A 57671-nucleotide genomic window follows, 5' to 3' on the forward strand; every position below is an offset into this window, starting at 1 on the left:
GCGCTTCCGCCGCCCACCGCGCCCGAAGCACCAACCCCCAACGCGACCGCCCCATCTCCCGAGGCCAGTCCGGAGCCGGCCGTCGCTCCCGACCCGGCCGCTGAAGCGGCGCTTCCGCCGCCCACCGCGCCCGAAGCACCAACCCCCAACGCGACCGCCCCATCTCCCGAGGCCAGTCCGGAGCCGGCCGTCGCTCCCGACCCGCCTCATGAGGTATCGGCACCCAGCTCTCCCCGTCGCGCGACGGGGAGAGCTGCATCTGGACGACGACGCAATGACGGGCCCACGTTCTCGGCGACATCTGCAGAGCCCGCGCTGAAGCCGAGGGGGCGCAAGAAACCGCTCGGACCGATGCAGACAGAACTGCTCGGCTCCTTCATAAAGCATCGGACCGAGCGGAACTGGGTGACCTGGTCGGGGCGCATCGAAGGCGAGACGAAGAAACGCCTCCTCAAGAAGGCCGACGATGATGCAGCATCGTCAGAACGCAGCCTGGCTCCTGGGCACTACTTGGATGCGGCCATCCGGAGGGTTAGCAATCTCAGCCCTGAGGAGTTGGCGGCTCTTGCCAACGGTTGGCTCATCGATACGTGGTCGGGTGAGCACCCACCCGGTGTGAGCCTACAGGCGGGCGTTTCTCCAGACGTCGCCGCATTCCTTAAGGCGCTGAAACGTACGATGCGTGGACAGCGAGGTGATGGCAGTGGTGGCCTCATCCTTGACGTCGTTTCAGCGGCCGTTGATCAGTTCCTTGATGCTGTTGACGAAGAAGGAACCTTCCCTGCGGCTCGCCAGTAACGCTACCTGAGAGGTGGTCCGTCCCAACTTGGGGCGGACCACCTCTTTCTTGATCTCACATATTCACACACTCCCACGCACTCGCTCATGCACGCGCCCTTGCGCCCCTTTTCGGGATCTCACCCTCTGCTTCGCAGGCCACCTCCCAGTAGCGCCACCCCTCGCTCAATGAACCTGTCACTCTCACCTTTGCCCAAGTCGGCGTCATCCCAACAGGAGGTCTCGCTGTCGAATCTCCCCCAATAGCCCGTTTTAGCTTAATTCTGACGCCCCACTAGAGGGTCCGCCGGTATGAAGAGACGACACGTGGTGGTTCTGTCATTACCAACTTCGCCATGATCACCAGGTACGATGGCCTTGACTGAAAGCGAGGACGGAGTCATGAGAACGGCGCTCGGCGGATGGTCACTCAGGGCCTTGGCCCTGGAAGCCCACGTCCTACCGAAGGTGGCTCGCGATGCCGCGAAGGAGGGCGTAATTGATGCGAAGCACCTCGTGGAAACCGACATCGTCCTGCTTCGGCTCTACGGTGCTGTGAAGCGGCTCGTCTGGCCAGAAGAGCAGCGTCCGGCCAATAAGGACCAGGGCCTACGAATCTGGGAATCAATAACGATTGAGACCGCACGGGCAGCCCTCCCCGACGAGGTCCAGCACGACACTGCCCTCTTCATCCACCAAACCGGATGTGAAATGGCCACAGGGCCAGGGGAGTACTGCTCCGCCCTCTTCAAGCTCGCGAGCGACCCGTTCTACTTCGCGCCATTGGGCCTCTGGTTCAACCAACTTCCATCCAGGCGCCGCACCGGCGAGGACAGCCGCCAAACGCTCTAGGCGCCGCTAGGCCTGCGATCACGTCAGGCTCCGATTTGCCTATGTGATGCGACTGGCCCGGGCACATCACCCGGGCCAGTTTCTGTCGAGGAGGTGTGATCTACCCACACACCTAGCTGAATACCGTCGCTGCCGACTTCTCTACCTCCCCAGGCGGAGCCGGTTGGCGATGAGTTGTTGCCTCGTACCTCCTCGACAGGAGCAGATCATAGCTACCCGTCAGAGGGCTGGCTCAGTCGTGCCACGAACCGGCCTGAACCGAGCGCCAGCCGCACCCTCTTCTCCGCCGACGTCGTCTCGTGTCGGCGCGCAGCCCCACGCCAGTGCAGCGTGGAAAGCCCCTACCACCGTCCGTGCCGCTGACGAGCCCCTTCTGCTCACTCCCGGCATGCGTATGGCTCTGCGGTCCGCAGTTCATCAGCTGCTGGGTCAGCCAGGCCTCGACAAGTCGTGTGATCTCGTTCGCCTGTCTTGCGTGGTGCTTCTGGCCAAGTCCCCTGCCGCATCGGCCCGCGTGACGATGTCCGAGCGAGATCTTGCTGGGTGGCTCGGGTACAGCATCACTCACATCGCGCGCACCGTCATCCCGCGGCTGCGGAAGAGCGGAGCCGCCACGTGCGGGATCAAGCGGCGCCCGAACGGTGAGTTCGAGACCTTGCAGTTCACTTTGTTGCCGTTGCAGCGAGCTCGTGCGGGTCTGGACGCGAGCCCGCTGTCGGCTCTGATGCGGCGGGAGTTGGCGACGCTGCTGTCGTTCAGCGAGGCCGTGTTCTGCCCGGGCTGGGCGCCGAAGGACGCGCCGGTGACGCCGCCGGGGTTCATGGCCTCTCGGCGGGGGAGGGGCGCGGCGACGGACCGGCTGGCGGTGCTGCTGCTCGCGTTGGAGGCGCGGCAGGACGGACGGGTGCGGATGGCTCCGGGTCGTCTGCCGGAGGGGTACAGCCGTGCGGCGGTCACCGTGGCACGGGTGCTGAGAGTTCCGGTGGCGGTCGGGGCTGAGGTGCTGCGGCGGCTGCTGGAGTTCGGTGCGCTGGCTTGGGATCGTCCCGAGCGCTTCGGCGAGGAGCGTCTGGTGCTTCCGGCGGTCCGGGCCGCTTACGAGCGCGCGCGCGCACGGCGGCGGGTTGTGGATGCGTCAGCTCCGGGGGGCGCCGTGGGGGAAGAGAGCGCGTCGTCTTCGCCGGCTCCGTGTGACCGGTGTGCTGGTGGCTCCGGCAGTGGGGAGGACGAGGAGCTCGTCCTTGCCGGGGATGGGTGGGCGCAGCTGTCGTTCGAGGACGTGACGGCTGATGCGGGTGTGGCGTGGGAGTCGGATAGTGCACATGGGGATCAAGAGGCCTCTTCTCCCTCCGCATCGGCCACATCTTCGCAGGTCAGGGCGGGTGAGGCGGATGATTCGCCAGTCGATGATGGTGCGGAGCTCCACACGGACCACACTCCTGTGGCTCCTATCTCCGGGCTATGTGCGGGTTTCTTGAATGGCTTTTCCGGCTCTGCCGTCGAGAGTTTCTGCCGTCTGCGGGAGCGCGCGCAGGCGCGTGAGGATCACGCGGCTTCGGATGCAGAGAGGGCGCCGGATCCATCGGACGGCCAGGGCCCGCTGCGCGGGGAACAACCCGCACAGCCCACGTCACGGAAGCCTCTTGGCGCTCGGCCGGTGTTCATTCGACCGACGCGGGTGCCCGCGGACCTGGTGGAGGTTCTGCTGCCGGTGATCCACCTGTGGGAGGGCCTGGCGCAATCGACGAGTGCGTGGCTGGCGCAGGCGGTGCGTATCGAGCTGGCGCGGGTGCGGAACGTGGTGGGCCCCGAGGGGGCCGAGCGGGCCCTCGCCAGGCGTATCGGGCACCGGCTGGCGGCTGAGGGCCGTCCTGTGCGGAATCTGCAGGGGTGGTTGCTCAAACGCGCGTTGCCGCGGCGGGCGTTGTGCTGGTCGCCGGTCTGCGACGACGGACGGCGGATGGACACCGACGGACCCTGCGAGGGTTGCGGGTGCCGCATCGGAGACCGTCGGGGCCTGCGGCGTTCGGTCGCCGTCGAGGTCGCGGCGAAGTACGCGCACATCCCCTTCGAGGAACGGCGCGATCTCTTCGAGGCGGAACTGCGTGCGGTCACCGCGCGCCAGGCCGAACTGGATGCGGTGCGCCGAGAGCGGGAGGCCGAGCTGCAGGTACACCGGCGGGCCGCTGTGGCCCGTCAGCGCGAGGAACTCGCGGCCGCGAAGGAAGCTCTGGCTGCGAGGCAGTGCCGGTTCTGCGGTGAGCCAGGTCAGGAAGGCGAGTGCATGGTCTGCCTGCTGCACCGCGATACGGAAGCACTGGTGAAGCAAGCGGTCGACATCGCGGTAGCGATGCGCGCCGAGCTCGACGACGCGCAGGCCGTCGCGGAGCTCACGCGCACGGTGCAGGAGGACACCTGGAGCATCGTGCGCCGGGTTCCCGATCACGCGGGCATGGCCGACGGCCGTCCGGAGCGCGCCTTCGCTGAGCGGGACCGCGCGCGCCGACTCCGCGATCAGCGCCAGGAGCGTGCGCTGGTGCGGCTGTGGGAGTCGGGCCCGGCTCAGCGGGAGGCGGAGAGCTTGTACCGCCGCCGTATGGTCGGCCTGTACCCCACCCCGGAGAACTGTAAGAAGGCGGCCCAGGCCGCGGGGGAGGCCCGCGTGCGGTTCGTACAGGACCTGTTCACCCGGCTGCTGCGAGACCTCCACCAGACACGAGCCATGGCCACTCCGGCTCAAGCCACCCGATCCCCTCGGCGCTCGTGGCAGGAGCGGCTAGCCGAACTGGCCCAACAACCACCGACCGGCGCCGACACGCGGGCCGACGATCCGGCGCACGCGGCGTGCACCGACTCCTGACCGCTGACCCATCGCACGCGAGGCGCACCGGGAGGGCTGAGGTCCACGGCAGGAGTGGGCCGTCTCGTGGGAGGGCACCGCGATCTGTCCACAGGTGATGCGGGTGAGAGTGGCAGTCGAGTCCATCGAGGGAAGGAGTCGGCGTGCCGAACCGCGTCGTCCAGCTCACGCGCACGCACCGGGTCCTCATCACGGTGGTGGTGCTCGGTGCGCTCGTCATCGCCGGGATCGGCTTCGCCGGGTCGTACGCGGCCGTGCGCGAGCTCGCCGAGAAGAAGGGCTTCGGCACCTTCTCACTCGTCTTCCCGATCGGCATCGACGCGGGCATCTGCGTGCTCCTCGCGCTCGACCTGCTGCTGACCTGGATCAGGATCCCCTTCCCGCTGCTCCGGCAGACGGCGTGGCTGCTGACGGCGGCCACCATCGTGTTCAACGCCTTGGCAGCCGAGGGCCCGCTCGCGATGTCGATGCACGCGGTCATCCCGGTCCTGTTCGTCGTCACGGTCGAGGCCGCGCGGCACGCGATCGGCCGGATCGCGGATATCACGGCCGACAAGCACATGGAGGGCGTGCGCATGACGCGCTGGCTGCTCTCCCCGCTGCCCACCTTCCTCCTCTGGCGGCGCATGAAGCTGTGGGAGCTGCGCTCCTACGACCAGGCCATCAAGCTGGAGCAGGAACGCCTCGTCTACCAGGCCCGCCTGCGCTCCCGCTTCGGCCGCCGCTGGCGCAACAAGGCCCCCGTCGAGTCCCTGATGCCGCTCCGCCTGGCCCGGTACGGCGTCCCGCTCGCCGAGACCGCCCCCGCGGGCCTGGCCGCCGCCGGCATCGAACCGGGCGTGCTGGACAGGGCGTTCGAGCCGGGTCCCGCCGAGCCCGCCCTGGAGCTCGATCACCGCCAGCATGCGGATCGCCTCCCGGACACGGAACAGGAACCGCTGGAGCAGCACGACGGGCGGGACGAGGTCGGCGCGCAGGACAGAGGTGAGCGAGCGGCGGATGCCCGGGGCCGGGGCACACCGCGGCGCGGGCGTGCCGAGATCGGCGAGGACGACGAACACGCTGCGGTTGCGCCGCCGGACGCTGGGCTGTCGGCCGGGCGGGATGTCCACAGCGAGCCGGGTACGGACGACCCGGTGCCCCATCCCGAACCTGACCACGCCCTGAAGATGGCGGGCATGAAGAAGGCCGACGCCGTGCGATACGCCATCGAGGTCCTCGGCAGCCGTGACACCCCCACGCTGAAGCGGTGGCTGAAGCAGCACGGCATGGACGTCAACAGCGGACAGATCTGGAAGATCGCCGAGAAGCCAGCGACCTCATCACCCGAGGCGGTCACGGACAAGGTGTCCGCCTCGGCCTGACCGGACAGGCCCGGGGGCGAGGCGGCAGCGGTGGAAGCACTGCATCTCGTGCCTCCACCGCTGGTGCAACGCGCTGCACTGCAGCGATGCATCGCTGCAGACGGCGCTGCTCCTCCGAGCCTTCCCCTGATCCATGGACTGCCCGCGGCGCCCGACGGCGCTTTGCCCCGCCGGGGGGCGTACGGCCTGGCCTCGGTGGCGGAGGTGTTGGTTCGGCCCTGCAGCCCAGGCACGGCGCGCCCGCAATGCAGCAGAGCGTCGAACCCAGCAGCCCGGCGGCTGACGTGCGAGCCGTCCCGTTCTCACGCGATGCCCCATCCGCACACCGTGCATGGGCGCTGCTCGCTGGTGCAGCGCGGCGAGCCGGGGCCATGGCCGGGCCCGGCATGTGATGCATCAGCGACTGCCCGGCGGGCCGAGGCAGCGCTGCACGCCGCACCGCCGGTGCAGCGGGCCGCTTCCCCGGCGCTGCACCGGCGGCGCGGCAGCGGCCCCGAGCAGTGCACCGGGCGGGTGCGGCCCGCGCCGGAATCTGTCCACAGGCTCTCCGGCATAGCGTCGTGATCACCGCCTGCGTGCCGCGGGCGGCAGGTGCGTAGCGGAGGGAAAGCACGATGGCGCGCAGCGAACTGGACCGGCAGATCGAGGAGAGCATCGAGGCGGCCCTGACGACGCTAGGCCGGCTGCTGTCCGGGCGGGAGATGGACGGTGAGCGCCGCACCGACGCGACCTTCTTCGCGCGCGGAACGCGCGTGCTGGACGGTGTCGAGGGGCGGGTCGGTGCGTGGTCGTACCGGCCGGGCTGGCAGCGCGCGGTGGCCCGGGTGACCGGAGGCGGCGCCGTGGGAACGGGCGCCTGGTGCTACTGGGCCGATCCCGAACAGACGCTCCATGCCCTGCAGTACGGCGCGGCGGGCACGGGCGGGCTGCTGCTGGTCGGCGGTGCGGTGCAGGCGGTCCGTCACCGCGGGCGGCGGGAGCTGATGCGGGAGTGGATCGAGCCGCTGCACCTGGCCCTGGTCGACCCGCTGGGGATCCCGCCGGCCACGCGGCCGCGGTCCTACCTGCACGTCCCGGCGAACTTCTCCGACGACGACGCCGAGATCAGGATCGACCTGCCGGTGGCCTTGAAGTTCAACGAGCAGGCCGTTGCCGAGATGATCGTGAAGAAGCTGGCGTTGCAGGGGGTTTCCTTCAGCTGGAAGTACGACGGCAGAAAGCCGTATGTGACGGTCAAGAAGGTGAACCGTCCGCCGGGAAAGGTGGTATTCAGCGATCCCAAGGTGCGGGCGCTGGTGCAGAAGGTCCCGGAGTCCGCCCCGCTGATCGGACTGTCCCGCGGGGACAAGGTCGTGTCCGTGGACCTGGATGCCGAGTCGCCGCATGTTCTGGTGTCCGCGGGAACCGGTGGCGGTAAGTCCGTCATTTTGCGCACCATCGCCTCGCAGCTCATCCACCATGGCGCGCACGGCTACATCCTCGACTTCAAGCGCGTGTCGCATCTGTGGGCTCGGGGCGTGAAGAACGTCGAGTACTGCCGGGATATCGCCGATATTCATGACGCGCTCATCAGACTGGGAGCGGAGGGGCAGCGCCGGATCCATGCCGCAGAACAGCTTCCCGAGGACGCCGATCCCTCGTCGGTGGGCCCGCGCATTGTGATCCTCCTAGAGGAGATCAATGCGACGATGAAACAACTCACCCGCTACTGGGAGAAGATCAAGGAAAAGGGCGATCCGAAGATATCACCCGCCGTGGACGCGCTCGCCGAGATCCTGTTCATGGGGCGTGCTGTGCGCCTGCATGTGCTGCTGGTTGCCCAGTCGGCGACCGCACGGGCCCTGGGCGGCCCGGAAATGCGCGAGAATTTCGCCACCCGCATTCTCGCCCGCTATACGCAGAACGCCTGGCGCATGCTGGTGCCGGAGGTGCAGCCGGCCCCGAAGTCGACCCGGCACGTCGGCCGTGCGCAGGTGGTCCTCGGCGGTGTCGCCCACGAGACCCAGGTGCTGTTCATGTCCGACGGCGAGGCGCGGGCCTGGGCCATCGCGGGCGCTGAGCGCTCCACCGTGGTGACGATGGAGAAGGTCCCGCCCGCCAAGGCGGATGACACAGTGACACAGGTGAACAGTGACACAGGCGAACGTCTCCACCAGGGAAAACAGGGGGGTGATGACACAGGCCAGCCTGTTCACGCCCTGCCCGGCGCCCCACCTGATCAGCAACTGCCCGCAGCGGACCTCCCCGTCCCCGCGCCAGCTCCCGGGTCGCAAGAACAAGCCGGTGAGCGGTGCACACCAGCGCCTGGGGCCGCGGCCGCGCCGGCCGGCCAGGCCGGGCCGGCCCAGCCGGGCGGCGGAAACGAACCGGACGACGGTGACCCGCTCGTGGGCCTGCGCGAAGCCCACGAGAAGTACCTTCCCGAGGCCGACCTGACGGCTCTGCGCAATGCCCGTGCCCGCGATCCAGAATTTCCCGAACCCGCAGGCAAGAAGGGGCAGGAGAGCGTGTACCGGCTCAGCGAACTGGAACGCTGGCAGCGCAACCGCATTAAGGCCGAAAGCGACACCGGTCCGGAGGAGGACGCCGCCTCCTTCTGACCTGATTCGCTCGCCAAGTACGGTATGACACAAGGGCCCGCGCCATGCGCGGGCCCTTTTCTCATGCCTGTCCCTTCCCCCAACTCCCGTGCGCTCGCGAGAAAAATCTGTCCACAGGCAATCCGGTCTAACGTTTCCGAGTGAGCTTCCCCCGCACCTGCGGAAAGCACACGCCAGGGTGCCCAGGTATGGGCGCAGTCAGCGGACCGCGATACGGCCGAGGAGTCGGACATGAGTTGGTGGCGGAAGGCTCTCAACCTTCCCGAGAAGAGGTCAGCGGGAGGTGATGAGCTCGCCGACGCGCTAGCCAGCCGCACCCAGGAGGAAACGGATCAGGGGAGGGAAGAAAAAACAGCAGATCCGCGTACACAAAACCATGCGGAAAAGCGGCTTTGGGTCGAAGAGGACGAAGGGAGGGGCGGCGTATTGGCCCGGCGGGCCGGACGTCTGGCCACCTGGGCCGTCGTCGTGTTGCTCGCCGTCGTCGGCGTGCGCTCCATCATTTCCCCGCCCGTCCGGCAGGAGGCCGCGCCCAAGTGGGGTGAAAAGGCAGAGGCGGAAAAGGACGACGTTCCCGAAACGCTCGCCCAGCAGGTCGCCGCGCGGTTCGCGCGCTCCTACCTGACCTGGACGCACCAGGCCCCGCAGATCCGCGAGCGGGAGCTGGCCCGCGACCTGCCCAAGGGCGCGGACGCGAAGGCGGGATGGGACGGCCAGGGCACCCAGCTGGTCGCCCAGTCCATCCCCGGCACCGTCACCCAGACCCGCCCCCATCACGCCCGTGTCCTGGTCGACGTCCGCGTCTCCACCACCATCGGCAGCGGCCGCAAGGCCGGCACCACCTCCGCGTGGATGGGCCTGGAAGTCCCCGTCAGCCACAGCAGCGGCCGCGTCCTGGTGACCGGGCAGCCCGCCCTGGTCGGACTGGAGGAGCCGGTGCGGTGGAAGGAGCCCGACGCCCCCGCCACCGACACCGAGCTGACCGAGCGCACCCGCACCACCGTGGAGAACTTCCTCAAGGCCTGGGTGAACGGCACCGCTGACCAGGCCGCCGCGCCCGGCGCGAAGGTCACCCCCCTGGGCGGCCACCTCACACTGCGCTCCCTGGACTCCTGGTCGGCCTTCACCGGCTCCGGCGACCGGCGCACCGGCCTCGCCCAGGTGCGCTGGCAGCTTGGCGGCGCGGTCCTCCAGCAGACCTACCGCATCACCCTCGCGCAGGTCAGCGCCGACGACGCCTCCCGCTGGCAGGTCTGGCGGGTGACCGCGCAGTGACAGACCCCTGCACGAGTGAGCCGGTCACGTGCCGTGTCGCGGCACCTCCCACCATCCCGCCACACGACCAAGGAGAGGCATGGGCGGCAACAACCCGCTGACCACCTACGTCATCAGCATCGTCAGCTCGCTGTTCGGCGCCGTACTGGCCGTGCGCATGTTCGGGCACTGGGGCAAATCCGAATGGGGCAAGATGGCCACCTGCCTCATCGGAGCCGCGATCGCGGCGTACTGCATCTTCAAGCCGAACCGCGCCATCGAAGTCCTCACCGTCCTGGGGACCAAGATCGCGTCCGTCTTCCCGACCTGACCGGGAGGACGCGATGCGAACCTGCCACACCCACACCCGCCACTGGGACCTGGAGACCAGGCAGCACGAACTGCTCGGCTACGACCTCGGCGAGGGTATCCCGCGCACCACACTGCGCTACGGCTTCGTGTTCTTCGGTATCTGGTGGTCCGGATGGCTGATGCTGTTCGGCTTCCCCTCCCCGCCCGCCGTGCCGTTCTTCCTCCTGCCCCCGCTGTGGTTCACCTGGGCCGGGGCGAAACGATCCCTCGTCTACTGGCGGCGCACCAACCTCATGGTCTGGGGCGTGCACGCCCACTACCTCCTGCGCGGTGTGCGGCCGGTGATCGGCCGCGGCCGCATCCCCGCCCGCCGCCAGGGTGCGCGCCTGCGTGCCAGGCGGCTGGGCGAGCGCTGGCCGAAGCTGCCCGCCATGCCCGGCATCGGAGAGCTGTTCACCGCCACCGGAGCGGACCCGGCCCACGCAAGCGGACCGGAACTGCGCATCCGCCCCCGGGTGCGCCTGTACGGGCCCGACGCGGTGGCCAAGTCCCGGCGCCGGCTGCGCCGCAGGATCCGCGCCCGCCGCACCACCCCTTCCCTCACGGAGAACTGATGACCGCGCAGACCACCATGCCGATCACCGCGCTGCGCCGCGTGGTCCGGCTCACCGACGCCCCCACCGTGTCCGCACTGCGCCAGAGCGAGCGCCTCCTGCTAGGCCTGGCCGACACCGACGAAGCCCATCACCTGCCCGACGAGGCCGGCAACGTGCTCGTGGCCACCGGCGGGGGAGGAGGCACCACCAGCGTGCTGCGCTCCCTGGCCGCCCAGGCCCTGTACCGCGGCGCGCACCTGGACATCCTCGATCCCGACACACGCCGCCCCTCGCACACCTGGGCCCGCTCCCTGCCCAAGACAACCGTCTACAGCCGCCCCGGCGACATCCACACCTACCTGGTGGAGGCCTTGGACCGGCTCCGCGTCAACTACACGGCCGCAGCCGGCAACTGGCACCGGCGCAGGTTCATTGTCATCGAGCACGCCGACCGGCTGCTGGATGCTCTGCGCCAGCACTGGAGTCTGACCCGCCCCGACAGCCAGCTCGACGAAGCCCCCGGCGTCGAGGCCCTGGGCATCCTGCTGGCCGCAGGCCCCGGATGCGGCATCCAGATCATCGCCGGCAGCACCCGCGCCCTGCCCGCCTTCACCGGCAGCGCGCTGGCCGAGCTGTTTCCTGTCCGTGTCCTGGCCTACGCCGGACAGACCCTGTGGGCCCGCGTGGCTCCGGAGATATGGCCCGTGCCGCCGTACTCCGTCATCCCGGGGCGCATCCACGCCGTGCACAAGGACACCGCACGGCGCATCCAGGCCCTGTACCTGAGCGAGTCCGAGGCCCGTGCCTGGGCGCGCGGCACCGTCCCGAAGGAGTACCGGTGAGCACTGCCACGAAGTCCAAGAAGGGCGTCTCGCGCATCGGCCGCATGCTGGGGCTGGGCGCCGAGCGGTTCCTGCCGGCGCCGCAGCTCGTGGCCGTCGCCGACGGCCTGGTCGTCACCAACACCACGGCCGAGGCCTGGTTCGTGCTGTCCTCAGCGAACACCGACCTGATGCCGGAGGAGGCCCAGGATCACGAGCAGGACGCGGCCGCCCTCGCGCTGGCCAAGACCCTGCCCGGGTACGACTGCCACCTGAGGGTGGTGTGGTCCAAACTCGACGGGGAGCTCTACCGGGCCGAGGCCCACGAGATGTTCACTGCCGGCGACGTCGAGACCTTCGCCGCGATGTGGGCGGCCCGCCTGGACGGCCTGGACCTGCCGCAGCGCCACCTGCTGCTCGGCATCAAGATCGCGGAGCGGACCACCACCGCGCAGGCCACCGCCAAGGACACCGTCACCAATGCGCTCGGCCTGCGCCACACCGGTCTGGCCGACGGCGAACTCGCCCATCTGGACGCCACCGTGCGCCGCCTGGAGCGGCGCCTGGAAACCACCCCGTGGCGGGCACGCATCGCCCCGGTTGAGCTCCTGGCCTGGGCGATCTCGCGGGAATCGCACCGGCCCCAGCCTGCACCGCCCCAGCTGCCCGTGGTCACCGGCGCCTCCCTGGTCCGTCTCACCCAGTCCCGCGCGATCCCGCACGCTGACCACATCGAGCTCCTCGACGCCGACGGGACCACGGCCGCCTGGGTCGCCGTGCTGGCCATGCCGACCTTCCCGGAGACGCTATACACGCCCGGCGAGCAGGAGTGGCTGCGGTGCCTGTCGGAAATTCGCTACACCCACGCCTCGGGCGAGGACGTGCTGGTGTGCCCCGAGGCCAGCGTTCGCTTCAGCGTGTGGCGAAAAGGCGTAGCGATCAAGCGGGTCGACAAGGTGCGCCAGTCGGCCAAGGAGCAGCGCCGCTCCGCGGCCGAGGGCTCGGCGGGGGAGACCCTGGCCGAGACCGAGGAGACCGAGGCGGTCATGGACAGCCTGCGTCAGCGGATGTCCCGGGACAACATGACGCTGCTGGAGGACCATCCGCGCCTGCTGGTGGCCTCCCACGAGTCGCTGGAGGATCTCAACGCCCGCTGTGATGCGGTCATCTCCCACTACGCGGGCCTGTCCATCGACGTCATCGTCGCCTGCGACGAGCAGCGTGAGATGTGGCTGGAGAGTCAGATCGGCGACATGCTGCGGGTGCCGGACCTCGGCCATGTCCGCGAGACCGACACCCTGGCCGCGAGCATGTTCTGGGGCGGCAGCGAGGCCGGGGATGAGGCCGGGCCGATCGCCGGGCTGCTGACCGGCACGACCCCCGGCGTCGTCCGCTTCGACATCACGGCCGGCAGCGCGCGAGGCGATGCCACTACCACGGCTTTCCTGGGGCGCAGCGGCCGCGGCAAGACCACCGCGATGATGCTGGCGACGCTCACCGCGGCGATGCGCGGCGCGTACGCGCTGATGCTCGGGTTCAAGGGCGACGAGATCGGCCTGATCCGCGCCGGCCGGTACCTGGGCCTGCCCTCGCACCACGTCACCTGCGGCAGCGACACCCCGGGCGTGGCCGACCTGTTCCGGATGCTGCAGCGCGGCGAGGCGGCCCTCCAGGTCGTCAGCCAGATGCTGATCATGCTGCCCGAGCGGATGCGCAACCAGGGCGTCGAGACGCACCTGCTGCGCGCCGTCAACGAGATCTCCGAGCACCACGATCCGGCGTCCTGGCGGGTGGTGGACCTGCTCAAGGACGACGAGAACGAACTCGCCCGCGACGCCGGGCATGCCCTTGCCGAAGTCGCCCGTACGCAGCTGGGGGCGCCCGTACTGGGCAGGCCGCGCGAAGGCGCCTCGCCTCTTCGGCCCGAGCCGGGCCTGTGGCTGGTGCAGATCCCGGGCCTGACCATGCCGCAGGCCGGCACCCGACCCGCGGACATGACGATGAACGAACGCGTCTCGCTCGCCCTGATGCGCGGGCTGATTGCCTACGCGCTCAACACCGCCTCCCGTGCCGACCTGCGGGCCCTGCCCAAGGTGATCAGCGTGCCCGAGGTGCACGTGCTCACCGGCACCGACGACGGCAAGCGGTTCCTCGACCTGGTCGCGCGCATGGGCCGCGCCCTGGACACGAGCCTGGCCATCGACAGCCAGGACCCGCACTCCCTGCTCGGCCTGGACGGCGTGCTGGAGGCCATCACCACGGTCTTCGGCTTCGAGCAGTCCACCGCCGTGCAGCAGGACGCGCTCGCCGAACTGCTGCGCCTGCCCGTCGGCGAGGCCAGCCGCACCCTGATCTACGACAGCGGCAAATCCGAGGACGGCAGCGTCCGCCACGGGCACTGCATCGTGCGAGACCGCTTCGACAAGGTCGCCACCATGCAGTGGGACGCGCCCAGCGCCGAACTGCTGCGGGCCCTGTCCACCAGCCCCAAGGATCAGGCCGAAGACGCCGCGCGCGATCAAATCCAGCACGACGACGGCGAGTTGCCGCCACACGAGCAGGGGCGCGAGCCGCCCGTGGACCTCCTCAAGGCAGGATCGGGGAGCGCATGATCGCCCCATTCCGACCAAGGAGAGCGCATGAACTCGCACCGTCGCACCGCCGCGATGCTCGTCGCAGCCCTGCTGACCACCCTGGCCGCCTGCACGTCGGAGACCGACTCCGGGGCCGACAAGCCCGCCGCCCCGTCGGCCAACGAGCAAGCCGCCAAGACCGCCCACCGCTATCTGCGCGCGTGGCTGGCCACGGAGCCGGCCGACGCCACGGCCATGTGCCGGCTCCAGACCCGCGCGGCCCGGCCGAACTTCGACGACGACGGCGGCACGCTCAAGGGCTGCGTCACCGAAAGCACCGACAGCTCGCAGGACACCGCGGCATCGCGCCGTCGCGGCGCCCTCACCATCAAGATCAGCAACGTGCAGGATGTGCCGGCCTCCGACACACACCCGGCCGGCAAGGGGGTGCTGGCCACGCTGCACCGGCCCGGCGAGGACCAAAACCGCTACGCACTACGCGTGGTTAAGGAGGGTGACCAGTGGCTCATCGAGCAGACCCACGACGTCGGCGAGCGATACGCGCACACCGCCGACCCCGTCGCGCCGGTGCTGGCCGCGATGGACTGATCCGCCGCGCCCTCGCCAGGATCCGCACCTGGCGGCCGCCGCGCGGGCGCACCCTGCTGCTGTGGGCGATCGGCCTGCTCACCACCGTGTGCGTCACCGCGCCGCTGGCGGCCGCCGACGACGACAGCGACAAGTACAAGCCGGGCGGGGTGGGCGACTTGATGCCCACCCCGATCAAACCGCCCCGCGGCGGCAAGGGCACCCTCTTCGAGACCTACTCGCCCACCGCCTACCAGCTCGACAAACAGCTCAGCGACTCCCTGTTCGGCGGCGACCTCATCGACGGCGGCATGCACGAGATCGCCTCTATGCTCATGGCCGCCGACGTCACCGTCGGCCGTGCCGCGGTCACCATCACCCAGTGGTGCTTCTCCGTCATCACCCTGCCGGAGATCGAGCCCGCCATCACCCGCGCCATCGGCGCCGCCGCCACCCCCATGGCCAAGATGTTCCTGCCTGCGGCCCTCGCGGTCGGCATGTTCATCGCCTGGGCCCGCCGCTCCGATCAGAGCGTGCTGAGCCAGCTGGCGTGGGTGGCCGCCTCCGCCGCTCTGGCCACCACCTTCTTCGCCGCCCCCAAGATGTGGGTCAAGGGCGTGGACGAGGCCCGCCAGGCCGGCGCCACCGTCGCCATGACCACCATCGACGGCGGCCTGGCCGGCGACACCTCCAACGCCATGCCCTTCAAAATGCCCAAGCCCGCATGGTCGGGCAAGGACCGCGAGGACGCCATCCGCAAGGCCTCCGACGCCGTGTGGCGCACCTACGTCGCCACCCCCTGGTGCATTGCTGACCTCGGCAGCATCGAGGCGTGCAAGCGGTGGGGGCCCGAAGTCCTCAAGCGCGGCGACGACATGGGCGACCGCAAGGACTACCTCAAACGCCACATGAACAGCGACGACGCCGGGGGAGAGGCCGTCCAATGGCGCCAAGCCCACAACCCCGCCGGACGCATCGGCGTGCTGCTGGCCGCCCTGGCCACCACCGTCATCTTCTGCGCCCTGGTGATCGTCCTGGCCGCCACCATGATCTCCAGTCTGCTCGGAGCCCTCATGCTCCTGGTATGCGGCGTGATATTCGCCGGGCTGTGGTGCATCCCCGGCCGCCCGCGCCAGTGGGGGGTGAGCTGGCTGGAGTCCCTCATCGGCCTGGTCCTGGTCTCCGGCACCGCAACGATGCTGCTGGGCAGCGTCATGATCCTCAACACGGCGCTGATGTCGCTCCTGACGACCTACGGCTGGCTGATCGTCTCCATGCTGAACATCGCGGCGGCCGCGATGGGCATCAAGCTCAAGGGCAAGCTCGACGGCATCGTCTCCGCCGGCGGCGCCCAACTCGCCGGCCGTGGCGTGCTGAACACCGTTGGCCACCTGGCCACCGGCGGACGCCGCAGAGCGGCTGTCGGCGCGGGCACAGGTGCCCAGAGCGCCGCGGGCGGCGGCGGTCTGGTCGGCGCGATGCGCCGCAGCCGCAACACGATCGGTGACTTCGGCGCCGGCGTCGCCGGGGCCTACGGGGCCATCCGTGACAAGTGGGGAACGCGCGGGGCCGCCGACGGCGACAGCACCATCCGCGCGACCCGGGCACGGACCTACCCCGCCCCGCCCAGCTTCCCGCCCCGCCCCAGCTTCCCGCCCCGCCCGGCGACATCCCCCTACGGCACCTATGCCGCCGCCACGTCGGGGCTGCCCGGCGGGCCCGGCGGACCGCCACCTCGCGACGCCGGCCCCGGCGACGCCCTCGGCGGTGCGCCTCGCGCCGCTGGCGTTCCGCGCCCCGGAGGGATGGCGCCCCCGCCGCCCGCCGCTCGTACGGCCAAGGCGGACGCGGCGCGGGCGAAAGCGACCGCGCCCCCGTCCTCCGGCGGCTATGCCGTGCGGCCCGGTATGCCCGAGCGCACCGGTGTGCCCCACCACCCGCGCCAGAACGGCCCCCGGGTGCTGCGCGGCGAAGTCGTCGATGCTCATCCGGTCGGATCCCGGTTCCGCAGCTACCCGCCCGCACCCGAACACGGCCCGGCACCCGCCCGACCGACCCCGGCTTCGACCGCGTCTCCTGTCAGCCGCCGACCGGCCGTGCGCGCGGACGTCGTGCCCCGGCCCGAACTCCCGCCGGGCAGGCGCCCCACCTCCTGAGTCCGGCCTGAACGCCCCCTCCTCTTCCTTCCCGCTGTGAGATCCCCGTGGTCCGGCCGCACCCCGTGGCCGGACCACCCGGGGCCATCTCGCCATGCCGCCACACGCATGCGCCACACCCACCCGGAGCCCGCACATGCCAGAACACCACCACCACGAGAGCGCCCCGAACCACCAGCCGCCCGCCACCGGCAACAACGGCACGGCCGCCCCGGGCAACGACCACCCGATGAACCCTGCCGCCACCAGCGCGCAGTGGCGCCAGCTGCTGCGCGATGAACAACCCCCCGCCCACCTCCAGGAGTTGCCGTTCTTCCGGCGCCGTCGGGCGCGCAAGGCCTGGCGGACCGCCCGCCGGGATGCCCGCGCCCAGTGGATCAAGGACGAGCGGCGGAAGGTGCCCACCCCCGTCACCGTGCCGGTCATCGCGCTGCTCCTGGCGGGCGCCGTCGCCGCGGCGTCCTGGCTGTGGCCGCAGTCCGACAGCGACCACCACACTCAGCGCGCAAAGACCCCCGCCCGGCCCACCACCGCGCCCTCCACGCAGGACAGCGCACCCACCCCCGCCCCGGCCAAGACGCCCGCCCGCCCGCGCCCCACCACACCCGACGGCGTCGCGAAGGCCTTCGTGACCGCGTACACCACCCGCAAACCCCTGCAGGACGGCACCCACAACGCCGCGGTCCAACGCGCGGCCCCGTTCGCCTCCACCGCCCTCGTCGACAACCTCAAGACCCACGACGACCTCGACTTCAACCAGCTCGTCGCCGCCCAGGCCCTGACCGCCACACCCGTCAAGGTCACGATCAAGGAGCCCACCGCCAAGGACAAGCTCGCCCCCGACACCTCCGTACGCGTCTACCGGCCCGCCACCGCCCGCATCCAGGTCAAGGGCACCGACAACTACCACTACACCCGCCACCTGACCATCGAGGTCTCCCGCGCCGATGCCGGCCAGCCGTGGATGGTCACCCGCGTCCTGGGCGTCCAGGAGTAGCCGTGGACCAGCGGGAAGTCACCCAGATCGCGATGCAGGCGGCCGGCGTCGCGAAGAAGGGCCTGATGCTCAAGGTCGGCGCGGCCGCCGCCGTCCTGTTCTTCGCCGCCCTGCTCATCCTCGGCGGACTCATGCCGCTGTCGAACGCCCAGGCCTCCTCCCGGTGCGAGGACGCCGGCCCGGGCAAGGGCATATCCATCCCCGACGGCGACCCAGACGAAGCCACGGGCAGCCTGCGCCAGAAACAGCTCCGCTACGCCAAGACCATCGACAAGGCGGCGAAGAAGGTCGGCCTGCCGGGCAAGGCCACACTCATCGCCCTGATGACCGCCATGCAGGAATCGACCCTGCAGAACCTGGACCACGGGCCGCCCGGCGTCGACGCCATCGGCCTCTTCCAGCAGCGCCCCAGCATGAACTGGGGCACCAAGAAGCAGATCATGACCCCGAGCTTCGCCGCCCACTCCTTCTTCGCCGGACGCGGCACCAACAAGGGCCTCAAGGACATCCCCGGCTGGCAGAAGATGCCCATGCACAAGGCCGCCGAGGCCGTCCAGCACTCCGGCCAGGGCGAGTTGTATGCAGGCCACGAGTCGGCCATGCGCAGACTCGCCAGAGACGCCGGCATCGACCTCGAACGCGGCGGCTCCCCCACCGGCCGCGGCAACAGCCCCGGCAAGAAGCCGGTCACCAGCCAGAACGTCGGCTGCGGCAACGGCAAGCCCAAGCCCATCGGAGGCAGCAAGTTCAACGACGGCCGGCAGGCCTGGAAGCTGACGAACCCCCGCTCCGTCAAGGAAGCCATCGCCTGGGCCCGCCGCAGCGCAGGACCCATGTCCGAGCGCATCTGGTACAACCGCTGCCTCGCCTACACCGCGATCGTCTACGGCTGGAACTTCAGCGGCGTCAACTACGCCATCGACCACTTCACGGTCGTGCCCAAGCAGATGCGCCACCGCGACCGCAACCCGCCCCCCGGCGCCCTCATGTACTGGGACACCGGCCACCGTGCGGGCCACATCGCCGTCTACCTCGGCGGCGGAAAGATCGCGTCCAACGACATCATGCGTCCGGGCTACATCGACATCGTCCAGGCCGACCTCATCGAGGCCAAGTGGCGCGCGAAGTACGTCGGCTGGACCCCTCCGTACTTCCCGCGAGCCGGATGAAGGCCGCCTGGCAGGCCCCCTCACCCGCCACTGAGCCCCACCCGCGTGCACAAAGGACCCGGCCCTCACATGACCGCCACCGCGCTCGCCCCTGCTCCCGCCAGCTACCGGACCCTGCTCACCCGTGCCCACATCCTGCGCCTGCTGGCCACCGCCGTCATCGGCCACCTGCCCGTCGCGATGGCACCGCTCGCCCTGCTCCTGACCGTGCGCGCCGACGGCGGCACCGTCACCCGGGCCGGGCTGCTCGCCGCGGCGTACGGAATCAGCGCTGCCCTGGGCCAGCCGTGGTGGGGACGCATGCTCGACCGGCACGGCCACATGCCCGCCCTGGTGACCACCGCCGTCGCCTCCACCACCGCCTTCACCGCCCTGGCCATGCTCGACACGGCGCACCACCTGGTCGGCGCTGCGGTGCTCACGGTGGCGGCGGGCCTGACCACCCCGCCGCTGGAGGCCGCCCTGCGCGTGCTGTGGCCGCACGTCACCGACTCGCCCGCCCAACTGCGCGCTGCGTTGAGCCTTGACGCGTCCGCACAGGAAGTCGTGTTCGTCCTTGGCCCGCTCCTCGTCCTGGGGGTGGACACCCTCGGCGGCGCTCACGCGGCCCTGGGCGCCGCCATCCCGCTGGGCCTTGCCGGCACCCTCGGTTTCGCGACCAGCGCCCCCGCGCGCGGCTGGCGGCCGGTACCGTCGAGCCGCGCGGACTGCATCGGCCCGCTGCGTGCGCCCGGTCCCCGCACCCTGGCCGTCGCACTGGCCGGTGCCGGAACCGCCCTGGGCGCGCTCAACGTGACCGCCCTGAATCTGGCCGAACACCTCAGCGCGCCCGCCCTGAGCACCCTGATACCCGCCGCGCTCGCCGTCGGTAGTCTCCTGGGCGGTCTGCTCTACGGCCGTCTTCGATGGCCAGGATCGCCGCCCGCGCACCTGCGGGCCGCCGCGGGCGGACTGCTCGCGGGCCTGCTGCCCCTGCTCCTTGGCCCTGGCCCCGTCCTGGCCGTGGCCGCTGCGATGCTGCCCGGAGTGTTCCTCGCGCCGCTGCTCGTCGCCGTCTTCACCAGCCTCGATGACCTCGCCCCCCGCGGCACGCTGGCAGAGGCCTCCGCATGGATGATCGCCTGTCTCGGGCTGGGACAAGCGGCGGGCACGGCCCTCGCCGGAGCCGCGGCGCAGCACGGCCCCGCGTGGCCGACGCTGACCGCAGTCGCCGGAGCTGCGCTCGCCTACCTCACGCTGCGGACCCGCAGATCCGCACTCACCCGCCCCACAGCGTCGTGGCCATCCACAACCTGACACATTGTCAGGCCGATTGCGCCGGAATCTGTCCACAGGCATTCCGGGTGACTATTTCAGCAGCGCGCGAGAACCGGCCCAGGAGGGCCCGGCTCGACGTGAACTCCCCTGTCAGAGAGGCAACTTCGCCATGCTCAGAACCAGATCACGCCTGCTGCGGCGGATCTCGGCCACCGCAGCCGCCGTCACCGCGGCCGGCCTGATCGCCGCGCCGGCGGCGTCCGCCGCGGAGAAGACGACTCAGGCCAGCAAGCCTGCAGCGAGCACTACCGACACACCGGTTGGGAAGGTCCCGGCGTCGGCCAAGGCGACCCTCGCGGCGCGCACGCCAGCCAGCCCTGCCGATCTCACGGACCCGACCGACCCGCCGACCGATCCCACGGACCCGGGTAACGGCACCGACCCGACCGATCCGCCCACGGACCCCACGGACCCCACGGACCCGACCGACCCGCCGACCGATCCCACGGACCCGGGTAACGGCACCGACCCGACCGATCCGCCGACGGACCCCACCGACCCGCCGACGGACCCCACCGATCCGCCCACGGACCCGACCGACCCGCCCACGGACCCCACCGATCCGCCGACCGACCCCACCGACCCGCCCACGGACCCCACCGATCCGCCGACCGACCCCACCGACCCGCCCACGGACCCCACCGACCCGCCGACCGACCCGACCGATCCGCCCACGGACCCCACCGACCCGCCGACCGACCCGACCGATCCGCCCACGGACCCCACCGACCCGAGCCCCACCCCCGATCCCTCGACGACCAGTCCGGCCCCGGGCAAAGGGACGATCACGGGGCCAAGCGCAGGTGACAAGGGCAAGCACGGCTCCGCCGAGGCCTCGAAGAACGACGACTCGACGCCGGACCCGGTCCTTGAGCCGGTTGCGGACGGGTCAATGGCGCAGACCGGCGCCTCGCACAACAGCGACCTGGCATCGGTTGCGGGCGCACTGCTCGTGGCAGGGGCCGTCACGGTAGGTGCCGCCACCTACGCCCGTCGCCGTAACCACCGCACCGACTCCGCTGCGGAGAGCTGACCTCAACCACGCTCCCGGTGCGCCCGCGGTCTCGTGGCTGCGGCGGCCCGGGCGCGCCCTCCGTGCACTCTCATGACGTAAGGAACCGCATGCGACCCGTGATCCGACGTGCCGCCACAGCGGCAACCGCTTCGACACTCCTGCTCGGCACTCTTGCCGTCGCGGCTTCCCCGGTATCCGCCGTCGGCGCCGGAGCCTGCACCCGCAACGACCGCAACCACATCAAGTACGCCCGGAACCTGGAGTTCCCGGTCATCCACACCGGCCCGGGCGCGCGGTACACCGAGAAGGGCGTCCTGGAGAGCGCCCAGCCCTTCTACGTCTACTGCTCGGCCAAATCCAAGGCCGGCAACCGCTGGTACTACGGGAAGGTCGAGGGCGGATCCACCATCGGCAGGAAGGGCTGGATCTGGTCTGGCTACTTCTCCTAGCCCGGCTCTCCCTCACGGTTAGCGCGCAGACCTCCTTGCCGTTCACCGTGACGTACGCCGCGTGCTGAACACCCCCTCCAGGCGCCCCTGGTGCCGACGGTCCAGGGGCGCCGCTGCGGTGCCCGACCTTGCTCGCTGTCATCGTCCCTTCGCAGGTGGTCCCCAATGACGCTGCCCACGCACGCCCGCACCACCCTCATGCGCTCCACCGACGCTCTCGCCACGGCCGTCACCACGTACGCCATTCCGCTCCTGGTACTGGTGAGCACCGGCTCCACCGTGCTGACCGGTGTCGCTTTCCTCCTGGAATGGCTTCCTCGGCTCGCCGCGTTCACCATCGGCGGGCCGTTGGTGGACCGTTTCCGGGCCGACCGGGTCTTCCGCACGGCCAATGCCGTCCGCACCGTTCTCCTCGGGGCCGGGGCACTCGCCCTGGTGCTGCTTCCGCAAGGCAGCGCAGCATCGACCACCGCTGTGATGACGGTGGGCGCGCTGAGCGGACTGCTCGCGCAGGCGTCCTTCATCGCCATCGAGACCCTCGGCGCAGCCCTCAGCCGCGCCGCAGGGGACCGCGCCCACCGGGTGCAGTCCGTCCAGATCGGCATCGACCAGGGCGCGCTGCTCGCCGGACCGCTGTTGGGAGGCCTGCTCCTACTGGCCGCCCCCGCAGTCCTGCTCATTGCCGTAGCGCTGATGGCCCTCGCCTCCGCCCTCAGCACCACCACCGTGCCGGACTCCAACACCGAGCCGACACCGTCCTCCACCATCCGGTCGGTCGCTGCCAGCCTGGCGACCGGCTGGCGCACGGTACGCGGGATCCCCGCCCTGTGCTGGCTGGTGACGGGGCTGATCGCCAGCAACCTGGCCGTGGCCGTCGTCCAAGCCAGTGCCCCGATAACCGTCTTGCACGACTACGGAGCCTCCTCTCTCACCTTGGGAACGCTCTGGAGCACGGCCGGCGTGGTGGCGCTCGCCGCCGTCGCGGCCAGTGCCCGCCTCATCGACCGGCACGGTCTGTGGCCTGTCGGAGCCGGCGCGGCTGCCACCGCGTGCACCGCGTGCTTCCTCACGGCTCTGGCCCCCGGCACGGCCAGCTACGCCATAGCGATCGGTGTGCTGATGGCCGGGGAGGGAGCCCTGACGGTCGTGCTGCGCACCCTGCGCGCCCGGCTCATTCCGCAGGCCGTCTTCGGCGGCACCCTGAGCGTGACCATCGTCCTGGTCGTCGCCCCGATGCCGGTGGCGGGCGCGCTCGTCGCCGCGCTGCCCGCGCCCGCCCTGCCCGCCCTCCTGCTCAGCTGCTCAGCTGCTCAGGCCCTGGCGATGGCACTGGCTTTCCGCGGCCTGTGGCGCCACCGCGCCTCCTACACCCCGCTCGCCGTGCCCGGCCGCCCGCATGCCCTGACCACGTGATCGCACCTCCGCGATGCGCACCACGAGTCCGCCATCTGGCGGCACGCGGCGCCCGCACCTACTAGCCGAGCAACACCCCACCTCACACCGGGAGTTACCGTGTCCGTTCCGATGCTGCTTCTCGTCGGCTCAGGGCCTGCGCCGTTGCGCCGCTACGCCATCGAAGCCGCAGCCGCCGAGCAGCCCCTGCTCCTCATCGACTCCCAGGAACCCACCTGGCAGCGGCCCTACATCGTCGACCATGTGGTCACCGATCTGACGGACTCGCACCAGGTCCTCGGGGCCGCGGCGTCGCTGGGCCGCCACTGGCCGATCGGCGGCGTGCTGACCTTCGACGAGTATCACCTCGTGACCGCAGCCCGCCTTGCCGAGCACCTCCAGCTGCCCGCCACTGCGCCCATCGCCGTCGGTGCCGCCCGTGACAAGGCCACCAGCCGCCACTTGTTCGCCGCCTGCGACGTGCCCTCGGCCGCCTTCACCTGGGTCCACAGCCTCGAAGCCGCTGCCTCGGCCGCCGAGCGACTGGGCGGCTACCCGGTCGTCCTCAAGCCCGCGGCTCACGCGGGCAGCGTCGGCGTCGTCCGTGTCAACCACATCACCGAACTGCCCGACCGGTGGGCCATCGCCTCCACCGGCGCCGCCCACCAGGGGCCGGAAGGCGACGGGGTCCTGCTGGAGGAATTCCTCGACGGTCCCGAGATCTCCGTGGAGACCGTGACCCAGAACGGATTCACCACGGCCGTCGCCGTCACCCGCAAGGCTCTCGGCTTCGCGCCGTACTTCATGGAGACCGGCCACCGCGTGGAGGCCAACGACCCGCTCCTCGACGACGTCGCGCCGATTGCCTCGGCCGCCCTGCGCGCCCTGGGCATCACCCACGGCGTCAGCCACGTCGAAATGCGGCTCACCCCCGACGGGCCCCGCCTCATCGAGGTCAATGCGCGCGTGGGAGGCGACCGCATCGGGGAACTCGTGCGCCACGCCACTGGCGTCGACCTGGTCAAGGCCGCTGCCGCGCTCGCCTGTGGCCGGGAGCCGGACCTGACTCCCACCACAGCGCGCGCCGCCGCCATCGGCATGATCTACCCGCCCGCCGACGGCATCGTGACCTCCCTGGCCCTGAAGACCGGTGACGACACCCACCTTGAGGACCTGCAGTGGCTGTGTGACGTCGGCGACGAGGTCACCCTCACTCCCTCGCCCCGGACACCGGGCAACATCCGGGCCGGATTCGCGATCGTCACCGGGGACAGCGCCGAAGCCGCGGACCGCCACCTGAGCGACGTCCTCGACCGCACCGCCATAGGCGTGCGCACCACCATGGTCAACGTCGCATGAGCGCCGCCCGCCTCACCCTCTCTCCCATCCACCTCACACCGGCCGCGGCTTGGCTCACCGAACGCCTCACCCACCACGCCCCCCAGCTCGGCGTGTTCCTCCCGGTCGGCATTGCCGGACCCGGTGGCGACGCCACAGTCCTGCGGCTGCTCGCCGACCGCGGCGCCGACATCCTCGAAGTCGGCATCCCACACCACGATCCGATCTACGACGGCCCGCTGATCACCCATGCCTACCGGCAGGCCCTGTACCGGGGCATCGGCGTCGCCGAGGCACTCGACACCGTCCACCGCACTGCCAGCGCAACCGCCGCTTCCCTCGTCGTGATGACCTACTGGGAACCCGTACGAGCCTGGGGGCCGGACCGCTTCGCCCGGGACCTCGCCGCCGCCGGGGCCGCCGGCGCGATGATCGTGGACCTTCCCGTCAGCCAGGCCGGACCCTGGCTCACCGCCGCGCGGCGCTCGGGCATCCACACCCCCCAACTCGCCGCCCGGCACAGCAGCGACGCCGAGATCCGGCAGATCGCCGCCGCCGCGACCGGATGGGTCTACGCCCCCGCAGCCCACGCGCTCACCGGCTACACCGGACGACTCGACCTTCCCTCCCTGACCGCCTTCACCCAACGCCTGCACGCCGCAGGACCCACCCCCGTCGTGACCGGCATCGGCGTGTCCACCCCCGCCAAAGCAGCACAAGTCAGGCACCTGGTCAGCGCCGTCGTGGTCGGCACCCCGGTCATCCGCCCGCTGCTCGAACTGGGTGCTTCCGACGGTCTGCGGGCCGCTGCCGACCGCGTCGCTGCCTTCGCCCAAGCTCTCCGACCCGCCGCCCAAACCATGTCGAACCCGCCCATGAACTCGCGGGGTCTGCCTCGTCGCCACCGCAACCGGGGCCATCCATGGGACACATGAGGGAGACAAGAACACCGTGGCGCCACGCCACACGTTCCCCAAGGCCTCGTCAGGAGTCAGCTTGCCCACCGCCCCGAACCAGGCCAGGACCGTTCCCGGCCCCCGACGCCGCCCTCCTGCCTCACCCAAGCCCGACATACGGCGCATCTTCATGGAGCCCGTCTACAGCGACCCCGCCATCGCGGAGGCCTACACCCAGGCGTGGGAGGAAGAGCAGAGGGAGCGGGCTGCGCGCCGTCGTCACTTCCGGCGCGGCGCCTGACGGCCCATGCACGGCCGGGATCCGACGACGGGCCAGGGCGGACGGCCGATGCAGTCCTCCGCCGCCTCCTACACCGCGCGGACCAGGACACCCGCAGCTGGACGCACCCCGGGAGCGCCCTCGAAGCCGTGCCCCCACGCCTCCCGGCAGAACCGGACCGATCTCGCACCCTGCCGAGCGTCGCTAGGAAGGACTCCCACATGCGTAGCACCCCTGAACAGCCCCCGTACCAGAAGATCGCGGCGGAGCTCCGCCGCTCCATCCGCACCGGCCGATACCGGCCGGGGGACCGTCTCCCCTCCGCCCGCGAGCTCATGGAACAGCACGGCATCGCCAACGGGACCGCCCAAAATGCACTCAATCTCCTGAAGCAGGAGGGAGTGGCGTACTCCGTCCACGGGCGTGGCAGCTTCGTAGCGCAGGACCTCTCGCGGGCCGAACCGCCCGCGCTCCCTGCCGAGGGACACCACCCGTGCTCAGGTGAACTAGCAGCCTTGACCGCGCAGGTCGGGGCCCTCAGCGCACAGGTCGCCGAACTCTGTGCCCTCGTCACATCGCTCCGCGCAGCGGAGCGACCGAGGAACGGCGATTTGGAGCTGTCCCCGCGCGGTGCGGTCGAGGCCCCGCGCCTTCGATACGGCGGCCGGTGAAGCGTCCGAGGGCTGCTGGAGGAGCGATCATGCCCTCAGCCGACAGGCGCGCCGTCTGACCTTCCGCATCTCCTGGACGAGTCGGCCCGCGCGAGCCGGTAGCACTACCCCGTCGAAGGCATCCGTCCTGAGCCCCGGCCGCGGTTCGCGCCACACCGGCTTGAAGACCTCGAATGCGGATGAGTAGACCACAGTAGCGACGCCGATCCCAGGCAACGATGGCCCGCCCACGTGCGAGGGAGCCCGATCGAGCATCACGGGCCGCGCCAGCCAAGTGAAGCGGCCGGATACTCCTGATGGCGGAACCGACGGGCGCCGCTGTGCGGCTGGCCGGAGGCTGGCCGGGTGGCTCTGTCCTTCCCGCTGCACGTCGCGCTCGCCCAGACGGTCACCGAACTGCCCGACGCAGACCTCGCCATCGAGTGGAAAGTCGATGGCCACCGGCTGATTCTTGCGCACACCGAAGCCGGACCGCTCATCCAGGCCGGACGCTCCGGGCGTACGGTGACCCCGCTGTTTCCTGACCTCGCGGAAGTCGCCGCGCGGCTCGACATCGGAACCGTCCTGGACGGCGAGGGGGTGGTGCTGCGGGCCGGGAGGCTGGACTTCTCCGCGATGCAGAGCCGGGCCCTGGCGGCCCCGCGCCGCGCCGCCGCGATGGCCCGCACGCTGCCTGCCCACTACGTGGCCTTCGACGTGATCGCCGACGGCGGCGAGGACGTACGCGGATGGCCGTACTGGCGAAGAAGAGCCCGCCTGGAGGAACTCGTGGTGCCGCTGGGGCCGCCCCTCCAGGTCGTGCCGATGACACGAGACCGGAAGCAGGCGCTGACCTGGCTCGCCGACGAGGCCCTGGCCGCGGTCGGACTGGAGGGGCTGGTTCTGAAGCCCTGGTCGCAGCCGTACCCCAGAGGGCGGGGCTGGCTGAAGTTGCGGCTTTCGGTTCCCCGGGACGCGGTCGCGATCGGGTACACGGGCCGGGCACAGGCCCCGGTGCGCCTTGTCGTCGACCTCGGCGCCGAGGGCCTTGGGCTGTCCACGCCGTTGACGGTCGAGCTCCGGCACCTCCTGACGCAGGCGCTGAAGGTGAGCGGCACCGGAACACGGAAGACCGCACGGCTGGCCGACGGCTCCCCGTACTGGCTCCTGGACCAGCCGCTGCCGGTGGAAGTGGATCACGGCGCGACGCGGCACCCGGCAACCACGGTCCGGCGCCTGAGGCCGGACCTCGCCCAGTGACCCGCCGTCCTGGGCCAGGCACACGGGGAGGTGCACAGCAGGGTGCGGAGAGAGACGCTGAAGAGGAAGTCCTCCCGGCTGAGAGGTGACGTCATGGCGCAGCGCACGTTCGTCGCGATCACGGTGGACTCCGCGGACCTGGAGCAGGCGCGCGCGGCCTTCGCGACCCTTACGAACGCCCCTTTCGAACCGATCGAAGTCACCAGCAAGGAACCGCCAGGGAAGACCACCCGCGTCTCGATGTCCCTGCCGGGTGACGTCCGCGAGGACGTGGAGGAGCGGCTCGCCGCCGTCACGTCGTTGCCGTACGAGGTCGAGGTACGTGACGTCGATCTGCCGCAGTGAAGTCTCACAAGGATCGGCACCCGCGCCCGGGAAATCGGGCGGCGGCGTCCCCAGAGAGGATGGGAGCCTGGACGCATGGGGGATCACTCTTACCTGGTCGCTGGGGACTGTCAGTTCCTGTACTCCCGCGATCACTACAGTGAGGAACTGGCGGCGCTCTTCACCGAGACCGACCGCAAGCTCGTCGCGGCTGACGGCAGCGACGTCACACCTGGCGATGAACGGGACGAGAGCGAGTGCACACTCGGCTACTTCACCACCAGCCACGCTCTGCGCCAGCGCCTGAACGTGCAGGGCTTCACCACACGTCGCGCCCTCGCGGACCTGGAGACGGGCGTCGCGACATGGCGTAGGGCCCACGACAGAGAACGAGAACGACGAGCGCAGGGCGAACAGCTGCATCGGAACCCTCTTCGGGCACCACGTGAGCCCACCGAACTTCTTGCAGCCATCGGCGAGGCGATCCGGCCGCACCGACCCTATGAATCGTTCGCCACGGTGCAGGAGTACGCCCAGTACGAGGGCGAATTCACCGAAACCGTCAGTGACGTCGAAGAGCTTCGTTGGTACGTCGCGGAGCGCAGCCTGGCACGGCTGATCATCGACCAAGCCCCTGACGACACGCGCGTCGGGCTGGATCTGAGCGAACTGACCGGCTCCTGGGGGCGCCTGGACCCCAGCCAGCCCGTCGCAGGACAGACCCGTGAACGCCAGCTCGCGGCCCTGCCTGATATCGCCCCGCTGATCGTGCTCACCGAGGGAAGCACCGACGCCCGGCTGCTGTCCAAGGCGATGCGCATGACCCACCCCCATCTCGTTGGCTTCGTCCGCTTCATCGACTACACGGGAACGAAGGCCCCCGGCGGCGTGGGCGCACTCGCGCTCATGGTGAACGCGTTCATCGCGGCCGGCGTCGCCAACCGCTTCGTGGCCATCGCCGACAACGACGCGGGCGGGCATGAGGCATTCGCCAAATTGAAGAAGCAGAAGCTGCCCGCGGAATGTCAGGTGCGCCACTACCCGGACCTGCCCTTGCTGACCAGCTACCCCACCATCGACGCGGCGTCCTCCACGATGTCGCTGACGAACGTGAACGGGGTCGCCGGCTCTCTGGAGATGTACCTCGGCAGGGACGTTCTGATGATCGGCGGCACGCTGGCGCCAGTCCACCTCGGAGCGGTCATCCCCGCCGTGCAGCGCCGACAAGGTGCACTCTCGAAGTTCCACAAGGCCCTGGTGCAGAAGGCGTTCGAGCAGAAGATCAAGGCAGCCCGGCCAGGGCAGCTCAGCGGCACCGGCGACTGGAGCGGCGTGCACGCCATCATCGAGGATCTTGTCCACGCCTTCGGCTGAAATGCACAAGGGCAGCGACGCCGGCGCGCCCGAGGGCGTCGTGCGGGACGCTCCCGCCCGACACGGCCTGACCTTTCAAGTGGGACGGCAGGCTTCCCGGCCCTCAGCGGCGACTTGCTCACCGCGGGCCCAGACCCGCAAGCCGGTGCGGGGTCACCCGCGATCGTGCCACAGCTCGCATGTTCGAATAATTGTTCTATATGGTGGCGAGGGAGGTGACGATATGAGCGACGGCCAGATGACAGCAAAAAGCGGCGCCGGGGTGGCGAGCGTGATGCACGTGCGGTGCCCGCTCGGGCTTCCCGTGCCCGTCTACCGGCGCGTCCTGGAGGTGCTCCGTGACGTCTCGCCCATTGTCCAGGCCGTCCCACCCGCCGCGGCCCTCGTGGAGTTGCGCGGCGCCTTCCGCTGCCTGAACACGGATGCCGCACAGATCGGAGCCCTGGTGCGGCTGCGGACTGCCGCGCTGCTGGGAGTGGACCTGCGCATCGGTATCGGCATCAACGCCACGGTGGCGGCCACGGCGTCCGCGCAGGTATCTGAGCCCGGTGGTGTCCTGCTCGTCGAGGCCAGCCGCACCCAGGAGTGGCTCGCGGCGCTGCCCGTGGAGGCACTGCACGGCATCGGCCGTGCCCAGGCCCGCGCGCTGCACGACTACGGCATCCATTCGGTGGGACTGCTCGCCGCCGTCCCCGCGGGCACCGTGCAGCGCCTGCTCGGCGGCCGGGCCGGACGGCTCGCCGCAGAGCGGGCCGCCGGAATCGACCGACGCCCCGTCACGCCCAAGGATCTACCAGCCTCGGCGTCCGTACGGCACCGCTTCACCCACCACGCACTCGATGGCGCGCCGGTACGTGCCGCACTGCTCGACCTCGTCGTACGGCTGGGTGCTCTGCTGCGTCGGCGCGGACAGGTGGCCCGGACGCTGGCCCTGCGTTTGGAGTTCGCGGGCGGGGCCTCATGGGAACGATCGCGGCGCCTGGCAGAGGCCTCAGCGAATGAGGTGGATCTGCGTACGCTGGCGTACCGGCTCATGGACGCCGCCGGGCTGGAGCGAGCCCGACTCGTCGGCCTGGCGCTGCGCGCCGAGGACCTCGTGGACGCCGACCGGGTGGTCCAGCAGATCTCACTGGATGGTCAGCGCGAAGCGCGGCTCAGGGCGGAGCGGGCTATCGACGCGATCAACAGCAAGTACGGAGCGGGCACAGCAGGACCGGCCGCGCTACTCCGCAAGGCCTCTTGAGCGCGCCCCTGAAGCCCTCTTCCGAGACCGTGGTGACCGAGGCGGCGTCTGGTGCCCGGCGGCCCCGCCTGCCGAGGCAGGTTCCCCGGCGCCGCTCCATGGGGCGACCTGAAGTCACCGCGGTCGTGGGAGAAGGAGCTCCCCGCTCCGTCAGTCGGGACGGCCCGCCCCTCCGCAGTTCGAACAGATGCGCCCTTTTGTCCGATATCCTGCACCTAAGTGGCTGATTATTGCCGCCTAGAACAGGACACAGACGATGACGACCCCTGCCCCTCCGATCAGCCAACCTGATCCCTCCGTCCTGGGATGCCCTAGTGACCAGGTCGGATTGTGCGCCATCTGTCAGCGCCGCACGCACCGGTACAACTCTGGTGGCGCGCCTTTGTGCCAGTGGTGCATGGGCCCTGTACAGGCGCAATGGGGGACGAAGGTGCGCGATACCGGAACGCGGGGGCGCGCCTAGTCAGGCGGCTCTGGGAGCCTCCGGCCGCCAGGCACTCAGACGAGGACCCCGCTCCGCTCCGCGAGGCCGCGCAGTTCCGGCGACACCGGTCCGGAAACGAGCAGACCTGAGACCAGTGATTTCACCGCGGGGCGGGCGTGAGCCTCTTGCGGTGCGCAGCGCTCGGCCGCAAGGAGCGTACGCACGCATTCGCTCCGGCGGCCCAGCCGTTCGAGAGCGAGAGCAATGTCTCCCAGACCCCGTGATCGCCTCTCCAGGCTCGGCAGCTCGTTGAGGGAAATACTGCGGGCAGCGGTGAGCGCGGCCAGGGGGTCTCCTGCGTAGTTCTCCGCGGAGATGCGGTGGAGCTGGACGGTGATCAGGCTGAACCCGCCTCCGTGCCCGCGCAGCAGTGGCGCACCGCCGAGTTCGGTGGCGATGGCCGCGGCCTCGTCGGTCAGCTGCCTCATCCCGTCCCGGTCGCCACGGCGGGCGACAGTGTAGGCGGCGGACTGGATCAGCAGGCCGCGCTCGGCTGCTCCTTCCCGCCCGGCGTCGCGCAGCCCGGGATCATCGGCTGCGGTGAGTGCGATGGACAGGGCCTGGTCGTGCCAGCCGGCCTTGCGCGCGAGGACCGCGAGTTGTCGCGCTGACTCGGCGATGGTGAGGACGTTTCCGCTGGTTTCGGCGAGCTGCCGTGCACGGTCGGCGGCCATCCAGCCGAGTTGCTGTTCGTCGAGTTTCACCAGCATGCGGGTGGCTATGAGGTAGGTCTGGGCGAGGCGCTCGCAGCCCTCATCGCCGCCGGGGGCCGCTGTGAGAGCGTGGCCGGCTCGGATCAGGCGGGGCAGGCGCAGTGCGAGCCCGGCGTAGTGGCATGCGTCGAAGTCGGCGCGAGCGCGGGCGAAGTCACCTTCCAGCACCTGGGTGGACGGCACGGAAGGAGGGCCTCCCAGGCCCAGCATCGCGTCGCGCAGTTTGGCGACCAGGACGTCCCCCAGCAGCGCTTCGTCCGCGGGGAGCGAATGGCTTGGGCCGAGCGGACTGGTGGCCGCTGCGGCGGCCGTCCATGCCAGGTTTGCGAGCAACTTCCTTCGCCGCACCGGATCTTCACCGTCCTCCTGTCCGGGTCTACCCACCTTATGGGCGGGAACCCGGGGGAAGGCTGCGGGCGCTCCGATCGCCTGGCCGTGTCGGATCTCTGGCCGAGGCATGGGCGTGAGGAGACCGAATGCCTCGCGCGGCAGTTCGAGGGCGTCCGCGAATGCACCCCTCACGTCCACGTCATTCATGGGGGCGACCCCCCGCTCGTAGCGGGAGACCTGGGCGGCCGAGTAGCCGGCCCTTTCACCGAGCTGGGCCAGGGTCATCCCCCGCGCCTGACGGGTCCGGCGAACCAACTCCCCGGGCCTTTCACCAGCGCCCAGGGCCGCGTGCGTTTCCTCTGCCACGTCTGCACCCCGTCTCGTTGGTAGCCGAGGCTGCGCCGCTCCCACCGTAGATGCACCGGGGCGGGCCCGACAGCTTCTTTGCATCAGACGCAAAGGGGTGTGCAGGACAAGGAAGCGCCACTGCCCGGACTCGCCGTTCAGCAGTGTCCTCGACGTACGGCGCCCAGCGGACTGCTGAGCAGCCAAATCCGTCGCACCAGGAGGGATCTCGCCATGACTTTGGCCGCCTCACCGGGCACCACCTCGACGACTCCGTTCTCCGTGGAGTTGCCCGAGCCGTTCACCTCCGAGTGGAGCCGCATCGACGGCATCACCATCAGCGGCAACACGATCACCGTCGACCCGCAGCGCTACTTCTTCCGCTACGAGAACCCCAGCTGGGTGGTCGCCGACTGGGACCTCGTCCGCAACGAACTCCTGGACGTCCAGGAGACCACCGACCAGGCCGTCGAGCAGCAGGCCCTGGAGTTCGTGCGCGCCCACGGACGCACCACCGGCAATCCGGCGGAAGTGCTGGAGATCGCCTACCGGGTCGCGGCGTACCTGTACCGCGACGCCCACCTTCACGTTCAGGGCCTGGACGTCACTGAGCGGCAGCTGACGGCCCTGCGCGAAGCCACCACCCTCATGGCGCTCAACCGCGTCGAGCTGAACGGGCACCTCGCCAACGTCGGCCCCTGCTGGTTCTTCCCTGTCGCGACCTCCGTGGTGTTCGGCTTCACCGAGGAGGAGGGCCAGGTGCTGGACGAGCTGTACCACGGGGGATGGTTCCACGAGGGCCGTCGGCGCGAAGCCGTCCTGGCGCACGCCGCGCTCGGCGGCCGTCTGGTACACGGCTGCCAGGCAGCCGCCGACATGGCCGGCGGCTGCGTCCTGGCCTACGGCACCGACCTGAGCGCCTTCCGCACCGAACTGGACAGCCTGCGCCACGACTGGATGGACCGCGTCGCGGCCATGGCCAGCTGACCTCGCACGCCATCCAACACGCGGGGCCGTCTCACGCAGGCGGCCCCGCGCCCGAACCCGAGGGAGACCGCCATGCACAGCACCACTCACACCGGCGTGGACGCGGCAGTGAACATCCGCGCCTGGGACAGCATCGCCAGCCGGGACCAGACTCACGGTCAACCACAAGACCCGCCTCCCGACATCGCCTGGACTCCGTGGCCCGGCCGAGGCCCCGGCGCCGAACTCCTCGGCGACCTGGTAGGAAAATCCGTCGCCGAGATGGGCTGTGGCACCGGCGAGCACGTCGGGTACACCGCCCTGCACGGCGCACGCCTCGCGATCGGCATCGACGCCTCACTCCGGCGTCTGACCCAGGCCCGCGCCCGCTTCGGCCACCTGCCCGCCACCGACTGGCACCTCGGGGATGCTGCCGCCGTGCTCACCACCCTGCCGATCCTGGACGTCTGCTACTCGATCTTCGGGGCGCTCTGGTACGCCGACCCGGCCCAGCTGCTGCCCGCTGTGGCCGGACGGCTGCGTGCGGGCGGACGACTCGTCTTCTCGGTCAACGCCCCACGGCAGGGCGAGCTCTCCGGCCGGCGCGTGGACAACCTGACCTCGACCGGTGGAGCTCGGCTGCCGGTCATCCACTACGCCTTCGACGCCGCGGACTGGTCCGCGCTACTGGTGGCGCACGGCTTCCGCCCGGTGGAGGTCCAGCCGGTCAGCGGCCCGCACACAAGCCCGCACCACACACTCGTCGTATCCGCCCGCCGCGCGCCCCTCAGCGCCGGGCCAGGTCCTCTGGGCCGCCCAACGCGGGAATCGATGCCGCCGATGGTGGAGCGGCGGTCGGCGGCAGGCTGACGAAGCGGCCGATCAGCGGGGCCGTCAGCGCCGTCCCGACCAGCAGCACACCACAGGCGAGGAAGGCACGTGCCGGGGCCGCAGCAACGAGCGCGGGCAGCACGGCCATCCCGGCCATGCTCGCCACGTGCAGGCCCGTGCTGTCAACGGTCATCAGTCGCAGACGCTCGGCCTGGGGGAGCCGGGACAGCTCCGTGGTGAGGTTGACCGCTCCCAGTGGCACGGTCAAGCTCGCTGCGCCCGTCAGGAGCAGGACGGTCACCAGGGCGTCGGCGAAGGTGAACGCGACCAGGACCATGCCACGCAAGGCCCATGCCGTGCAGTACACCGTCAGGAACCGTCCCGGCAGGGCGATATTGCCGACCAGGAGGTTCCCGATGACCGAACCGATCCCCATGCACATGACGACCATCGCGTATGCGTCGGCCTCCGCCTGAAGCCGGGCCGTCAGCAGCACGGGAATCCCGACGGTGGTGATCGCGTACAAGAACTCGCCGACGCCGTGCAGAGCGACAGCGGAGGCGAGCGCGGTGTGATGGCGCAGCAGTGGCCAAGCCCGCGGCACCGGTGCCTTCGCCGAGTCCGGCTCGTCTAGGTCACCGGCCGCCGGAGTCGGAGCGCCTTGATCAGCGTGGCGCGCCAGCCAGAGCAGCGCCAGCGCCGAGACCGCGAAGGTCGCGGCATCCACCAGGAACAGCTTCTCCGGTTCCATGGCCGCCAGCAGGACCGCCGCCGAGCCTGGACCGAGCACCCAGGTGAACCGGCCGGTGAGATCCATCAATCCGTTGACCTGCCGGACCTGGTCAGCTTCGACCAGGTCTGGGGTGATGGCGCTTCGGGTGGGTTCGGTGATCGCGTCGCAGAGACCGATCAGCACGATGACGGCGAGCACGCCGGCGAGCCCGACGAGGTCCCACAGCCACGGCATGGCGCCCACGACCAGGATCTGCGCGGCGTCGACTCCGGCGAGCGCCCTGAACGAGGCGAACCGCGCCAGCAGGCGCCGTCCGAACGCGCCGACGAGAAGGTGCGGAACGGACTCGACGATGACGACGACTCCCATGGTCACCGCGCCTTCGCGCTGCCAGGCCGTCCACATCAGTGCCAGGGTGAAGAAGCGGTCTCCGAAGACGCTCAGAGTTTCGGCGAGCCACAGCACAAGAATGTGTCGCTGCCGCAGCAGCCGCAGGTACCCCACGGCACGACACCCTAGAGAGCCCGCCGGCTGCCTACGACCAGAACACGTAGGAACCACACTCTGGACGCTCTGGACGCCGCGCACGGCTCGGGGCGGGCGGGCGCCGCCGGATCGCCGGTGCCCAAGTGATGCACCGGTCCGAGAGGCGGCCAAAACGGCACGCTGCAGAGCCGGGCGGTGAAGATGAAGCACGCCTGTGACTGCAGTCCTGGCGGGGCGCCGACGCTCAAGAACGGGTTCTCTTACGAACTACGACATCCGCGAGACGGGTGACCAACCTCGGGCGGTCAGGGTGCCAGGGGCACCGCGTCGCCATACAACTGCACGCGGACGCCATCCTCGCCCGGCACGCGGTAGGGCTCGGAGGCGCCGGTTAGGTTGTGACAGGCGATGAGCCGCCCGGCGACCGCGAGCACGGTGTCTTCATCAGTGGCCTCCACGGTCAGGCGGGCCAAGCCGGGCTGGGTGAGGTGGGCGGGCAGACGGTTCATGCCGGTGAGGACGCGGGCGGGCGGGCGGTGCGTTCGCGGCCGTGGACGAATTCACCCTTCCGAGGAGGCGGTGAGGTTCGCGGCGACCCGGGACTTCGCGCGTTCGGAGGCGGCCTGGGCAGGCGTGAGCCGGTGGCGGCGTGCTGCGTGGAGGGCCTGCTGCGCGGCCTGGTAGCGGTAGCGGTGTTCATCGCCGTCGAGCAGGTAGGGGGTCCGGGCGGGGTCGGCCTCGGCCCGGTGGTGCTTGGCTAGGGGCTCGGGCCGGATGGTTCCCCATGCCTTCAGGGCTCGCTTGCCGTCGCGGGTGGGAATGACCTTTCCCCCGCGGGTGGCGAGGAGACCAGCGGCCAGCAGGGCCTGGACGCGGCCGGCGGCGACAGTGCGGCCTTCACGGCCGAGGCGGCCGGTCCAGTGGTCGCGCATCTGATAGAAGCCGCTTCCGTCGTGGTGGAGTTCGCCGTGGTCGGCCATGTACATCGTGTTCGCCTGACGAGTGGACCACTGCAAGGCACCGGCCTGCTTCTCCAGGCGCTCCCGCTCGGCGCCATCGTAGGCGGCTGTCCTCCGCCGCCGGTGGTCGTCGGCGTGGTCCCATGCGGCCCGGTCCGCCGCGTATGCGGCATCCGGGCCCCACTTGAGGGTGATCAGGCCCATGTCGTCCAGGCCATGTCCCTGCGCGCGGCAGCGCTCACACCTGACGGCCGTTTCGCTCATACGGCGGCCGTCCTTGATGTGGCGGCTGACCGTGATGAACGAGGGCAGCCGATCGTGCTGGTCGAGCTCCGGGTCGGGCGCAGGTTCGGTCTTGACCGGCTCCGGCTCGGGGGCCTCGACCCGGGGAACCTCATCCTCCTCGGGGATGCTCAAGTCGACGCCCATGGGCGGGCTTTCACGGACGCGGTCCGCGGCGCCGGTCGCAACGCGAGTGACCGGACGGCCGTCGTCGGCAAAGCGCACGCTCACGGTGAGCCGCCACCCGCCGTCGGCGAGGACGGCGGCCTCGATGGCGTCGGCGTTGCGGGCGATAACGCGCTCGGCGCGGCAGGTGGACGTACGGACGACCGTGGCGGTGCGCTCCCTGCCACGGGCGGTGCGCTGGTAGAGGCCGCGCACGGCGAAGTCGCGGCCCTGGCCTTGGGCCAGGCCCAGGGCGCGCAGAGCGCGGCCGATGGCGACCGCCGGGGTCCTGGCTGGGGTTCTGGTCAAGGTCACGGGTCCCTTTCCGGTCGGCGTTTCTTCGTACAGGAGAGAGGGGGCGATCGGGCTCAAGCCGGTGGGTGGTCTGGAGCTGTGGCGCGGCGAGCGCGCTACCGAGTTGTGCCGGGGTGGGCCTCATCGAAGAGCTCGGCGGCACGTCCCCACCACGCCGCGCGCAGGCTGGGGTCGGCGCTGACCTGCACGCACAGCCGTTTGTGGCTTCCGATGCCGCCGCTCAGCGGGGTGAGGAGGTGGGGAATGGAAGGCGTGAGCTTCAGGGCGTAGCCCGCGCCGCCGAGGAAGATCACGTGCGCGTCGTCCAAGCCGAGCTCGGCCGTGTGACTGGCCAACCTCTGGGAGGAGATGGCCTGTTCATCACCGGGCCTCACGTCGTAGGGGTGCAGCTTGCGGGTGAGGGGGACAAGTCCGTGCAACGCGGAGTTGATGAAGATCAAGGACTGGTCGGTGAGCGCGTCGGCGGCCTGACGCAGGTGCCTGTGGTATCCGCCGGTGTAGAGTTCCCCGGCCGGATAGCCGGGCCCGCCTCCGAGGGCCGGGCGCTTGGTGGAGCCGCAGGCGATGATGACGACGCGGCGCGGGCCGATGGCCAGATTTCCCTGGAGGCGGATGTAGTTCCGGCCGGCCGGTGTGAGGTAGAGGGACCTGCCGGTCTGTTCCCAGGTCATCGGTACCTTGTCCTCGGGTGCGGGGCGGATGTCGGCGTATCCGGCCTGGTAAATGGCGCGCAGGGTCGACTGACGGAACCAGGGCTGCCCGCTGCGGTACACGTCGCTGTCGTCCCGCCCGGGTACGCGGTGGTCGGGGCGGTGTGCGGCGGTCATCAGGGCCTCGTGCTGTCTGCCGGGCAGCTTGCGCGGTATCGCCCTGTCCGGTGACGGGGTGGTGCCGCCGTGTTCCTCGCGCCAGGTGCGCAAGGCCGCCCGGCCTGCCGGGGTTATACGGTGCGTGCCGTTACGGGTGACGACGAAGCCGTCGCCGCGCAGGCGGGCCATTGCGGCCGGATGGCCGGTGACGACGCCCCGGTCGTTGCGGTCGAGGATTGCGGCGCCCGTGGGGCTGAGTGTCACTGCAGTAACTCCTTCACCAGTGTCGGCTGTTGGCTGTGGTGCGCTGATGCGGCGGTCAGGGCGGAGGGCCGCGGGGCAGGCGCCCGCCCCGCCGGGGGCGGGCGCGGCGCGGCCTGGGCGTCAGCGCAGGGGCAGGTTGACGACGGCGCTCAGCGTGGAGATCGGGGCCCACCAGATCGGCGTGGACAGCCGACAGGACAGCTGCACGGTGTCGGTGTCCGTGTCCAGCAGGTCGTAGATGCCGTCGTCGGTGTAGAAGACGGTGACGGCGGTGGCCTGAGTCGGCTCGGTGGAGCGTGCGCCGCCCCTGCCGCCGAAGACGATGCGGGTGTGGTGCCTGGCGCTGACGCCGGGGACCAGGCGCAGATGCGTCATGGACCACTTGGTGAGATCCGGGACCGGGCTATGTGTGACGGCGCCGAGGTCAGAGAAGACGGTCATCCAGGTGAAGCGCCGGGCCGGATCGGTTCCCGTAGGGCCCACGCACAGCCGGATGCCCTGATCGGTTCCTTTGTCGCGCTGAGCGTCAACCTTCTTGGGCGGGGCGAGCAGGTATCCGGCCCGGGTGACCGTGTAGCCGCGGGTGTCCACGCCGGTAACGGTGATGTGGGCACCGACGGCGAACTCGGTGGGGATGACGGACAGGTCAGCCATGTATGTCTCCTTCATCGGGCAATGGCGAGCGCTGGCTCACGTGGTGGGCTCGGTGCTGCTGGGCATTCGTCGATCACGGGCGATGGCGTTCGTGCAGGTGCTCGCCGGACGCCCGGGTCAGATACAGTCCGGGCGTCCGCCGGTTGCGTGTCAGGCGCCGTCGGCCTGCTCCTCGGCGCGCGGCGGTTCGAGCAGAGTGAGGAAGTACGCCTCGCGGCCCTGATGGGTGCGCAGTCGGCGGTGAAGGCGTGCTTCATCGGCACGCACGCGCTTCAGCTCCCGTGCCAGGGAGTCACGCAGGCGGGCGGCGTTCTGCTTGCCCGCTGCGATGCGCAGTGCGGTCAGATCCGGTCGCGCCAGATAGCGCGTGGCCACGGCGCGCAGGATGGCGTCGGCCCGGACTGCGGTCGGGGTGGAGCCCCGCACGGACGTGGCGGCTGTACGGACGTCGCCGCTGCCGTGGTGCCACCCGCCGCTCATTACCACGCGGTTGATGGCGGGCATGGCGGTGCACTCGTGGGTGAACGCGTCGGGCCTCATCGGCCGCCCCCAGCAGGTGTACAGGCCCTCGGGCACGGGGCTGTTGCTGTGGATGCCGGGGCCGACGGTGATCAGTCCGGGGCTGATGCGCGGACCGCTGATCTCGTAGACGACGCGTCCAGGCGGCACGTTGACCTTGTGCTCGCGGGCGATGAGGTACCCGATCGGCGCTCCGTCCCGGCTGATCAGGGGCAGGCGAGCTGGGATGGGCTCGGGCGGGCGCAGGCCGGGCTGCTGGCGGCGGACGAGTCCCGCCAACTGGTAGCTGCGGCGGCGTACATGTGCGCGCTTGACGCGCACAGCGTCGAGCTGCAGCTGCAGGGCGCGGACCCTGGCCCGTTCGCGGGTGACGTGGTCGGGAGCGGCGTGGCGCAGGGCCGCGTCGATGAGCGCGCCCCGGTCCGGACGCCGCTGCCAGTGCTGGACCAGGGCGGTGACCACTGCCTGCGTGAGCGCACGAGCGCCGTCCGGGATTCTGCGCGTGACGAGATGGTCGATCAGGACAACGGCATGGGAGGTGATCAGGTGCTGCTGACGGTGTATCTGCTGCGGGGAGATCATCTCGGTGGCGCCGTGGATGCGCACCCCGTTCATGACGGGCTCGTCCGCACGCGCGGTGTGGGGCCTTACCGCGTTGGGGCCGTCGCCGAAGCGCACGAGGACGCCGTGCGTGCCGAACGGCAGACTGTGGTTGGTGACCGGAACGACGATGAAGGTACCCCGCATGCGCGGGCCGCGCACGGTGTAGCGCGTCTTGCCGTGTTCCAGCGTGCTGGTCTCCACGGTGAGCGACGGCCGCTTCGGAAGGCCGAGTTCGAGCGTGAACGGGATGGGTGCGGCCGGCACGGTCCTCCTTGGGTGAGGGCTGGGGTGGGTGGGTGTCAGCGGGGCAAGATGCGCAGGTACTCGTAGCTGCTGGGCTCGGCGGCCTCGGCGACCTGCTCCAGGAGGTCGCTGATCTCGGTGCGCTCCAGATGGATCTTGTAGTCGCGCTGGATGCCGCCGTAGTGGAGCACGAGCCGGGTGAGCGACCACGGTGCGGCGTCTTCATCGCTCACCCAGGGGAAGGTCACGGCGTCGGGGAGCGGGTCGAAGCCCTGCTGCCGCAAGTGGGCGGTGACTTCCGTCCGCAGGTTCTCCCACAGTTCGTCCTCGACCGGCCAGCAACCGGGCTGTACGTCGCGCAGGGGGTGTCCGTCGCGGTCGCGGCCGCAGTGCGGGCACAGTTCCGTGGCCTTGATGTTGTACTCGGCGCACAGGCTCCACCGGCACTTCCACATCAGGCCGGCTGCTGCGGCGGTCTCCTGGATGACGCTGCGGGCGGTGGTGTCGGAGTGCTGGAGGAGCAAGGCGAGTTCGCTGGTGGACACACGTCTCCTGTCGGTGGGGGTGCGAACGTGATCGTGAGAGGCGCAGGCCGGGCCCGTGACATTGCTGATCTCTGCCGGGCCGCCACGTTCTGGGCTGGAAGCCTTCGACCATTTGACTCTTAAGACTCTACGTGATGGATATGGTGAGAGGCAACCCTTAAGAGTCATTCCGTGTTGAAGAACTCGGCGGCCGCGCACAGCGGGTCGTCGAGCGATGCCAGGAGCGGCGTGACGAAGGTGCGGGCGACGTCGAGTGCCGGGCGCCGCCAGGCGGGGGAGCGTTCGATGAAGGACCAGACATGATCGTCGACCGGGATGGCCTGCTGGTCCTCGTAGCCGGGCAGGGTGCCGGGCAGGTGTGCGCCGGTGATGTCGACATGGACGCCATCGGGGCGCACGGCGATGAGGTGCTCCAGCTGGCAGGCACAGATGTCGTGGACGAGGTAGTCGCCGCAGGCGTCGGGGTCGGCCACGCAGTGCTGAGCGATCACGACGGCCATCGTCCAGCCTGTGCGCTCGCACAGGGCACGGGCGAGGGCGTGGCACTGGCCGTGGCGGAACGCGGATCGGGCGTTGTCGTCGAGGCGCCCCGTGGTGAGGGTGAAGGTGGCGCAGTCGCTGCCGGGGACAGTGACCGTCAGCCCGTCGGGCAAGGTGAAACGCTCGGTGAGCAGGGGCATGACCCGCTCCAGGAGCGCGCGGGCCTCGACGGCGGCGACGCGCTCGCGCCTGCTGTAGAGGTGGCGCTTGTCGTAGTCGACGTTGCCCTCCAGGTCGAGGCAGGCGTCCAGGGATGCCTTGTGCCGGTCCGCCATCTGCCGGTAGTCGGCCAGCAGGCGCAGGAGCGGGTCGGTGGGATCGAGGTGCTGCGGCATGGGGAACCTTTCGATGACAGAGCGGTGCGAGCGCGTGGGCATGGGCAGGCTGAAGCCGCTGCTTGCGTGCAGGACCGGAGGGGATGGGGCACCGTGGCGGGCGGAACGTGCCCGCCACGGTGGGTGAGCGCGAAGTAGGGGGAGGGTGGGCTATCGGTCGCGGCGCAGCTCGTTGCCGCGCTCGGAGATGTGGGCACCGAGGGTGGTTCCCGTGCTGTCGTCCAGCAGCAGCGGGTAGCCCTCTGCCTGGCGCGTCCGTACCCGCTGCATCAGGTCGGCGAGGTCGTCGAAGGACAGGTCCGGCTGGAGGGCCTCTGCCGCGAGATCGTGGGGCGGCTCGACGGGCTCGCCCTGGTCCAGCCACGCCGTGATACGGGCGGCGAACCGCGCACCGGGCTTCGGCTCGACGGCGCCGGACAGGTCGTCGGTGGGAGCTTTGACAACGACGAGGGTGTGGGTGTGATCCATCGTGGCGGCGATGTCCCAGTCGTACTGCATGCCGTCGCAGCCGACGGGTGCCAGGCCGATGATTCTGCGGTGGAAGCGGCCCGTCTCATCGGGTTCGGTGACGTAGTCGAGCTTGTCGCGGACCGTGGCTACGACGTGCCCGGGGTAGCCGAATACGGCGTCGAGCATGCGCAGCTCGGCGGGCCGGACTTCCCGCCATCCGCTCGCCGGGCTCGTGGACGAGATGCGCTTCGCGGCGCGGTCGGCCTGGGCACGCACACCGCCGCGTCCGGTCCAGAAGTGCGACAGGGTGGCGATGACCACGGTGTCGTAGCGCTGGGCCGCGCAATGGGCGAGGGCGGTGATCAGGGTGCCGGGGGAGTAGTAGCTCAGCGGCGGGCACGTGTCGAACTGGAAGGTGCCCGCGTACGTGCTCGCCCGGCCGCGCTGCGTGTCGATGACGGCGACACGGCTGCCGATGGAGGTCGCCAGTGCCAGAGAGGTGTACAAGGTGCCCGCTCCGGGCGGGCCGTCGAGCAGGATGCGGCCGAAGCGCTGCTGGCGAGCGGCTGAGGTGAAGTGGAAGCGTGAACCGGTGGTTCCGGGCGGGGTGGATGGTTCCGCCGCCGGATGTGTGGGGCTATCAGGCAAAGTGCCTCCGGGGGGGGCGATGGGTTGAGGGCGTGGATAGTCCGCTGCGCCAGCGGGAGTGGACTCCCGAACCCTTGCGACTCTTAAGACTATACCATGTTTGGGGTGCGCAGCTCAACGCGCATCAGGAGTGATCCGGCGGTGTACCCGGCCGGGTTGCGCGGACGAGGAGAGGCAGGCCCTGGCCAAGGTGCCAGCCCCTCGCCGCGGCGCCTGCCGGCGCGGGGCGTCGCCGTGCTGTGCCTCGTTCGGGGGATCCTTGCCCACTCGCCTGCACGCGCCCTGTGAAGCCGGACATGCTGGAAGCGGCCACCGCTACGGGGCATCCCTGCGGAGGAAGACGAGAGGGGAAGGCAGCCGGTGGAGCTGGCGCAGTACGCGGCCGGACTGGACGCGGCGGACCCGCCGCGCCGGAGCCAGGTGGTGTTCTGGCGACCGAGTACAACCACAAGCACTGCCGCCGACCTGGCCCTGCCCGCCTCGGCGCAGGCGGGACGGGCCGCGGTCGTCCGTCGGCACGGCGCGGGCGTACGGCGAGCCGAGGTGGCGTGCTGGCGGCTGCCCATCCTGGACGCGGTTCCGTACTTGGCGCGCGCCCGGGTGCACGGCGACGGACATCCGGCGACGGTGTTCTGGGGAGCGGCTGCCCTGTTCGGGCTGCGCCTGCTTGGAGAGGGGCGGCTGCTTCCGGACCTGACACCTAGCGGATACGACACCTGGCGCCTGGCCCCGCTCACCGAGGCTGACCAGGAGTACCTGACCCAACTCGCCGAGGCGATGCCACCGGAGGCACGCGCGCTGGTCCAGAACGCGCGGCCCCCCTACCTCCTGCCGCGCCGCGCCGCACTGGTTACGGCCTTCACCGATGCGCTCGCCGATGCCTGGCCGCGCACCGCCGCAGCGACCGCGTTCTCGACGTGCCCTGCGTTCGCCACCACCGAGCCGGTGCACGCACCACACCTTGCCCCCTGGGTCCGAGCGCTGGCCGCCGGGCAGGATGAGGTGCGGGTGAGTCTGCAGGTCGACCTGGAGCACCCGCCGGCAGACGAGGAGGACCTCGTTCGCGTCACCATTGCCGTCCGGGCCAGTGGTGACACCCACACGGTCGCCGCGGCCGACGTGTGGCGTGCCGACAACGGCAGCCCGAACTCGTCGCTCAGCAGGGTTCAGGACCTGGTGCTGCTCACCCTGCGGCGCGGCGGGCGCATGTGGCCGCCGCTGCTGCGGGCCCTGGACGCCGACGTCCCCGGCGAGCTCCTGATCGACGCGGACGAGGTACGCCAGCTGCTGGGCGACGCCCTTTCCGGACTGACCGCGGCCGGGATCAACGTGCTGTGGCCGTCCGAGGTCGTCAGATCCCTCACCGCGCGCCTCGTGCTGTCGGCGCCGAGGCCGCCGTCCAGCACGCCGTCCCTGCTCACCCTGGACTGCCTGATGACCCTGCGATGGCGCGCAGACCTGGAGGGACAGGAGCTGACACAGGCCGAACTGGCCGAACTTGCCGCCACTCGACGGCCCGTGGTGCGCCTGCGCGAGCGGTGGGTCCTCGTGGACGAGAAACTCGCCGCAGCCATCCGCCGCACGGACGGCCAGCCCGTCTCGGCGGCCGAGGCACTGCGGATCACCCTGGAGGGCTCGGCGGACGTTGACGGTGCCCGCCATGCCGCGGACATCCCTGACTGGCTCACCTCCGTGCGCCGCGCGCTCACCAACTCCTGCCCGCCCCCGACTGCCGCGGCGCCTGCTGGGCTGAAGGCGACACTGCGGCACTACCAGCTGGCCGCGCTCGGCTGGCTGGACCGCCTCACCTCACTCGGCCTGGGTGCCTGTCTCGCCGACGACATGGGCCTGGGCAAGACCATCACCCTGATCAGCCTGTGCCTGCGCAGGCTTGAGGACCCCCGCCTGGCCGGACCGACCCTGGTGGTGTGCCCGGCCTCGATGCTCGGCGGATGGGAGCGTGAGATCCGTCGCTTCGCCCCCGGACTGCAGGTGCGCCGCTTCCACGGCCCCGGCCGCCACCTCGATGCGCTCTCCCCGGCAACCGTCGTCATCACCACCTACGCCACCGCACGCCTCGACCGCGAACAACTCACCCAGACGCCCTGGTCACTGGTGTGCGCGGACGAGGCCCAGCACCTGAAGAACCCCTACTCGGCTACCGCACGGGCACTGCGCGCACTGCCGGCCCAAGCACGGGTAGCGCTCACCGGCACGCCCATGGAGAACAACCTGTCGGAGCTCTGGTCCATCCTGGACTTCGCGCTCCCCGGACTCCTGGGCCCGCTGGCACAGTTCCGCACCCGCTACGCGCGCCCCGTGGAATCCCGGGGCGACCCGCACGCTGCCCAGAAGCTGGCCACGCTCATCGGCCCCTTCCTTCTGCGCCGCCTCAAAACGGACCCCGGGATCGCGCCGGAGCTGCCGCCCAAGACGATCACCGACCACGTCGTCGCGCTCACCCGCGAGCAGGCCGGGCTGTATGCGGCAGCCGCTGCCGAGACCCTGGACGCGATCGCACGCAGCCACGGCATCGCCCGCCGCGGTCTCGTACTGAAGCTGCTCACCACCCTCAAGCAGATCTGCAACCACCCCGCCCACTACCTCAAGGAAGGCCACACCCAGCTCTCCGGCCGCTCGGGCAAGTTCACCCTCCTCGACGACCTGCTGGACGTCATCCTTGCCGAGGACGGCGCCGTGCTGATCTTCACGCAGTACACCGCCATGGCCCGCCTGATCGAAGCACACCTCCAACAACGCGCCATCGCCAGCCAGTTCCTGCACGGAGCCACCCCCGTCGCCGCACGCGAGACCATGGTGCAGCGCTTCCAGGACGGCGAGGTCCCCGTCTTCCTGCTCTCCCTGAAAGCCGCCGGCACGGGGCTTACCCTCACCCGCGCCGGACACGTCATCCACTTCGACCGCTGGTGGAATCCAGCTGTCGAGGAACAGGCCACCGACCGCGCCTACCGCATCGGCCAGACCCAGCCCGTCATGGTCCACCGCCTGCTCACCGAGGGAACCATCGAGGACCACATTGCTGACCTCCTGGAGTCCAAACGCCAGCTCGCCGACGCGGTCCTCGACTCCGGCGAGGCCGCTCTGACTGAGCTCAGCGACGCCGAACTTGCCGACCTTGTCGCCCTGCGGAGCCCGAGATGACACCCCGCAGCACCGCCCCCAGTGCTCACGCCACGCCGACAGCACACACCGCCGAGCAGCTGGCCGGGACCTGGCTGCGCACAGTCCTCGAACACGGTGACCCCGCACGCACACGCCGCGGACTGGCCCTTGCCCGCAGCGGAGCGGTCCAGGAAGTCCATCCTCACTGGGCCGAGCAGCACGTTGACGTCGTCATTGAGGCCCGGGTACAGGGCTCAGCGCCCGCGCCGTACGACGTCACCCTCGCCTTCGCCCCGCTCGACGAGGAGGAGTGGCCGCTGCTGCGCCGCTCCATCCGGCCCCGACTCGCCGCGGGTGCCTTCCACGCCAACCCGGCCGCGCTCGTGGAGGCCCTCAACGAACTCTCCGAGGCACAAGGCAGTCCGCTGCTGCCCGGCCCCGCCGACACAGAAACGTGGTGCACCTGCCCCGACGATGCCGATCCGTGCAAACACGCCGTCGCCGTCGTCCATGCCCTGGCGTCCATGATCGAATCCGATCCGCTCGTCGTGCTGCTGCTCCGCGGACACGACCCCGCCAGTGCACGCTCCTGGGCGCGGGCTGCTCACCGTGTCGTATCCCCGCGGGCAGCCCCGACGGCGCAGCCCCCCGACGAGCTCCGCGGCCATACCCCGGCCACCGTGGCCTTTGCCCGCCCTGCCGGACAGCTCCCGGCACTGCCCGGTCCCTTCCCGCAGCACGCCGTGCTTCAGCCTGCGCTGCGGGCGGCCGACCCATCGGTGGCACATCAGGCCCCCGCGCCCGATGTGGACACCCTCCTCTTGCTGAGCACAGACGCCGCGCTGCGCGCCCGGATGCTCCTGAACCGCCTGCTCGCCCGGGCCCATGACGGTCCCGTGCCGACCGATGAGAGTGTTGGTCTTGCCGTGATGGCCGACGCGGTGCGATGGGCGGCCACCCATCCGCTCTCCCCGGCACAACGCCTGGCGGTGCGGCGGATCCTGCGCTGCCGGGCCGGCGAGTTGGAGAACTTCGTCACCGCTTGGCGGTTCGCCGGCATCGACGGACTGAAGACCCTGATGAGCCGCTGGGACCCACCGCCCGACATCATGCGGGCCGCCGAGCAGCAGGTCCTCGTACAGCTACGCGCAGCCCATGACCGCCCGAGACTTCAGCGCGATGCCAACCGCCTCCTGGGACACGACCCGGCCCTGCACCTGCGCTATGGCCCCGATGACCAGTGGCACCCCTACCACCCGAACGGCGCCAGGCCGGCGGGACCGCCGCACGCCGACGCCGTCGCAGCCATGCACTACCTGCTCGCCCCAAACCCGGCACAGTCTGGAGCGCCAGAAACCCGAGGCCGACCCCCGGGAAGCCCGTGGCGATGAGCTCAGCACTCGCCTTCGGGAGCGTTGCGGCAGACACGCCGAGGAGAAGTCGGCGAGCGAGGGACACGCACAACGCGCAGTGCCAGCCGGGCTCCTCTGCTCCGCGCCGATGTGCGCACCCTAGGCCTGAGCTTCCTCCGTGGAGCCTCCGGGATCGAACCCCTCGGTGATGTTCCGCTCCTTGAGGATCTGGTTCGCGGTCGGCACCCACCAGAAGGCCCGGCCGATCTCGTCGAAGCCGTCGGGGCGGGTGAACCGCTCGCGGTGGAGCTGCACCTCGATCGACTCGGTGTTGATCCGCATCTTCTCGGCTAGGTGGTTGATGTAGACCCGCGGCCTCTGCGAGCGCGGGTCGATTGTTGGCGCCACAGGTAGCCAGCGGCCGCGGCCCTTGTTGCGGATCTCTTCGACGATCCGGCCCTCGGCATCGAGATAGCCGAGCGCCTTCCCCAGAGCAAGCACAACCTGCGGCGGATACGTCGGCCGGGAGCTCTCCAGCGTCTCCTTGCTGACCGTGATGCCCGCTGCCTTCAACTGCTCGGACATGGCCGAGACCACGGCGTGCAGCGCCGGCGTGTTGGCCGGCGCCTTGCCTTCCATCACCTTCTGCATCGGAGGCTTGTGCCACTTCTGAGCATTGCCGCGGGACTTCAGCCCCAGGGCCCGGCTGATCTCGCTGAGGCTTAGCGGTTCCTCCCGCGTGGTCAGATCGATGAAGGTCTCGTCGCTGCTGGTCATCTCGAAATCCTGTCTCTTATGGCTTTCGTTGGTCGAGGATACGTCAGGAGCCGGGATGCACCTGCCGACCGGAACCGCGCGGCGCGGATGAGGGCGGTCGTGCGCTGCTGGCCGGCCTGCCCGTGTGCCGGCAGAAGGTGGCCAGCTGAGCCGCCGCGGGCGCCTTCTCCGCCCCGCTCCGGCCGTGTCTCGTGGCGCGGTGCCTGTAGCCAGAGCTGGTCGGCGGCGGTCACGCACCCGGTGCTCGCTCGGGCCGGGCCTGCCGGCGAAGAGCCGCCGTGGCGCGATCGGCGCAGCTGTGAGGAACCGGCCGCAGAGGGTCGGAGTGAGGCCGCGATGCGGCTCGCGTCGCTCGATCCAGCCGCGCGGAGAGACTGCGGCGGCAACGGGAGCGTGCGCGAGTCGGCTTGCCGCCACCGTGGAGCCAGCCGAGTCCGGCGGCGGCTGTACCGGCCAGGAGGAGATGGCCGACGCCGGACCGGACAGCCGAGCCAGAGTGCCCGCGGTCTGGTGAACGTGCTCATCTGGTGGCAATCTCCGCTTCGAGGACAGGGGCTGGGGAGCGTGGGTGGCGGTGGGCGTTCGGCAGGGAGCCGGGGGCACCGGGCTGGCGTTCGTGATTCCGTCCCGGGACCTCCGGGTTGCTACCGAGTGGTGAGGTCGAGTTCCTCGTCCTCGGCGTAGGACTCGGCGCTCTCCAGCGCTGCGTCCCAGTCCATCGCTCGGCTCCGGCACCACAGCATCAGGTCGGCGAGCAGGTCCTGGAGGGCGACGTCCTCTTCCTCGTTGTTCCGGTTGGCGGCACGGTAGTCGTCGACGGCGGCCTGGCCGCGTGCTACGGCAGATGACATGTTCCTCCAGTGGCTCCACGGATGTGATTCTTAAGACTGTACTCAGCGAGTCACTGAAAGTAAAGCCTTAAGAGTCGCAGGTGTGGGTGGCGACTCAGGCGTCAGGCTCGTCGAACAAGCCGGGGCTTGCTGCAGCCGGTCTCTGGGCGACCCAGCCGGAGCCGTAGGCGTCAGGGGTGTGCACGGTCCTGACATGGGTGAAGCCCCGTGCGCGGTAGTAAGCGTGGAGCTTGGTGTTGCTGGTCCAGGCGTCGAGCCGCAGCCACAGCGCCCCGGCCCGGGCGGCGCGGTCGCCGCACCAGTCCAGGATGCGGCCGCCAAGGCCGCCTTGCCCGCCCGGGCGGGCAAGGGCGAGCTTGTGTACGTACAGGGCCGGTTGCCGGGCTTCGTCGTCCCGCCACAGAACGGGGTCGGCCACGGCGTCCAATGTCACAGTGGCCACGGGCTCTGCGCCGTCGGCTTCACGGAAGAGGAAGACGTCCTCGGCCTTGATGCTGCGCAGGAGCAGATCGTCGGGGTAGGGCGTCGACCACTGGTCGCTGCCGCGCGCGGCCAGCCATGCCGCGGCGTCGGTGCGGAACCGCTGGAGGCGGGGGACGTCGTCCAGCGTGGCGAGGGTGACCTTCACTCGGTGCCCTCGCGCCGGGGCCGGCGGCGCCTGTACGCCACGGTGTTGCGTGGGCCCGGCAGGGTCAGGACCGTGACCTGGATCGGCATGTCCTGCTGGTCGAAGGCCGTGCTGACGAGCTCGATGGTGTGCACTGGGCCTGCTCCCAGACCCAGGCGTTCGTTCTCCCAGGGAGTCGTGAACCGGGGGCGCAGCTCGTCGATGGCGAAGTCGAGCTCGTAACCGAGCTCGGCGAGCACCGCGTTGGTCCCCCGGGCGACGCTTCCCTTGCGCATCCAGTCGCTGCCCTCGACGAGGCGCCAGGGCACATAAGAGTCATCGAGCAGGGCCGGCACCCCGTCGACGATGCTGGTGCGGCGGCGCACCGCGACGTCGTCGTGGGGGCCCAACTGCAGCTTCTTGCGGATACGGTCTTCGACCGCTTCGACGGAGATGGAGTCGATGCGTGACTCGCCCTTGCGGGCGTCTGCTTCGACAAGCCGGGTCAGGAGGTCGGCGTCGGGCCCTGTGGTCGCCTCGAACTCCTGCTGCGGCAGAAAGGCCAACGGCTCCCAGTCCCGCACCGTGGCCCCCCGCGCACCGGACTGCGTTTCGATCAGGCCCTCGCGCCGCAGCTCGCCGAGCACCTTGTTCATGGCGTTGCGGCTCAGGCCGTACTGCTTGCCCAGGGCGCTGGCCGACGGCAGCTTCTTCGACTCCTGGAACTCGCCGGCCTGGATCCGTGACCTCAGGTCGCGGATGGCGGCCTCCACCGTCCACCCGTCTTCGCGCGAGCTCATTGTCGTCATGGGCGCACCCTACAACCTGACAGGTCAGGTCAGATCCCGCACTTGGTCCTGAGGGTAGGCAGGCGCAGGCCGCGGCCGGATCCGGGTGCAGGGCTCACCTTCTCAACTCAACCTGACATGTCAGCTCTTGACGGGGTGGCAGGTGGAACCCTACGGTCGTGATCACCCAAGCTGACATGTCAGCTTGGGGGTGGCTCTGGTGTCCCGCTGAACGACGCGGAGTGCCGGCCGCCAAGAACTCCACAGCGTGATCCACCGCCGAACGCGACCGTGACCACACCGGCCGGGGCGAGTGGAGACCAGCCGGCCGAGAAAGGGCCCTCGCCCACGACGTACCGCGCAACCGGCTTCACAGAACGGCACGGCAACCTTGCGCCGCCATCACCGCCCGGGATTGATCTCCCTGGGCGCGAGCGGTCCGTGCCGAATGAGATCAGCGCGCGGTGGAACCGCGCATCCACCCGGTTACCAGTAACCGCGGTCGCCGACGCCCCCGTTGGGGAGCGCCGACGGCCGCGGCCACTCGTGATCTCCCGGCGGGCGGCCGGGCCCTGCAGACCGCACGCCATGACCTCCGGGCCCCTCCCGGGGGTCATGGCGTGCGGTATCCCACGCGAGAGGAAGGCAGCCGTGAAGCCCATGATGACGTTCCGTGCCGACGGGGGCAGCGACCCCACCATCGAGGAGGCGCTCCGCCGGGTGCGCCGCCGCGAGGCCGGGAGCGGATCCCGGTGACCGGCGCTGCCGCCCGGGAAGCGCGAGTCCATGCCGCCGCAGGCGGATGCCAGGCGCCCGAACTCCCGGCCCCGGAGGCGGGCCTGTATATGCGCCACCGCAATCAGGGATTTGTCGCGCACCTGACATCATCCTCGGTTCGATTGAGGCTGGTCCGGCAGCTGACCACGAAGGTCTTAGCCGCGTACGGAGTCGGGGACGACACCGCCGGAACCGCCCAGTGGGTTGTCTCCGAACTGGCCGCCAACGCGGTCAGGGCCTGCGGGGAGCACACTCCGCTGGTGGTCGAGGTGTACGCCACCTCGGCCGCGGTCACGGTGAACGTGCACGACCCGGATCCGTTGGCGCTGCCGCGCCGCCAAGCGGTCGCCCTGGACAGCGCCGACGCCGAGTCCGGTCGTGGGCTCGCTCTGCTCGATGCCCTCGCGCCGGGCTGGACGGTGCGCCGCTCACCTGTCGGCAAACAGATCCGATGCCGCATCGCCCTCGCGTGACGGCCCGCCCCCGGGCGGCGGACGGAGAAGGTCAGCCCCCGCGGCGGGGCCGGAGATCACTTCGTACCAGCCCGCCCCGCTCCCGGGCGTCTACCTGCATGCCCGGGCATCTCTTCAACTCGACTTTCCTGGAGGTTCGATGACCATCACCACCGGCGGCGACGACGTTCGCCCGGACTGGAGACATCAGGCTCTGTGCCGAAAGGAGGACCCTGAGCTGTTCTTCCCGATCGGCACCACGGGCCCGGCTCTGCTGCAGATCGAGGAGGCCAAGGCGGTCTGCCGCAGCGGCTGCCCGGTGGTCGAGCAGTGCCTGCAGTGGGCGTTCGAGTTCGGTCAGGAAGAGGGAGTCTGGGGTGGCCTGTCGGAAGACGAGCGCCGCGCGATGAGGCCCCGCCCCGTCCGCAACCGAACGCCGCAGGCGGGAGCGAAGACGGCCACCGGGGCCCGCTGACCTCGACCCCCGCCCGGCCACCACCGGGCTGGCTCGGCTCTCGCTGCCGTAGCTCAGAACGGCCTCGGACCCCGGCATTGCAGCTGCCGGGGTCCGAGGCCTGCCACGACCCTATCCGCCCCCGCAGAACGACGGCGCCCGCAGGCGCCGGATCCGTACGAGAGGACTCCCGTGTCCACGAAGACCTCCCACCGGCGGAGGCGCCAGCCGTCACCGGCCGCGAAGCCCCGCACCGCCGGGCGGGACGGGCCGCCCTCCCTCCCGGCTCGCGACCTTGCCGTACCGACGGCCGCGCGGATCACGCCGCAGCATCCGCAGGTGGCCGAAGTCCTGGCCGATGCCCTCGACCGTGCCGCCGACCTGCGCGACGCGGCCGCCGAGGCAGCCGCGCGAGAGCTTGACGAGAGTCGGGCCCGCGCCCACGAGCTGGTGTCCGCAGCGCACGCGGAAGCCGTTGCGGTGACGGCCCGCGCCTCCACCGCCGCAGAGCGGACTCAGGATCAGGCACGCCGCACGGCGCAGGCCATGGTCGCCTCGGCGTCCGCGGACGCCGAGCAGGTCCTGGCTGACGCCGAGCGGACTGCGGCGGCCACCCGCACCGGCGCCGCACGGGATGCCGAGCGGACACTGGAGCAGGCGCGCGCGGAAGCCGCCGGGGTGCGCGAAGCAGCGGATACGCATGCCCGCCAGGTACGCACCGCTGCCCAGGAAGCGGCCGCAGATGCCCGCCAGGATGCCGACCGCGTCCTGGCCGAGGCCCGGGTCCGCACCGCGGAACTGCAGGCGGCGGCCGAGGAGATCGCCGCGCAGCGCGAGCAGGCCGCGGCCAACCTGACGCAGACCCAACGGGCCCTGCGGGAGGCCCGCGAGCACCAGGACGCTGCCGCCCGGGCCCGCGAGGAGGGCGAACGGATCCTGGACAACTCCACGCGCCGCTCCGCCCGGCGGGCCAAACGCCGTGAGATCCGCGCCGCCTCACGGGCCGCATGCCGCGCAGCCCGGCAGACGGCGGTCGGCACCACCGGCATTCCGGACCTGTCGCGACCGGAGCTGGCCGGCGTGCTAGCCGTGATCGTCGCTGCCGCCACCGTCTCCACTCTGGGCCTGCTCTCCTCCTACACCGCCCTGGAGACCGCCGCCGAAGGCTGGGGCTGGTCCTGGCCGTGGCTGCTCCCGGTCGGCATTGACGTCTCGGTTCCCGCCTTCACCGGCGCCCACCTGGTCCTGATCCGCCTCGACATGGAACTGCGCTGGATCCGCTGGGTCCCCCGGACCCTGACCGCAGTGAGCGTCTACCTGAACTGGTCCGCCTCCCACAGCGTCACCGGCCGTCTCGGGCATGCGGCCCTCACCCTGCTGTGGGTGGTCTTCTCCGAGATCGCCGCGCACGTGTACGCCACGAAGATCGGGGCGGTTACCGGCAAGCAGCGTATGGAGACGGTCCGCCGCTCTCGCTGGCTGCTCGCTCCGCTCTCGACCGCGAGGCTGCGCCGCCGCATGATCCTGTGGGAAGTCACCTCGTACCAGGCGGCGCTCACACGCCTGCAGGAGCAGACGTGGCGGCGAGCGCGGCTCAGGGAACAGTACGGGAGGCGGTGGCGCCGCACGGCACCGCTCGCCGAGCGCATGGCGCTCAAGCTCGACACCGTGCCCACCGCGCTCGCGGACACGCTCACTTCTGGGGGCGCTCACGGAGCCGAGCGGGAGGAGGACGAGCGCGCTCACCCCGACGTGAGCGCGCGCGCCGACGGCGACGTGCACAGGGAGCACGAGCGCGCAGCGCTCACCACCGGCGCTCACGACAGTGAGCGCGCCCCAGACGATGAGAACGCTCAGCGAGCGGGCGGTGGCCTTACGCGCGGCGAGAGCGACGCGCTCACCAAGCGCCGCCTTGAGTGCATACGCCGCCTCTACACCGAGCTCGGGTTCCGGCCGGAGTGGAAGGAGATCCGCACCGCGCTCACCGACGCGGGCTTGTCCGACAGGCCCGTCTCCCGCCCGACTGCTCAACGTCTGCGCACCCAGGCTGAGCGAGCGTGGCCGGCACTGTGCAGCACCCCTCGGCGAGCGCGTCGGTGAGCGCCCGCCCATTCGGTGAGCGCGCTCACCGAACATGTACTGACCATTGGCCGGTCTGCGCTCACGCTCGTGAGCGCGGACTAAGCGCAGCTCCGCCTCGCCGCGCTCGCACGGAGCACCGCTTCCCGAGCGTGAGCCCTGCCGCTCATGCGCACCGCGGTGCCCGAGCGTCCTAGCGCTCGCCCCCGGCCCGCGCTCACCGCCGGAGGCGCAGGATGCCCGCTCGCGCACGCGGCAGCTGGTCGCCCGCAGGTCACATCCTGCCTCCCTTCTTGCGCCGCGCCTTGGCAGCGGCAGCCGCCGACCTCCGTGCACGGTCGGCCGACCGCAGTGGTTCGTGGGCGAAGACCCGGTCCGCCATCCCTGTTCGCTCACCTCGGTCAGGTCTGGGCGGCAGTGCACCACTGCGGCGTGTGCCGCCTGCGGCGCCGTTCACGGACGGCAGGGGCCGAGGACGAAGAACCCCTGGCCGCGGCCACCCGGCTCGCCCGACAGAACGGAGAGCAAGAAATGCCCGGCAATGATGAGGTTGAATTCCAGAAAATTATGGCGAATAACGGCATGGCGAATGAACCGGACTGCGAGCGGCAGGGGCCGTACGGGCTTCCTCTGCAGCGCAGAAGGAGCCTGACGAGGAGAGGGCGAGTCGCTCTCATCGCTGGCGCCGCAGTGATATGCAGCGGTGGCGCCGTCTGCTTTCAGGTGGATTCATCAAATGAGCGGAAGGCGCAGGAGATTGAACTGAAGGCCGAGCGCCTGAAGCTGGAGAAGATGAGGGAGGAAAACCGTGCCAGGGAGAACAATAGAAAGGTCAGCACGGCAGCGGAAAAGGATCGCCAGACCCACGTGGACACCTGCGTGAAGGGAAACGCCCGCAAAGTAGGTAAAGGGTATGGCGCCCCGTCCATGCGGCAGGTGGTGGAGGACTGCCAGGCCCAGTACGCGAGCAGTTCCGACGGCTCGGACATGGGAGCAGCGGGCTCATCAACGGACACCGGATCCAGCAGCCTCCAACTGCCGGTGAACGGAACGCTGGTGACCATCGCGGCCGGCGCCCTGGGCCTGTACGCCATCACCCGTCGGCACACCAAGCGCGACCGCGCGTAGCTACTACTTCCTACCTACTTCCCGGCCTGAGAGCACCGGCCCGCACGCCCATGAGGGGGTTTCACCTGGGCTTTCGAGTCGGGAGGTAGGTAGGAAGTAACTGCAGAGAGTGAGGAGTCGATGGCGGCCGACACGGCCCACGCGGACGGGCCCGACCCGTCCCCTACCCCTGACGCGAACCTCCCCGGCGGCCCGATCCGGGGGTTCATCGCCGAGGCGCTGGCAGCCGAGGGCATCGCCCGGCCCACCCCGTTGCACGACGCCGGGGAGGCTACCGACGACGCTCCCGTGACCGGCGCCTCCGGTGCCTCCAGCGCTGCCTATCACGGCACAGGAGAAGAACCCGAGAACGCGGGGAGCACGCCCTACAAGGAGCAAGACGAGGGAATATGGAAGACATTCCTGCGGGCCGCTGCCATCCGCTGGGCCAAAGGTGGAGGAACCGCGAACAAGCGTCTGGAAGTCGCGAAAGCGCAGGCTATGGCCAACCAGTCGAAGACGGTTCGCACCGTATCGGTGAATCGGTCGGGAGCCGCAGGGCCCAGCACTGGAGTGGGGTCCGGGGCAAGCTCAAAACCGGCGCCAGAGAAGAAGAGTGATGCAAATCGCCCGGTGAAAGGAGAGAAGAACTCCCCCGTGGGAGTACGAGGCCCTGCTGAAGGGGCGCGTACCGCAGTCGGTGGAAGCGGCGTCCGCGGACCGGGCAACAACTCCTCCGGTGGCAAAGCCGGCAGCGTGACCACCCCACGAGGTGGCCGGAACAAGGGCGACACGGACAAGGACGTCGGCGGTGCCGCGGACACTCCGCGCCGCGCCCCGAAGAAGACGGCCGAGGCCAGCGCCGACACCGACACCGGCACGGGCTCGAAGACGAAGGCCAGCAAGGCCAAACAGCCCAAGCACAAGGACACGCCGCCGACGCAACCGAAAGCCAGTGGCCCGGCCGCCTCACCCAAGACCGCCGGCGAGGACCAGCCGGTGGTGGCACCGGACGGCAAGCCGTACGACACCCGGACCTCGCGCGCTGCCGGGCGCCGAAATGGCGTCCGCGTCGGCAAAGTCCTCGGCCACGCCCGCGCTTACAAGGACGGCGCCAAGGACGGTCTCGGCGAGATGAAGGACGTGGCCGACAAGGAGAAGGACCGCAACGACCAGGCCTACGCCGCGTGGAAAGACCGGCACGCACCCAAGGAGCAGCAGGTGAGCGGAAACGCTACGAGCACCGACTTCCACACGCAGCCGACCCCGATCGAAGCCCGCTGGGACGAGGGCAAGGTCCTGCTCGGCTCCGGCGCATCCAGGCCGTCGCTCGAACGCGGGGAGGTCAAGAACCTGCGCGGCTACCAGAGCCGCTTCGAGAAGAAGACGGACTCGATGCAGAAGATCGCCGAGAACACCAGAGGGCTGGAGGAACGGGCCCGCGAGCGGGCAAAGCAGATCACGTTCCTGCGGGAGCGGGCCAAGGGTGTCGAAGGCGGCGAGAAGCTCATGGCCCGGCTCGCCCGGCTGGAGGAGTCAGCCAAGGTCCAGATCCAGGAGGCGAAAGAGGTCCACAAGCGGGCCGTGAGGGCGGCCGACGGATGCCAGGCACTGCTCCACAACGTGGATGTCCGGTACGGGCTGATCTACCAGGCGGTGGTCGACTCCGGCCTCCTCGCGCCTGCCGAACTGCGCTTCTACATGAAGGGGACCTCCCGTGGCTGACCTGACCCTCGACGAACTGGTGGCCGAGGCTGCCGAGTTGGAAGAGTCCCTCGCGCGCGACGCGGACAACGTCGCCGCCGACACCAAGGCGATCGAGGACGAGGCCGACGACACCACGCGCACGGCCGAGAGCATCGCCCGCATGCGTGTCGACCCCGAGACCGTGAGCGAGACCCATGCCGTCGCCAAGCTGATGAAAGGCATCAGCGAGGGCGCCAACAGCTACGCCTCGGCGTCGAAGGACTCCGCCACACACGCCAAGGCCGTGGCTGACCAGGCCCGCCAGACCCACGGCGGGATCCAGGAAGCCATCAGCCGCTCCCCCGCACAGGGCATCTACGAGGTCGACCGGGCCTGGCTGACCGTTCTGTAGCCACCGGGCGGGACCGCAGGAACGACCCCGGTCCCGCCCGCACCGCCGCTTCTCGCCAACCATTTCCTGTTCACCCCCAAGGAGTTGGAACGTGCCCCGCAACCCGACGACCTCGGCGCGCGCCGAAGGACCGGAGCGCGCCGTCGCCCTATCCGCCTGCGCCGCACCACCCGCTGTCGGCATGCTGGCACCCCTGCTCGACGGCAGCGCGGCCACGCTCGGCCCGCTGGCCTACGCCATCGGCGGCACCTTCCTGGCCGCGAACTACATGCGCCGCATCCCCCCGGAGATCCTGAACCGGCTGCCCGCTGGCGACCTGCTGCGCGCCCACCGCTCCACCTTGTTCATCTCCACCCTGACCAGCGGCATGGCCCTGGGCAGCGGGATGGCCATGGGCCCGCAGGGAGCCGACGCCCTGATGGCCGGCTGGCTCGCGCTTCCCTCCGTCCCGGGCATCGTGTCCCTGGGCTGGTGGGCGGCCGTCGCTCTGGTGCCCATCAAACTGCGCAACGTCCTGGGCCGAAGGCGGC

General features: G+C 70.4%; 50 protein-coding genes (1 of these 50 only partly in view). 36 read left to right on the forward strand and 14 right to left on the reverse strand.

Features of this window, described 5'->3' with window-relative positions; genetic code table 11:
- Positions 1-351 precede the first annotated feature (351 nt).
- From ACIG3E_RS32780 to ACIG3E_RS32900, 25 genes are all read left to right on the forward strand, one after another.
- Positions 352-798: a hypothetical protein gene (locus tag ACIG3E_RS32780; RefSeq protein ID WP_399623201.1), complete on the forward strand. Its 447-nt coding sequence runs from the start codon at positions 352-354 to the stop codon at positions 796-798.
- Between the two features lie 381 nt (positions 799-1179).
- Positions 1180-1629, forward strand: coding sequence for a hypothetical protein (locus tag ACIG3E_RS32785; protein ID WP_399623202.1), 450 nt, complete (start codon positions 1180-1182; stop codon positions 1627-1629).
- A 475-nt stretch (positions 1630-2104) separates the two neighbouring features.
- A complete protein-coding gene (locus ACIG3E_RS32790) occupies positions 2105-4489 on the forward strand; it encodes a hypothetical protein (protein ID WP_399623203.1) in 2385 nt (794 codons plus the stop codon).
- A gap of 143 nt (positions 4490-4632) precedes the next feature.
- The gene (locus tag ACIG3E_RS32795; protein ID WP_399623204.1) at positions 4633-5853 is read left to right on the forward strand and encodes a DUF2637 domain-containing protein; all 1221 of its coding nucleotides are present in this window, start codon (positions 4633-4635) and stop codon (positions 5851-5853) included.
- 614 nt (positions 5854-6467) lie between these two features.
- On the forward strand, positions 6468-8453 hold the full coding sequence (locus ACIG3E_RS32800) for a pRL2-11 (protein ID WP_399623205.1): 1986 nt from the start codon (positions 6468-6470) through the stop codon (positions 8451-8453).
- Positions 8454-8879: 426 nt separating this feature from the next.
- Complete coding sequence (locus tag ACIG3E_RS32805; RefSeq protein WP_399623206.1) at positions 8880-9728, forward strand: conjugal transfer protein; 849 nt, start codon at positions 8880-8882, stop codon at positions 9726-9728.
- 79 nt (positions 9729-9807) lie between these two features.
- The gene (locus ACIG3E_RS32810) at positions 9808-10038 is read left to right on the forward strand and encodes a TcpD family membrane protein (protein ID WP_399623207.1); all 231 of its coding nucleotides are present in this window, start codon (positions 9808-9810) and stop codon (positions 10036-10038) included.
- Positions 10039-10051: 13 nt separating this feature from the next.
- Positions 10052-10633: a hypothetical protein gene (locus tag ACIG3E_RS32815; RefSeq protein WP_399623208.1), complete on the forward strand. Its 582-nt coding sequence runs from the start codon at positions 10052-10054 to the stop codon at positions 10631-10633.
- Positions 10633-11457, forward strand: a complete 825-nt coding sequence (locus tag ACIG3E_RS32820; protein WP_399623209.1) for a cell division protein FtsK — start codon at positions 10633-10635, stop codon at positions 11455-11457. Before ACIG3E_RS32815 ends, ACIG3E_RS32820 begins: the two co-directional genes overlap by 1 nt.
- Entirely contained in the window at positions 11454-14048 is a 2595-nt protein-coding gene (locus ACIG3E_RS32825) for an ATP-binding protein (RefSeq protein WP_399623210.1), read from the forward strand. Before ACIG3E_RS32820 ends, ACIG3E_RS32825 begins: the two co-directional genes overlap by 4 nt.
- A 27-nt stretch (positions 14049-14075) precedes the next feature.
- On the forward strand, positions 14076-14618 hold the full coding sequence (locus ACIG3E_RS32830; RefSeq protein WP_399623211.1) for a hypothetical protein: 543 nt from the start codon (positions 14076-14078) through the stop codon (positions 14616-14618).
- Positions 14531-16753 carry a hypothetical protein gene (locus tag ACIG3E_RS32835; RefSeq protein WP_399623212.1) on the forward strand — a complete coding sequence of 741 codons (2223 nt, stop codon included), beginning with the start codon at positions 14531-14533 and terminating at the stop codon, positions 16751-16753. Before ACIG3E_RS32830 ends, ACIG3E_RS32835 begins: the two co-directional genes overlap by 88 nt.
- Before the next feature lie 136 nt (positions 16754-16889).
- Entirely contained in the window at positions 16890-17750 is an 861-nt protein-coding gene (locus tag ACIG3E_RS32840; protein ID WP_399623213.1) for a hypothetical protein, read from the forward strand.
- 2 nt (positions 17751-17752) lie between these two features.
- The gene (locus ACIG3E_RS32845; protein WP_399623214.1) at positions 17753-18919 is read left to right on the forward strand and encodes a peptidase M23; all 1167 of its coding nucleotides are present in this window, start codon (positions 17753-17755) and stop codon (positions 18917-18919) included.
- Positions 18920-18988: 69 nt separating this feature from the next.
- Positions 18989-20215 carry an MFS transporter gene (locus tag ACIG3E_RS32850; protein WP_399623215.1) on the forward strand — a complete coding sequence of 409 codons (1227 nt, stop codon included), beginning with the start codon at positions 18989-18991 and terminating at the stop codon, positions 20213-20215.
- 130 nt (positions 20216-20345) lie between these two features.
- Entirely contained in the window at positions 20346-21269 is a 924-nt protein-coding gene (locus ACIG3E_RS32855) for a hypothetical protein (protein WP_399623216.1), read from the forward strand.
- Between the two features lie 89 nt (positions 21270-21358).
- The gene (locus ACIG3E_RS32860; RefSeq protein ID WP_399623217.1) at positions 21359-21700 is read left to right on the forward strand and encodes a hypothetical protein; all 342 of its coding nucleotides are present in this window, start codon (positions 21359-21361) and stop codon (positions 21698-21700) included.
- Positions 21701-21865: 165 nt separating this feature from the next.
- Positions 21866-23113: an MFS transporter gene (locus ACIG3E_RS32865; RefSeq protein WP_399623218.1), complete on the forward strand. Its 1248-nt coding sequence runs from the start codon at positions 21866-21868 to the stop codon at positions 23111-23113.
- 99 nt (positions 23114-23212) lie between these two features.
- Complete coding sequence (locus tag ACIG3E_RS32870) at positions 23213-24451, forward strand: acetyl-CoA carboxylase biotin carboxylase subunit family protein (RefSeq protein ID WP_399623219.1); 1239 nt, start codon at positions 23213-23215, stop codon at positions 24449-24451.
- A complete protein-coding gene (trpA, locus tag ACIG3E_RS32875) occupies positions 24448-25365 on the forward strand; it encodes a tryptophan synthase subunit alpha (protein ID WP_399623220.1) in 918 nt (305 codons plus the stop codon). The genes ACIG3E_RS32870 and trpA overlap by 4 nt, the downstream gene beginning before the upstream one ends.
- A 462-nt stretch (positions 25366-25827) precedes the next feature.
- Positions 25828-26277: a GntR family transcriptional regulator gene (locus ACIG3E_RS32880; RefSeq protein ID WP_399623221.1), complete on the forward strand. Its 450-nt coding sequence runs from the start codon at positions 25828-25830 to the stop codon at positions 26275-26277.
- Between the two features lie 345 nt (positions 26278-26622).
- Positions 26623-27516 (forward strand): ATP-dependent DNA ligase, encoded by an 894-nt coding sequence (locus ACIG3E_RS32885; RefSeq protein WP_399623222.1) that lies wholly within the window; start codon positions 26623-26625, stop codon positions 27514-27516.
- Positions 27517-27609: 93 nt separating this feature from the next.
- Positions 27610-27861 (forward strand): hypothetical protein, encoded by a 252-nt coding sequence (locus ACIG3E_RS32890; RefSeq protein WP_399623223.1) that lies wholly within the window; start codon positions 27610-27612, stop codon positions 27859-27861.
- 75 nt (positions 27862-27936) lie between these two features.
- Positions 27937-29214 carry a HEPN/Toprim-associated domain-containing protein gene (locus tag ACIG3E_RS32895; RefSeq protein ID WP_399623224.1) on the forward strand — a complete coding sequence of 426 codons (1278 nt, stop codon included), beginning with the start codon at positions 27937-27939 and terminating at the stop codon, positions 29212-29214.
- A 223-nt stretch (positions 29215-29437) separates the two neighbouring features.
- The gene (locus ACIG3E_RS32900) at positions 29438-30457 is read left to right on the forward strand and encodes a hypothetical protein (protein ID WP_399623225.1); all 1020 of its coding nucleotides are present in this window, start codon (positions 29438-29440) and stop codon (positions 30455-30457) included.
- Positions 30458-30955: 498 nt separating this feature from the next.
- Here the strand turns inward: ACIG3E_RS32900 and ACIG3E_RS32905 are convergent, their stop codons facing one another.
- A complete protein-coding gene (locus ACIG3E_RS32905) occupies positions 30956-32434 on the reverse strand; it encodes a helix-turn-helix domain-containing protein (protein ID WP_399623488.1) in 1479 nt (492 codons plus the stop codon).
- 129 nt (positions 32435-32563) lie between these two features.
- On the opposite strand from ACIG3E_RS32905, the gene ACIG3E_RS32910 reads away from it, so the two are divergent.
- Positions 32564-33316, forward strand: a complete 753-nt coding sequence (locus ACIG3E_RS32910) for a hypothetical protein (protein ID WP_399623226.1) — start codon at positions 32564-32566, stop codon at positions 33314-33316.
- A 72-nt stretch (positions 33317-33388) separates the two neighbouring features.
- Entirely contained in the window at positions 33389-34165 is a 777-nt protein-coding gene (locus ACIG3E_RS32915; protein ID WP_399623227.1) for a class I SAM-dependent methyltransferase, read from the forward strand.
- On the opposite strand, the gene ACIG3E_RS32920 is transcribed toward ACIG3E_RS32915, so the two are convergent.
- From ACIG3E_RS32920 to ACIG3E_RS32960, 9 genes are all read right to left on the reverse strand, one after another.
- Positions 34083-35363: an MFS transporter gene (locus tag ACIG3E_RS32920; RefSeq protein ID WP_399623228.1), complete on the reverse strand. Its 1281-nt coding sequence runs from the start codon at positions 35361-35363 to the stop codon at positions 34083-34085. The genes ACIG3E_RS32915 and ACIG3E_RS32920 overlap by 83 nt on opposite strands.
- A 287-nt stretch (positions 35364-35650) precedes the next feature.
- Positions 35651-35854 carry a DUF6207 family protein gene (locus ACIG3E_RS32925; RefSeq protein ID WP_399623229.1) on the reverse strand — a complete coding sequence of 68 codons (204 nt, stop codon included), beginning with the start codon at positions 35852-35854 and terminating at the stop codon, positions 35651-35653.
- Positions 35855-35905: 51 nt separating this feature from the next.
- On the reverse strand, positions 35906-37060 hold the full coding sequence (locus tag ACIG3E_RS32930) for a hypothetical protein (RefSeq protein ID WP_399623230.1): 1155 nt from the start codon (positions 37058-37060) through the stop codon (positions 35906-35908).
- Between the two features lie 101 nt (positions 37061-37161).
- Positions 37162-38139, reverse strand: a complete 978-nt coding sequence (locus ACIG3E_RS32935; RefSeq protein ID WP_399623231.1) for a DUF6884 domain-containing protein — start codon at positions 38137-38139, stop codon at positions 37162-37164.
- Positions 38140-38259: 120 nt separating this feature from the next.
- Complete coding sequence (locus ACIG3E_RS32940; RefSeq protein WP_399623232.1) at positions 38260-38793, reverse strand: hypothetical protein; 534 nt, start codon at positions 38791-38793, stop codon at positions 38260-38262.
- A gap of 150 nt (positions 38794-38943) precedes the next feature.
- Complete coding sequence (locus tag ACIG3E_RS32945) at positions 38944-40179, reverse strand: hypothetical protein (protein WP_399623233.1); 1236 nt, start codon at positions 40177-40179, stop codon at positions 38944-38946.
- Positions 40180-40214: 35 nt separating this feature from the next.
- Positions 40215-40703, reverse strand: coding sequence for a hypothetical protein (locus tag ACIG3E_RS32950; RefSeq protein ID WP_399623234.1), 489 nt, complete (start codon positions 40701-40703; stop codon positions 40215-40217).
- Positions 40704-40867: 164 nt separating this feature from the next.
- Positions 40868-41578 carry a hypothetical protein gene (locus tag ACIG3E_RS32955; protein WP_399623235.1) on the reverse strand — a complete coding sequence of 237 codons (711 nt, stop codon included), beginning with the start codon at positions 41576-41578 and terminating at the stop codon, positions 40868-40870.
- A 150-nt stretch (positions 41579-41728) separates the two neighbouring features.
- Positions 41729-42676 (reverse strand): AAA family ATPase, encoded by a 948-nt coding sequence (locus tag ACIG3E_RS32960; RefSeq protein ID WP_399623236.1) that lies wholly within the window; start codon positions 42674-42676, stop codon positions 41729-41731.
- A gap of 360 nt (positions 42677-43036) precedes the next feature.
- Between ACIG3E_RS32960 and ACIG3E_RS32965 the strand changes: the two genes are divergently transcribed.
- Positions 43037-45838, forward strand: a complete 2802-nt coding sequence (locus tag ACIG3E_RS32965) for a DEAD/DEAH box helicase (protein ID WP_399623237.1) — start codon at positions 43037-43039, stop codon at positions 45836-45838.
- Positions 45835-47190 (forward strand): SWIM zinc finger family protein, encoded by a 1356-nt coding sequence (locus tag ACIG3E_RS32970; protein WP_399623238.1) that lies wholly within the window; start codon positions 45835-45837, stop codon positions 47188-47190. The genes ACIG3E_RS32965 and ACIG3E_RS32970 overlap by 4 nt, the downstream gene beginning before the upstream one ends.
- Before the next feature lie 120 nt (positions 47191-47310).
- Here the strand turns inward: ACIG3E_RS32970 and ACIG3E_RS32975 are convergent, their stop codons facing one another.
- From ACIG3E_RS32975 to ACIG3E_RS32990, 4 genes are all read right to left on the reverse strand, one after another.
- Positions 47311-47928 (reverse strand): hypothetical protein, encoded by a 618-nt coding sequence (locus ACIG3E_RS32975; RefSeq protein ID WP_399623239.1) that lies wholly within the window; start codon positions 47926-47928, stop codon positions 47311-47313.
- Positions 47929-48572: 644 nt separating this feature from the next.
- Positions 48573-48779, reverse strand: coding sequence for a hypothetical protein (locus tag ACIG3E_RS32980; protein WP_399623240.1), 207 nt, complete (start codon positions 48777-48779; stop codon positions 48573-48575).
- Between the two features lie 94 nt (positions 48780-48873).
- A complete protein-coding gene (locus ACIG3E_RS32985; protein WP_399623241.1) occupies positions 48874-49407 on the reverse strand; it encodes a GNAT family N-acetyltransferase in 534 nt (177 codons plus the stop codon).
- The gene (locus ACIG3E_RS32990; protein ID WP_399623242.1) at positions 49404-50195 is read right to left on the reverse strand and encodes a GntR family transcriptional regulator; all 792 of its coding nucleotides are present in this window, start codon (positions 50193-50195) and stop codon (positions 49404-49406) included. Before ACIG3E_RS32990 ends, ACIG3E_RS32985 begins: the two co-directional genes overlap by 4 nt.
- Before the next feature lie 878 nt (positions 50196-51073).
- Between ACIG3E_RS32990 and ACIG3E_RS32995 the strand changes: the two genes are divergently transcribed.
- The 7 genes from ACIG3E_RS32995 to ACIG3E_RS33025 form a co-directional block, all read left to right on the forward strand.
- The gene (locus ACIG3E_RS32995; RefSeq protein WP_399623243.1) at positions 51074-51424 is read left to right on the forward strand and encodes an ATP-binding protein; all 351 of its coding nucleotides are present in this window, start codon (positions 51074-51076) and stop codon (positions 51422-51424) included.
- Positions 51425-51563: 139 nt separating this feature from the next.
- Positions 51564-51878, forward strand: coding sequence for a WhiB family transcriptional regulator (locus tag ACIG3E_RS33000; protein ID WP_399623244.1), 315 nt, complete (start codon positions 51564-51566; stop codon positions 51876-51878).
- 318 nt (positions 51879-52196) lie between these two features.
- Positions 52197-53957 carry a DUF2637 domain-containing protein gene (locus ACIG3E_RS33005; protein WP_399623245.1) on the forward strand — a complete coding sequence of 587 codons (1761 nt, stop codon included), beginning with the start codon at positions 52197-52199 and terminating at the stop codon, positions 53955-53957.
- Positions 53958-54467: 510 nt separating this feature from the next.
- On the forward strand, positions 54468-55064 hold the full coding sequence (locus tag ACIG3E_RS33010; RefSeq protein ID WP_399623246.1) for a hypothetical protein: 597 nt from the start codon (positions 54468-54470) through the stop codon (positions 55062-55064).
- A 120-nt stretch (positions 55065-55184) separates the two neighbouring features.
- Positions 55185-56768 carry a hypothetical protein gene (locus ACIG3E_RS33015; RefSeq protein ID WP_399623247.1) on the forward strand — a complete coding sequence of 528 codons (1584 nt, stop codon included), beginning with the start codon at positions 55185-55187 and terminating at the stop codon, positions 56766-56768.
- Complete coding sequence (locus tag ACIG3E_RS33020; protein ID WP_399623248.1) at positions 56761-57141, forward strand: hypothetical protein; 381 nt, start codon at positions 56761-56763, stop codon at positions 57139-57141. Before ACIG3E_RS33015 ends, ACIG3E_RS33020 begins: the two co-directional genes overlap by 8 nt.
- Before the next feature lie 91 nt (positions 57142-57232).
- Positions 57233-57671: the 5' portion of a hypothetical protein gene (locus tag ACIG3E_RS33025; protein ID WP_399623249.1), read on the forward strand. The gene runs 1505 nt beyond the window's last position; 439 of the gene's 1944 nt are visible here — the first part of the coding sequence; its start codon is at positions 57233-57235; its stop codon lies beyond the right edge, outside the window.

Source organism: Streptomyces sp. NPDC053474 (assembly GCF_044544845.1).
Classification (GTDB): domain Bacteria; phylum Actinomycetota; class Actinomycetes; order Streptomycetales; family Streptomycetaceae; genus Streptomyces.

Bases quoted from the DNA above. Each gene is read 5' to 3' on its own strand.
- ACIG3E_RS32780 (WP_399623201.1), top strand. From the start codon at position 352: ATGCAGACAGAACTGCTCGGCTCCTTCATAAAGCATCGGACCGAGCGG.
- ACIG3E_RS32785 (WP_399623202.1), top strand. From the start codon at position 1,180: ATGAGAACGGCGCTCGGCGGATGGTCACTCAGGGCCTTGGCCCTGGAA.
- ACIG3E_RS32800 (WP_399623205.1), top strand. From the start codon at position 6,468: ATGGCGCGCAGCGAACTGGACCGGCAGATCGAGGAGAGCATCGAGGCG.
- ACIG3E_RS32810 (WP_399623207.1), top strand. From the start codon at position 9,808: ATGGGCGGCAACAACCCGCTGACCACCTACGTCATCAGCATCGTCAGC.
- ACIG3E_RS32815 (WP_399623208.1), top strand. From the start codon at position 10,052: ATGCGAACCTGCCACACCCACACCCGCCACTGGGACCTGGAGACCAGG.
- ACIG3E_RS32820 (WP_399623209.1), top strand. From the start codon at position 10,633: ATGACCGCGCAGACCACCATGCCGATCACCGCGCTGCGCCGCGTGGTC.
- ACIG3E_RS32830 (WP_399623211.1), top strand. From the start codon at position 14,076: ATGAACTCGCACCGTCGCACCGCCGCGATGCTCGTCGCAGCCCTGCTG.
- ACIG3E_RS32840 (WP_399623213.1), top strand. From the start codon at position 16,890: ATGCCAGAACACCACCACCACGAGAGCGCCCCGAACCACCAGCCGCCC.
- ACIG3E_RS32850 (WP_399623215.1), top strand. From the start codon at position 18,989: ATGACCGCCACCGCGCTCGCCCCTGCTCCCGCCAGCTACCGGACCCTG.
- ACIG3E_RS32855 (WP_399623216.1), top strand. From the start codon at position 20,346: ATGCTCAGAACCAGATCACGCCTGCTGCGGCGGATCTCGGCCACCGCA.
- ACIG3E_RS32860 (WP_399623217.1), top strand. From the start codon at position 21,359: ATGCGACCCGTGATCCGACGTGCCGCCACAGCGGCAACCGCTTCGACA.
- ACIG3E_RS32865 (WP_399623218.1), top strand. From the start codon at position 21,866: ATGACGCTGCCCACGCACGCCCGCACCACCCTCATGCGCTCCACCGAC.
- trpA (WP_399623220.1), top strand. From the start codon at position 24,448: ATGAGCGCCGCCCGCCTCACCCTCTCTCCCATCCACCTCACACCGGCC.
- ACIG3E_RS32880 (WP_399623221.1), top strand. From the start codon at position 25,828: ATGCGTAGCACCCCTGAACAGCCCCCGTACCAGAAGATCGCGGCGGAG.
- ACIG3E_RS32890 (WP_399623223.1), top strand. From the start codon at position 27,610: ATGGCGCAGCGCACGTTCGTCGCGATCACGGTGGACTCCGCGGACCTG.
- ACIG3E_RS32895 (WP_399623224.1), top strand. From the start codon at position 27,937: ATGGGGGATCACTCTTACCTGGTCGCTGGGGACTGTCAGTTCCTGTAC.
- ACIG3E_RS32900 (WP_399623225.1), top strand. From the start codon at position 29,438: ATGAGCGACGGCCAGATGACAGCAAAAAGCGGCGCCGGGGTGGCGAGC.
- ACIG3E_RS32905 (WP_399623488.1), bottom strand. From the start codon at position 32,434: ATGCAAAGAAGCTGTCGGGCCCGCCCCGGTGCATCTACGGTGGGAGCG.
- ACIG3E_RS32910 (WP_399623226.1), top strand. From the start codon at position 32,564: ATGACTTTGGCCGCCTCACCGGGCACCACCTCGACGACTCCGTTCTCC.
- ACIG3E_RS32915 (WP_399623227.1), top strand. From the start codon at position 33,389: ATGCACAGCACCACTCACACCGGCGTGGACGCGGCAGTGAACATCCGC.
- ACIG3E_RS32925 (WP_399623229.1), bottom strand. From the start codon at position 35,854: ATGAACCGTCTGCCCGCCCACCTCACCCAGCCCGGCTTGGCCCGCCTG.
- ACIG3E_RS32940 (WP_399623232.1), bottom strand. From the start codon at position 38,793: ATGGCTGACCTGTCCGTCATCCCCACCGAGTTCGCCGTCGGTGCCCAC.
- ACIG3E_RS32955 (WP_399623235.1), bottom strand. From the start codon at position 41,578: ATGCCGCAGCACCTCGATCCCACCGACCCGCTCCTGCGCCTGCTGGCC.
- ACIG3E_RS32970 (WP_399623238.1), top strand. From the start codon at position 45,835: ATGACACCCCGCAGCACCGCCCCCAGTGCTCACGCCACGCCGACAGCA.
- ACIG3E_RS32975 (WP_399623239.1), bottom strand. From the start codon at position 47,928: ATGACCAGCAGCGACGAGACCTTCATCGATCTGACCACGCGGGAGGAA.
- ACIG3E_RS32980 (WP_399623240.1), bottom strand. From the start codon at position 48,779: ATGTCATCTGCCGTAGCACGCGGCCAGGCCGCCGTCGACGACTACCGT.
- ACIG3E_RS32990 (WP_399623242.1), bottom strand. From the start codon at position 50,195: ATGACGACAATGAGCTCGCGCGAAGACGGGTGGACGGTGGAGGCCGCC.
- ACIG3E_RS33000 (WP_399623244.1), top strand. From the start codon at position 51,564: ATGACCATCACCACCGGCGGCGACGACGTTCGCCCGGACTGGAGACAT.
- ACIG3E_RS33010 (WP_399623246.1), top strand. From the start codon at position 54,468: ATGCCCGGCAATGATGAGGTTGAATTCCAGAAAATTATGGCGAATAAC.
- ACIG3E_RS33015 (WP_399623247.1), top strand. From the start codon at position 55,185: ATGGCGGCCGACACGGCCCACGCGGACGGGCCCGACCCGTCCCCTACC.